The sequence below is a fragment of the Oceanobacillus iheyensis HTE831 genome (genome assembly GCF_000011245.1).
In the GTDB taxonomy this organism is placed as follows: Bacteria; Bacillota; Bacilli; order Bacillales; family Amphibacillaceae; genus Oceanobacillus; species Oceanobacillus iheyensis.
Map to the genome: position 1 here is coordinate 3159087 of NC_004193.1, position 57671 is coordinate 3216757.

The window sequence follows — 57671 nt, forward strand, 5'->3', positions numbered from 1 at the left end:
TTACGTTCAAGAAAAATAATTGAAATAGCTAAAGCAATATTTAAAACAAATGTTAGTCCTAATAACAAAGAGGTTATTCCCATAGTCATTGCCCCCTAACTGAAGAAACATTACACTTTATAATAATAGCACAGAAATGCATTTCTAGATAATACCCATTTCTATCTTAAATAGTGTACCCGAATTAATACGAATAAAAAAGAAGTATCTACAAACATTGAGCTGTAGAATACTTCGTTTATTTTTATAATTAATTTAGATGTTATCAAGTGCTTGTTGGATATCTTCCCAAATATCCTCCCATGCTTCAATTCCCACTGAAAGTCTTAATAAAGATTCCGTTATGCCCATTTTCTCTCGTTCTTCAACAGGAATTACAGCATGTGTCATGGAAGCTGGATGTTCCATTAATGATTCTGCATCCCCTAAGCTAACAGCAATTTTGATAAAGTGTAATTGATTTAACACTTTTTGCGCTTCTTTCTTTCCACCATTGATTTCAAAAGCAAGTACGCCTCCTGCGAGTTTCATTTGCTTATTGGTGATAGCAACATTAGAAAAATCAGGGTCTCCAGGATAATAGACATTTTTAACCGCTTTGTGTAACTTTAGTTGTTGAACTATTTTTTCTGCGTTACTACTATGTCTATCCATTCGCAATGGTAATGTTTTTAATCCTCGAATCAATAACCAAGCATCAAAAGGAGACAAAACTCCGCCAATATCTTTTTGCGTAGTTAAAGCAATGGTATCCATGATATCTTTTTTTCCAACCGCAAGTCCTGCAATCACATCACCATGTCCACTAATATACTTCGTTGCACTATGAATAACAAAATCACATCCTATCTCTAAAGGACGTTGCAAGTAAGGTGAGGAAAAAGTATTATCTACCACTACTAAAAGTTGATGCTTCTTAGCTACTTTCACAACTAATTCTAAATCAATTACTTGCATGGTAGGATTAATCGGTGTTTCCACATAGATTAATACTGTTTCTTTCGTTATCTGATTTTCCAATTCCTGTTCGGATGACATATTGGAATAATCCGTTTTAATATTATATTTTTCTTTCATCATTGATAACAATCCATAAGTACAACCATATAATCCTGAAGAGCAAATAATATGATCATTAGCTTTTGTTAATGCAAATAAAATAGCAGATACCGCCGCCATTCCAGATGAAAAAGCTAACCCTCGCTCTCCGCCTTCTAATGCTGCAATTTTCTCTTCTAAAATGCGCACAGTTGGATTACCTAAACGAGAATAGATATATCCTTCTTCCTCTGCGGCAAATCGTGCTTCCCCTTGTTCTGCCGAGTCAAAGGTGTATGTTGACGTTTGAAATATTGGAGGAGTCAAGCTCCCAAGCATCTGTGTTGAGTCGTATCCTTCATGAATAACTGAAGTCTCCATATGTTTATATTTCATTAAAATCCCCCTCTTATATAGAATAGGTTGTTTCTTTCTAGCCTAACTGATCGATCGTAACACCTAACCCCTGATATTTATGTTCTTTTAATGTATTACTACTTATATGAATAAATTTCATAATTAATATAATTGGTGTAAAATCCGTATATTGCGTTATTTGATTTTCATTGCAGACGGCGCTTTCCGCAGGCACCGGTTTTTAGCTAACTGAAAAGAAGAACACTTTTCAAGTGGATCTTCAGCTCGCGCGGTACCTGCAGGAGTCGCCGTCTTTCATTACAATCAAAGCCAAATTATTGCTTTAATCCGAACATTAAATATAAAAATATCTAAAACATTCGCTTTTTATACTGAATTTAGCAGATATGAAATTGACTCATATAGTTAAATATTTCCTAGGACAATTACTCATTTAGATAAACATATCAATTCAATAATAAAGTATTTACAACATTTATGAAAGCGTTTTCTTTAATATAAATTCAAATAATTGATTCCTTTCAAAAATCCGACTATTATTATATGAAACTAGAATGCATTTATAGAAAGAAGGAAAATTATGGGGAATAAATCAATCCAACAAGGTATGATTCTTACATTTAGTGCTTATTTACTTTGGGGCTTCTTGCCAATTTATTGGAAACAAATTAACACGATCGAAGCAGGTACGATACTTGCACATCGCATTATTTGGAGTTTTGTATTCATGATTTTGCTTGTTATGCTGTCAGGTAAATGGCGGAATTTTGTACATACAATAAGGCATATAAAACAAGATCGCAAAAAAATTATTGCCATAACTTCAGCATCGATTGTTATTACACTCAATTGGTTTTTATTTATATTTGCCGTAAACGGCGGGCACGTACTGCAAGCTAGTTTGGGTTACTATATAAATCCCATTTTAAGTATATTATTAGGATTAATCATTTTAAAGGAACCATCAACCAAGGCACAGATATTTTCATTCATTCTTGCTGGAGTAGCAGTTATTTATCTCACAATCGGGTATGGAATATTCCCATGGATATCTATATTATTAGCCACTACTTTCGCTATTTATGGTTTCCTAAAGAAAACCCTGGATCTCAGTGCAATGTTTGGGCTCACATTAGAAACACTCGTCATGACACCACTTGCAATAATATACATATTTATAGCTCCTCAAGCTCAAGGGTTCTCATTAAATCCTTTAATGACTATGGAAAACCTGTTCTTAATAGGTGGTGGAATTGTGACTGCTATTCCTCTACTTCTTTTTGCTGCAGGCGCAAGAAGAATACCACTAGCTTCCGTTGGGTTCCTGCAGTATGTTGCACCAACTGTGATGTTCTTGCTCGGCGTATTTTTATATGAGGAATCATTCACGACCCACCATATGATTACATTCTTATTTATATGGTTAGCACTAGCAATCTATATCTATAGCATATATAAACAATCACGACGAAAAAAAGCATTCAATACATGAATTTTTAAATAATTTTAAATTTACTGTTGACAATCAACAAGTAAACAAGATATACTTTTAACAATTTAATAAGCAAATCTCTTATCAAGAGTGGTGGAGGGAATAGGCCCTGCGAAGCCCGGCAACCTGTAGCAATTGCTATTGAAAGGTGCTAAATCCTACAGACTTCATCGTCTGGAAGATAAGAGGAGGTTCGGTTTTAAACAGACAAAGTCCTCTTCTTATGAAGGGGGCTTTTTTTAATCCTTCTCTTATTACTTTAAAAATAATAAATTCAAGGAGGAAACACGATGTCTAAATTTCAATCTTTGCAAGCAGAAACAATCTTACTTCATGGAGGACAGGAACCAGACCCATCAACTGGTTCACGTGCAGTTCCAATTTATCAAACTACGTCCTATGTGTTCCGAGATACCGAACATGCACAAAATTTATTTGGTTTAGCAGAACCGGGAAATATTTATTCACGAATTATGAATCCAACTGTAGATGCTTTTGAACAGCGAATCACTCAGCTTGAAGATGGTATTGGTGCAGTTGCTACCTCTTCTGGTATGGCGGCAATTACGTTAGCGATTCTTAATATTGCTGGTTCTGGAGATGAAATTGTTGCTGACAGCAACTTATACGGTGGTACGTTCAATCTATTTGCTAACACCCTCCCTCGTTACGGAATTAATGTGAAGTTTGTGGATGGAACAGATCCTCAAGCGATTGATGATGCTATTACGGATAAGACGAAAGCAGTTTTCGGTGAAATTATTACGAATCCTAGCCTCTATGTATTTGATATCGAAAAAGTTTCTGAAGTAGCACATAAGCATGGTGTACCGTTAATTATTGATAATACCTTTGCTACACCTTATGTAACAAAGCCATTAACTTGGGGTGCAGATATTGTTGTTCACTCTGCAACAAAATGGATTGGAGGACATGGAACAACCATTGGTGGTGTCGTGGTTGATAGTGGTCGATTTGATTGGAATAACGATCGTTTCCAAGACTTTGCAGAACCTGATGAAAGTTATAATGGATTAAAATACGTTGACCTTGGGGCAGCAGCATACATTACAAAACTTAGAGTGCAATTATTACGTGATATTGGAGCTTCACTAAGCCCACAAAATGCTTTTCTGCTATTGCAAGGATTGGAGACATTACACTTACGCATTAAACAACATACCGATAATGCATTGCAATTAGCGAAATATTTACAAGCACATCCTGCTGTCGAATGGGTGAACTATCCAGGATTAGAAGAGCATCCATCTCATGAACTGGCAGGTAAATATTTGAAACAAAGCTTCGGATCTATTATCACTTTTGGAATATCTGGTGGTCGAGAAGCGGGACGAACATTAATAGATAATGTTTCATTGTGGTCACATGTTGCAAATGTAGGAGATGCAAAATCCCTTATTATTCATCCGGCATCTACCACGCATCAACAATTAAACGAAGATGACTTAGCATTAAGTGGCGTAACTGAAGAATTAGTACGATTATCCGTAGGTCTGGAGTCCATCGATGATATTATCGCTGATCTTGACCAAGCAATTGAGAAAGCTACTGGTAAATCACATACAAATAAACCGACCCAAGAAGAAATTGCAGTACAATGGTTACTTCACTCTCCATTCGATCGAAGCAATGGAGTGAGAAAAAAAGTAATAGCTACACTTCAAATAGACCAAGATCAACTAGCACCACTTGAAACGCTAGGGTATGAAGTAGTACCAGTGACATCGTTACGTGATCTAAATACAGAGGTTGATGCTATCTGGTTTGATGAGACAGTCCAATCTATCGAGGGAGAAGTACCGACAGATACCATTGTATTTGCATCGGATAGACAGTCCACTGCATTAAAAGATGCTATTGTAATAACCAATCAATCTCCAGCAAAAATCGCACTACAACTTCGTAATGGTGAAGAGTCAAGACAACCAATTAAGATATAATAACAAACAAAATGAGTTTACATTTCATTTTATTTGGGTAATAAAATATATATAAATAAAGTAGCCTTCCATAATGAAGGCTATTTTTTTTGAAAATAACTTGGATTTCCAATCTTTCACAGACAACAAAGCTATATTTGGCTTAGTCTCCATACATTACAATTAGAAGACTTCACGAAACGCCATAGGATATAGCAGACTTACGAATGTTTTCTATGAGGCTAGTCGCACTTATAATCATAGGTAAAAAAGATGACTTACCTTACGTTTTTATGAATATTAAGCGCACTTATACCTGAGGTGAGTTATCATTGGTTCGTCACCTTACCTTGATTCCATTATCTTAAAGGAGCAAGCCTGACATTAGCGAACCATCCCTTTAAAAATAGGGGCGAACTCGATTTGTTGCTAAACGAGAGCTTGCATTTTTATTACTATAAAATATTGGTTTAGGTTATTAATAAATGGATTAAACTGTTATTATAATAATCCATCTACATCAGCCTTCTAAATAGACAAATCCATTTACTCATTCATAATATATAAGAAAAGAACTGCATAGGTGTGATTACATGAAAAAAAAGAAGAAGATTTTTATTTTTAGCGGATTGATCGCATTGGTACTTCTTATGACAATTGGATTTATCTATCAATCTCAGGATCCATTTAAGGATCTTTCTTCCGACCAAAAAGAAAAAGAAACAGCACTACAAAAACAAGTAGATCAAAATAAATCAAATAATCAACAAGACCACTCCAATGACGAAACAGCTAATGGGAATGTAGAAGCTGAGGAAGCATCTACACGCTCCTTTCCCAAAGTTATCAATGATGCCGTACAGGGTACAATGGACTTTTTATCTACAAATGAAACACAAATCGTTGCCGTCGGCGATTCACTAACACAAGGCGTTGGTGATGAAACCGAACAAGGTGGTTATGTTGGAATACTTGACAGAACAATAAATAGTACTGGATATAGTGCTGAATTTAACAACTTTGGAAAACGAGGTAACCGTACAGATCAACTTCTCCAACGATTACGAAATGAACAAGATTTGATTGACTCCATACAAAAGTCAGATATTGTTTTAGTAACTATTGGTGCAAATGATATTATGCAAGTGGTTAAGGAAAATATCACAAACTTAGATATTAATGACTTTCAAGTAGAACAAGTTCATTATGAGCAAAGGCTACAAGACATTTTCACTGAGATTCGGGAAATTAATCCCGATTCTTATATCTATTTAGTAGGAATTTATAATCCTTTTAAAAATTATTTCGAAAACATCCAAGAACTTGATATGATCGTTAGCGACTGGAACGATACTGGCGTCAGTATAACAGATGAATATGAAAACAGTACCTTCATACCTATTGAAGATTTATTTAATGATACAAATAATATTAACCTATATGCCGACGACAATTTTCACCCGAACTACGAAGGGTATTATAGAATTGCAGAACGAGTATTAAATTATATGTCGATTAGATAAGGATGAACATAATGAGAGAACGATTAAAAAGACTAAAAATGAAAAACAAGTGGAAAAAACTTTTCCTAGGGCTACTTGCCTTAAATATGCTTTTGATAATTATCGTTCTTTCCCTCATCTTTTGGCCTGTATCAAATAATGAGTACCCTTCATCCGATGATATCGATGAACAGGAAAGTTCGGAATTTATTATTCGTACGACAAAGCAAAATTTAAATAATTTAGTAAATGCATATATAGAAAAATTACTTGAAGGCACCAATCATCATTATCGTATTGCGCTTGAAGAAGATGTACATTTAATGGGTGAGCTACCTGTATTCTCTTCAACGGTACCACTGTCAGTTAGACTTGAACCACTAGTCCAACCGAACGGAGATCTGATACTCAAACAAAAATCAATATCTGTTGGGTTATTAGAGCTACCAAACAAGAAAATAATGGAATATATGGGAAGATATTTACCAATGCCAGAATGGGTTACGATTAACCCAGAAGAACAAGAAATCTATGTAGCAATTACGGAAATGGATATACAAGGAAACTTTCAAGTATCTGCGGAAAACATTGATCTAGAAGCAAATAATATTGCTCTTAAATTAAATGTGCCTTATGAAACACTTGGTATTCAGCATTTAAACTCAGAATCATTACGAGGATTTTATGAGGAAGACTAATAAGTGAATTTAATCATCGGGGACCATTTTTCCCTAGTTAAATGCTTACTGCTGCTTTCGTGAAGGATAAAAAAACCTGTGTTTTGGATTATTTATATTCCCTCCTTTTAAAATGGTAAGGGATGTCTCAAATTCTCCACACAGGTTCTTTATCTGATAAGATAATATTATAAAATAGATAATGATTGCTTTTCTATATTCTTTTGTATACCGCAGTAATCATCTAACGTTCCTTCATACAGTAATTCGATACCTTGTAGTTCACGTAAATCAGATGGTGTGGTAAAATAAGGAGGCTTTTGGAACTTAAAAGATGAGATATGTTGTAGTACTGTTGCTACAAATTGTGAACAGAAATATGCTGACTTTCGATTTATTTTAATATGGAACATTACTCCAAACAAGCCAATAAAATTATAGCGATATAAATTTTGTTGATTTTCTATATTTTTTATATGTTTTTTTATACGAAGATAATCCTCATTAGACACTTGAAAACGATAAATTTCACAATGTGAATATCGCATAAATGGGTTTTTTATATCTTCCTTAACGAAACCACCAATAAATGGATTATTCGGTTGTTTTCTTCCAAAACTATATAATTCGTTTAGATCTTTATCAAATCCTATAGACACATGGTTTAATGGTTTTTTCGTATATAAATTTATCGCTCTAGAGAGATAACTCCCCGTGTCTGTAAATAGTAAATATACCGTCCTTTCACACATTCCTCTTACCCCCTTTTGCTTAGGACGCATCTCTTTGTATTACTATATACAAAAGTACCTAGTTGTACAAGTTAATTTTTCATATATTTATAATATTACTTTTAATTTATGCAGCTTTGTCTGGAAATGCATACACATTTCAACTATTTCTCAAGCCCCATCTTGCATTGTGGCTATAAATGACGTAAGCTGAATTTGATACTTTTTTTCTGGAGGCAATTAATAATGATTAACGTTACAAATGTTAGTTTACGATATGGAGATAAAAAACTTTTTGAAGACGTGAATTTAAAATTCACTCCAGGCAATTGCTATGGAGTAATTGGAGCAAACGGAGCTGGTAAATCGACGTTTCTTAAGGTACTTTCCGGTGAAGTAGAGCCCCAATCCGGTAATGTATCTATGGCACCTGGACAGAGATTGACTGTATTAAAACAGGATCATTTCGCATATGAAGAACACCCTGTTTTAGAAACTGTGCTAATGGGACATGAGCGCCTGTATAAAGTAAAACAGGAAAAAGACGCAATTTATATGAAAGAAGATTTCTCTGAAGAAGACGGAATACGTGCAGCTGAACTTGAAGGTGATTTTGCTGAGATGAACGGTTGGGAAGCAGAATCCGATGCAGCTGTATTATTAAAAGGTCTTGGTATAGATGAATCCATTCACGATAAATTGATGTCAGATATTCCTGAAGACCAAAAAGTAAAGGTCTTACTCGCACAAGCATTATTCGGTAATCCAGATATCTTACTATTGGATGAGCCGACAAACGGTTTGGATATTCAAGCCATTCAGTGGTTAGAAGAATTCCTTATTAACTTTGAGAATACAGTTATTGTAGTATCTCATGACCGACACTTTTTAAACAAAGTATGTACGCATATCGCGGATGTGGACTATGGAAAGATACAAATTTATGTTGGGAACTATGATTTCTGGTATGAATCTAGCCAACTCGCATCAAGAATGGCACAAGAAGCGAATAAGAAAAAAGAAGAAAAGATGAATGAACTTAAAGAATTTATTGCAAGATTTAGTGCAAATGCTTCTAAATCAAAACAAGCAACTTCTCGTAAAAAAATGTTAGATAATATTACACTAGAAGATATCAAACCATCTTCACGTAAATACCCATATATTGCATTTACACCAGAAAGAGAAATTGGAAATGACTTGTTACAGGTACAAGGCTTGACCAAATCCATTAACGGTGTAAAAGTTCTAGACAATATCAACTTTACGTTAAACCCGAATGATAAAGTAGCGCTAATTGGTAAGAATGATATTGCGAATACGACGCTACTCCAGATTCTTGCTGGTGAATTAGAACCAGATGAAGGTTCATTTAAATGGGGTATTACAACTTCCCAATCCTACTTTCCGAAAGATAACTCGGAGTACTTTGAAGGAAGCGACTTACCTCTAGTTGATTGGTTACGTCAGTACTCTCCAGAGGATGAAACAGAAACGTTCCTACGTGGGTTCTTAGGACGTATGCTATTCTCTGGTGAAGAAGCGAAGAAAAAAGCCAATGTACTATCAGGTGGAGAAAAAGTCCGTTGCATGCTATCTAAAATGATGCTTTCACATGCAAATGTGCTATTGCTTGATGAGCCTACGAACCATTTAGATTTAGAGTCCATTCAATCATTAAATAATGGATTAATCCGTTTTAAAGGTTCCATCATTTTCACGTCACATGACCATGAATTCATTAATAGTATCGCAAATCGATTAATTGAAATTACTCCATCAGGCATTATCGATAAAGAGATTTCTTATGATGAATATGCTCGTGATAAAGAACTACAAGACCGTATCCAAAAAATGTATGCATCATAAAAAGCTGTCTTGAAATAGAGTTACCGATAATAATAAACACCTTCGATCTTGTACGTAACGCTAGTACTATTTCGAAGGTGTTTTTTGCATTGAATTGAAGGATGTTATCAATTGTAGCTAAGTCGGAACTATAAAGCACAGTATAAATTTCCTTGATCGCTGATCCAGTCTGTTTTGGATTGAAAGACGCTCTATTGACTACTTTTTCCGATCTCTCCTATTTATTTGGTTTTGAGAGCTGCTCTATTGACCACTTTCCACGATTTCTCACGTTTATTTGGGTTAGAGAGCTGCTCTATTGACTACTTTCCATGATTTCTCACCTTTATTTGGGTTAGAGAGCTGCTCTATTGACTACTTTTTTCGGTTTCTCCTGTTTATTGGGGTTAGAGAGCTGCTCTATTGACTACTTTCCATGATTTCTCACCTTTATTTGGGTTAGAGAGCATGTCTATTAACCACTTCATATATAGTATATTCACCACGACAAAACCACTACTATGAAAAAAGCCGCTTCATTCCAGTTAAAGATGGAATAGAAGCGGCTCGAAAAAGTAGTTCATATTTATTTCGATATCTAGAAAAAGCGCATTTTATTATACATTGATTTTCTTACGGACTTTACTTAGCATATCCGTGGTCATACGATCGATATCATATTTTGCTTCAAATCCCCATTCTGCCGCTGCTGCATCAGCAGAAATGGAGTTTGGCCAACTATCCGCTATTGATTGACGGATAGGATCAACGGAGTAAGACATTTTAAAATCAGGCATATGCTTTTTAATTGCTTTAGCAAAATCTTCTGGTGCAGCTGAAATCGCCGCGATATTGAATGCATTACGATGTACCAATTTGTTTGGATTAGCTTCCATTAATTTTACAATAGCATTTAATGCATCTGGCATATACATCATGTCCATATACGTACCTTTTGAAATATACGACTCATAAGCACCTTTACGGATAGCCTCGTAATAAATTTCTACCGCATAGTCAGTGGTTCCGCCTCCTGGAGGAGCTACATATGAAATCAATCCCGGAAAACGGACACCGCGAGTATCTACACCAAAACGAGAATGATAATAATCACATAATAGTTCCCCAGATACTTTATTCACACCATACATCGTCGTCGGACGTTGCAATGTATCCTGTGGTGTTTGATCACGAGGAGTAGATGGACCAAACGCACCAATAGAACTTGGTGTAAAAAATTTTAAGTCTAATTCTTTCGCTGTCTCTAATGCATTTAACAATCCACCCATATTTATATCCCAAGCCATTTTTGGGAAAGCCTCTGCTTTAGCAGAAAGCAATGCTGCTAAATGCATTACCGAGTCTACTTTATGTTTTTTAGCGACATCATATAATTGTTCGCCATTCGTTACATCAACTACTTCGAAAGGACCAAAATCTCCTTCTGGTTCTCTTAAATCTGTTGCAATAACTTTGTCTTCTCCATAAATTCGACGGAGCATACCTGTTAACTCGGAGCCGATTTGTCCTAAGGCTCCTGTAACTAAAATCTTTTTCATAGTAAAAATCTCCTCTTACTTGGCATTCATTATATAAGTTTCATTTCTTGTCCAATTTTTTTGTAAATGGCAATTGCATCATCAAGCATTTCTTTCGTATGCGCTGCAGTAGGCATATTTCTTACTCTACCGGTTCCTCTTGGTACAGTTGGAAATACGATAGATTTTGCATATACGCCTTCCTCATATAGACGCTTACTAAATTCTTGTGCTTTTTTCTCATCTCCAATAATACAAGGAGTAATTGGAGTTTCACTTTCCCCAATATCAAAACCTAATTCTTTAAGACCTTGTTTTAGGTAGTCACCGTTTTCCCATAATTTTTCGTTTAGTTCAGTGCTTTCCATTAACATTTCAATTGCTCTTTTACTTGCAACTGCATCCGCTGGGGATACTGCCGTAGAGAATAAGAATGGACGTGAACGTACTTTTAGCCAATCAATTAATGATTGCTTTCCAGCTACATATCCACCGATAACTCCAATTGCTTTTGATAAAGTTCCCATTTGCATATCTACTTTATCTTGCAAGCCAAAATGTTTAACCGTACCTGCACCATCTCCAGTAACACCGGATCCATGCGCATCATCTACATACGTAATCAAGTCAAATTCTTCCGCAATGTCTACAATCTCAGGAAGTTTTGCAATATCCCCATCCATTGAGAATACCCCATCTGTAATTACCATAATCTTATTATATTGACCGGACTCTACTGCTTCTTTCGCTTTCTGACGTAAATCATTCATATCAGAATGTTCAAATCGAATGATTTTCGCCTTTGATAAACGACAGCCATCTATAATAGATGCATGATTAAGTGAATCAGACAAAATGGCATCATTTTTATCCATAACAGCAGAAATTGCCGCCATATTACAGTTAAAGCCAGATTGGTAAGCAATTGCTGCTTCTGTTCCTTTGAATTGAGCAATTTTCTTTTCTAACTCAATATGTAAATCTAAAGTACCATTAATGGTTCTTACAGCCCCTGCTCCGACACCGTGAGAATCTATTGCTTTTTTTGCTATTTCTTTCATTTCATTATTGGTTGCAAGTCCTAGATAATTATTTGAAGATAGGTTGATTAGTTTTTTTCCTTCAATTGTTATCTCAGGTCCATTTGCACCCTGTACTGTATCAATTTCATTATATAGTCCGCGATCTTTCAAATCTGAAATGTTTTCTTGTAAAAATTGATCTAATTTACTGCTTGTCATACTAAATCATCCTCCTTAAGAGTGAGAGAATTTATCAACCTCTCTAAGTTTACCATAAACCGATTAAAATGTTTAATTATGCCCTATAGTTACTGTCTATAATTACCTATATAAAATTACGATTTCTATATAGAAAAATCAGTTATTTTCCCTTATAATTTAATTAAGGAAATTATTTTTGGGGGATAGCACCATGAGAAAGATTCTACTTGCATTATTTATTTGTATTATTATTACTGTCGGAGTTATTGGTTATAACGGGTTGAGTGATGAGCCAACTGAAGTAATTGAAGAAAAATCAACTCATTCTACCGAAATACAACTTTAATATAAATCTCTTGTTTTAAAATACCCAAAAAGGGAACCTTTATTAAAAAAGGTTCCCTTTTTTCATTTGACTATGACTATTCTACAATCGTCACGTCAACTTGTTGTACACCATAGTTATTTGCTTCTTCTTTAGTTGGAACATGAAGATCGATTTTATTTCCGTTAATTGCACTGCCAATATCAGCTGCTGTTGCATAACCGTATCCTTCAACATAAACTTCAGAACCTAATGGTATTACATTAGGGTCAACTGCAACAACTTTAGCATTTGGATTGCTATTCAAATCAACACCTGTATATGTGACACCAGAACAACCATCACATTTTGCTGTGTATGCTGTTGATGACATAGAGATCGTTTTTCCAGCTGGTGCTGATTCTTCTGTTGATTCAGAAGCATTACTTTCTTCCGCTTCTGGTTGAGCCGATGTATTTTGTTCTTTTTGCGGTGTTTCATTGCTCACTTGCTGTGTTTCTTTGTTCGCTTTTGTATCAAGTTTACCATCGATAGATAACTCTTGACCTATAACAATTAAGTCAGTGGAAAGATTATTCCAATCCTTTAGCTTATCAACCTTTACATCTAACTCATCGCTAATACTTGTTAACGTGTCTCCACGCTCAACTGTATACATATCATTAAGATAAACCATATCCTTTGGATGGATGACAGTTGATTTCAAATCATTTATATCAATTAAATCTTCTACTGTTGTATCATATTGGTCTGCAATTTCCCAAAGGCTTTCTCCGGGTTTGATTTCATGTTCTGTTGATTCAGCGGAAACTGTGGTTGCAGCCAAGCCTGTAAATACAATACTTGCTGATAACGCTGCTACTAGTTTTCTCATCTGATAACCTCCTTCAATTTTGACAACCTCTATCCTATCACAGGGATTAAGGGAATACAGTTACAGGAGGGTTAAGTGTAAGTTACAAGAATTACGTTATACTCTTAAACTATTACAATTGTAATATAATTGATAACTTCATATACTTATATATTCCTAGTATGTCAAAACTTCCTCATTCTAGATATTCTGTAATAATTCGTATTATATATTCAGTGTGGTTTTCATTGTTCTTCTCTCCCGCAATCATTATGTTAAGACTTAATCAGTTAAATAAAATAATTAATCGATATGTAGCGAGAATGTTAGCAATTTCAGCAAAAGTAATTCTCTTATATGACACTTTTAATTTTCAGTTTGTTATGAATTTTTAACTTGTACTGTATGAAATAAACCATATTTGCTAATGCTAAATACGAGGAGGTGTTTATTAAAATGGCAAAAGATGTGCTTTGTGAAGTGAATAACTGTACGTATTGGGCTGTTGGGAACAAATGCATGGCGGATGCTATTTACGTAGTTAGTCATAAGGGCAGACAGGCATCTACTAGTGAAGAGACAGATTGCAAAACGTTCGTACCAAAAATTTAAACGCAGATTAAACAAGAAATTACTTCTATTTCCGTGGCCAATTCCAAATTAGGTAAAGCCTAATTTGGAATTGGCCATTTTATAAAGCTAATTCAGTCTCAATGTACAATGAAGTACACTAGCTAATGTTATTAATTGTTATATTAAAACAAAAATTGATTACTTTTTTAAACACCATTTCCCCACTATAAATAAAAAAACTGTGTAAGCAGTAAAAGCTTACACATGGAAAGTTAGAATGATCAATCTAAATTCCAGGTAACCATTTACCTTATACTCACACAGTTTTGTACAACTATACTGTAATTCAATTAGCCAAATAAATTCCCTATGGAACGGAATAAATCTCTAAAGAAGTTCGCTACCTTATCCCAAAATCCTTCATCAAGCCCAAGATCTTCTGCTTTTTCGACAATCGAATTTGTAATACTATCGAGTTGCTCCTTTACTGCTCCAAAATCGATTTCCAAGTCCTTCATCTTATCAAATAAGTCCACAAGCATTTGTCGATCTTGTTCACTTAAGTTAATTTCTAATTGATCGAGTTGCTCACTTACAATTTGTTCTACATCTTCTCTTGTTGCTGGATTTTGTTCTGCAATCATTTTTTTAATTTCAGTTAATAAATTGCTTACTTCTTCTTGATTAACATCACCATTATCAACAAGATCTGTCGCAACATTCAGCTCTTCATTTGCTAATTCCATTCTTTCTTTATCTAATTGCTCTCCCTCTACATCATAGGCTTTATAAATACCTGTAAGTGCAGAGTGACCAGAAACTTGCACTGGTGAGACAACATTTACTGTCGCATTTTCAGCTCCAGCAGTTAGCAATGCATTTTCATACATCTCTGCTGTTACTTCTGTTATATTTTCAGGTGTAACGATGTTAACCTCTAATCCTGCCCCTTGTGATTCTAAGATAATTCCTGCTGATGAATACATGTTTGATCTCGGGTTACCATTAATGTAGTCTGCGTAATCTTGTCCAGTTACATCATGCTCCTCAACCATTTCTTGATCTGATATTTCCAATAACTCTTTTACCTCTGCACGTTGACTATCCGATAGTTTTTCTCCATATATAATGATTGTAGTTGAATCTGCAGATACTGGCATTGCAATACTTACAAACAAGATTAATCCTAAAACAATATACTTCATCATATTTAATGTAGTTTTCATTTGTTTTACCCCTCTCTTACAAGCTAATACATCTTATGCTTGTCTCGAAATTATTAGAATTAGATGAGCTTACTTATATTATACCTCGGATGGAATTAACTGACAGGAATTAAGTACATTTTTTTTGAGCAGATTTCTTTCTTTTTATTTCGGGTTTATGTATATTTAGATTGACGAAATAAATCGGCAAGAAAGAAGGTTCGAACATCATTCATAACAATCAAGATGTGAAGCGCAACTTAGTCATCATGTGGTTGGCAAACTTTTTTATTAGCGGAAGCATGACAATGGTTGTTCCATTTATCTCCTTATATATTGAGTCTATGGGAGATTTTTCTGAAGGTTACGTACAAACATGGTCAGGGCTAACGTTTGCTGTTACATTTATTACAGCTTTTATCTTTTCTCCTATATGGGGAAGAATAGGTGATCGATACGGACGGAAGAAAATCATGATCGCCTCTGCTTTCGGAATCGGCTTTTCCGTCTTTTTAATGGGGTTTGCCGATACCGTTTGGCAATTATTTCTTTTACGCTTGTTTATGGGAATTGTAACAGGTTTTATTCCTATGTCACAAGCTTTTATCGCAACACAGACACCAAAGGAAGTTGCAGGAAAAGTACTTGGAACGCTTCAAACAGGTACAATTACTGGTTCATTAATGGGACCATTACTCGGCGGAGCTTTAGCAGATGCATTCGGATATACGAGTACATTTAAATGGGTTGCTATCACTATCTTCATCTCTGGATTGCTCGTATTATTTGGAGTGAAGGAATTAAAAATGAAGTTCTCCAATAATGAGAACGACACGAAAAAGTATTCTAGAAAAGAAGTATTGCAGCATATTTTACAAAAACCCGTATTATTTGTTGTTATGTTATTATCTGCACTTGTTCAAATTGCTCATTTTAGCATACAACCAATTCTTTCATTATTTGTGGCAGAGATTCACGGTCCAGTAAATCTTGCGTTTTTTGCAGGGATTGCTTTTTCGGCTGCTGGGTTAGGTAATCTTTTAATGGCAAGGCGTTGGGGAATCATCGGTGATAACCACGGTTATGTAAAAATACTCATCATTTTGCTATTCGCTGCGGGGTTTGTGTATTTACCAGGAATATTTGTAACAAATATTTGGCAGCTTGTTATTTTACGATTCCTACTTGGCTTATCTATCGGAGGGATTGTTCCATTACGAATTGCATATATCCGTCAAGAAGCTCCCCTGTCTATGCAAGGAGAAGTTCTTGGTTATAATACGAGCTTACGATTTTTAGGTAATATTATTGGACCCGCGTTAGGTGGTACAATTGCTGCTTCTTTTGGGTTTTCTGCTGTATTTATAATAACAAGTATGTTATTAATCTTAAGTGGAATGATCATGCTTTATGTGTGGTATCGCCATGAATATGAATCAACTAGTTCACACTCCTATTCTTCGAAGTAAGAATTATAATCGGTGTTTCGATACGTAATACGTATCGATACAGTCTCAGGATTACTTCTAGCTTTCGAAGTTAGGAAAAAATTACGTTTTCACACATGCTCCAGTTGGATTTTTTGTCAATAAGTGTGATTCGAACTAGTTCCAAGTTAAATAATTGATTTGTTGTATTAAATATGCTAAAAATAACAAGAAACTATTAATAGAAAGAAAGTGATAGCAATGGGAATAGTCGTCGTTGAAATTTGTGACGGAAATGCAATCACTACCATAGATATAGAGTCTATCTTAGAGGAAGAATTTCCCGAGGTAGCTGTGCTTACAAATGAATGCTTGTCCTTTTGCGGCCTTTGTGCTGTAAGACCCTATGCATTAGTTAATAATAAACGCGTATTTGGCAAAACGCCCGAAGCGTGTTTAGATAAAATACGTAAGCAAATTAAAGAAGAGCTTGCCGTGTACGAATAATACACGACAAGCTCTTTTTTAATACGACAATTTATTTCCCGGGAAATTACAAACTTGCCGTATAAATATCGACAGAATCTTGTCTAGTTAGCTTTTTATAATTACCAAATTCTGGTCTAGCGATTACCGTTTTATCTGCCATTTCTTCGACAGAACCTTCATTAATATCATAATCACTTAACTTAGTTGGAGCGCCAATGCTTGACCAAAATTCTTGAAGCTTATCAATACCTTCAAGTGCAACTTCTTTATCTGACTTACCTTGTTCAGCTACATCAAATACTCTTACTGCTAATTGTTTAAAGCGTGGTGCATTCTCTTCATCTAATACATGTCGCATCCACTGAGGGAATAAGATTGCCAAACCACCCCCATGCGGAATATCATGCACAGCTGAAACCGCATGCTCTAAATTATGGGTTGCCCAGTCACCATGATAGCCTAAATTCAGCATGTTATTTAATGCTAAAGTTCCACCTAACATAGCTGTTGATCGATACTCATAGTTTTCTGGATCGTCTAATAGTTTAGGTCCAGTATCTATCATTGTTAATAATATCCCTTCGCACCAGCGGTCTTGTATTGGGGTATTTGTTGTATGATGGAAATAATGCTCTAATACGTGAGACATCATATCAACAATACCGTATATCGTTTGATCACGAGGCACAGAAAATGTATGAACAGGGTCTAATATAGAAAACTTCGGAAATGAGTATGGAGAGCCCCAACCATGTTTTTCATTGGTTTCCCAATTCGTTATAACCGATCCAGCATTCATTTCAGAACCAGTTGCTGCTAATGTAAGTATTGTACCAAACGGCAAAGCACCTTCTGCCTTTTCTTTTTTCGTAACAACATCCCACATATCAGCCTCAGTTACTGCACCTACTGCAATTGCTTTCGTACAATCAATCGTACTGCCGCCACCGACTGCTAATATAAAATCAATGGATTCTTGACGACAAATTTCTACACCTTTTCGAACAGTAGAAATTCGTGGGTTTGGCTCAACACCTGATAATTCAAATACAGCTGCTTCTATTTTTCCAAGTTCGGCAAGAACATTATCATAAATACCATTACGCTTTATACTTCCTCCGCCATAAACAATCAATACACGTTTTCCAAAAGGTTCAACCTGTTTTGAAAGTTGTTCAATCTGTCCTTTACCAAAAATTAGTTTGGTCGGATTTTGATACACAAAATTATCCATACTATTCCTCCTCTACTTTACCTATTTCACGTATGCAACAAGGTCCATTTCAATTAATACGTCCTTCGGCAAACGACTAACTTCAACTGTTGCTCTTGCTGGGTATGGTTCCTGTAAATATTTTCCGTATATTTCATTAACAACTTTAAAGTCTTCCATCGATGATAGATAGATAGTAAATTTAACTGCATGTTCAAAAGTTGTTTCTGCCTTTGTTAAAATAGCTTCTAGATTACTTAATACTTGCTTCGTTTGATTTTCAATTCCTTCTTCCACGTTACCAGTAGCTGGATTAATTGGAATTTGCCCGGAAATATAAAGAAAATCACCGGCTTGAATTGCTTGAGAGTATGGTCCAATAGCAGCTGGTGCTTTCTCTGTTTGAATTGCTTTTCTCATTTCTTCTCCTCCTCAAACATATGGTTTATTTCATCATATCAGTTTCCGATCTGTCTTTCTATCGCAAGTCTATAATCCATTACAGAGGATACATAATAAATATCTCCATAGCATGCTTCCAGTTCTTTTGCTTCTTCTCGCCTACACGTATAGATGGAATTATCTCTTCCTGACTGATCATACATTTTTTGCGAAAAAGTTATAGCTGCTTCTTGTGTGTATTCCCCACCACTATCTTGTACAAACTCGATAAATCCATGTCCAAAATTATACGCTTGTACAGCCAATTCAATATCGCCGTTAGCTTTATCCAAGGCCAGCGCAAAAAATGATACACCTTGTTGTATGGACAAGTCCGGGTCTTTTATACAGTTTCGCTCTCCACACAAACTCTCAGACGATTGCATTGGGTCTAATCCTCTTCCACCCGATTCCTGCATCATCATCGCAAGTATAACTGGTGTATGTTCTTCTATTCCATTCTGTTTGGCGTATCTACTAACTATCGAGTGATACTCCCAAATGTTTTCACTAATTTCTGGTAGCGCGTCTTTTTGCATCGGGCCTGGAGCATCTCTCGTATGATGACTTTCAATGTAATTCGTAATCCAAGATAACACGATTAATGATAAAATAAGTAGAAGACTAATTCCGAATAGTTGTTTTGTCGTATATTTCCACTTCTTAGAAGTCTTTCTATTCAACCTTCATTCTCCTTCATGTTTTGTAACTATGCTGTCGAAATACCCCGATGGAAAATCCGTAAATAAGATGTCCGATTATCCATAAAATAATAGCGTAGCCATCATAAAGTTCTGGGGTACGATCAGATAAAGCAGTAGTTGGATAAATTAATAAACCGATAACCCCACTTATACTTACATATGCCCAAAGTTTACATTCTAAATTCCATAAACGAAGAAAGAAAAATAACATATAAACCAAGACAACTGATACAACAATATGATAACTAAATTCTAAGATTGGTGGATGTTGCCATTCACCTATTATCGGGAAATAATCAATATTCATCAGTAAGGTATAAACTGGGATATTTGTAATTAATTGGCATAAATAGAAAAACAAACCGATAATACTTCCAGAAATAATCCCAATGAATAAAAGCATTTTTTCCTACTCTCCCATTTGTTATTTAATCTACGAACAATTCCTTCTGTCGCCATTTACCATATCTATAATAAAGAATGGCGAATAAGCTACTTATCACGAAACTTCCACCCATACCAATCCCAATTCCAACTTCCCCAAACCACGAAGAAAACATCGCGGTTAATGGATACCTTAATACCCAAAAGGAAATGACATTTAAGATGAGCACTTGATACATCGCACCAGCCGCTCGTACTATTCCATTTAATATAAAGTTAATACCTAAAAACGGATAACAGAGTGCAACAATTTGTAAATATACCGTTCCAAAATCTACTGCATCTGATTCTCTGATAAATAACCGAATTCCATATTTCGCAAATACTGCTACAGCAATACCAATTACAAGCATAATAGCAAAGTTATATATTACTCCATAGATTGCAATTTGGCGTATTCGCTTCCAGTTTTTGATGCCGATATTCTGTCCCGCCATACTTGCTACGGATGTACTTAACGCATGAGCTGGTAGCATGAGTAAACTATCTAAACGCTGAGCAGCCCCAAATCCAGCTACCACAGACTCTCCATGTGTTGTCACTACACTCATAATTGCTGCAGAACCTGCTGAGATAACAGCCATTTGTAATCCAGATGGTATTCCTAAATGTAGAATTAATTTTATTTCTTTTTTTGTTGGTAACGTAGGAAGAGAAAACGGAGCTAATTTCTTCCATAGTACATAAGAAATTCCACACAAAAAGGAGAATCCTTGGGAAAGCAGCGTTGCGTATGCCGCTCCTTCTATTCCCCAATCGAACACAGAAATGAACAACGGATCCAAAACAATATTTAAACCTACTGCAATGGTAATAAAATATAATGGTGTTTTACTATCTCCTAACGATCGAAGAACTGTACTGATGAAGTTATAGCCAAACAAAAACCAAATTCCGATAAAATTGATTCGTAAATAGGTAGTAGCATCATCCATCATCGATTCTGGAGTTCCTAGTAAACCTAGAAACTGTCCAGCGAATATGTATCCTATTACTCCAAGAAAAATGGAAATTAAGGTTAATAAAACAACGAAAGCATTTAAATATTTTCTTAAGCCATTTTCATTTTGTTTTCCTTTTTGTTGAGAAAGGATAGTAAGTGCCGCATTGTTCATACCTATAATAAAGGAAAGTACCACAAAAAGAATAGTACCTGAAATCGCTACTGCCCCTAGAGCAGATGCACCTAATAAATTTCCTACCCATAAACTGTCTATAAATTGATAAGAAGTTTGTAATAAATTAGCAAGTAATATCGGTCCTGAAAAATAAAATAACTGCTTAGCGATACTACCTTGTGTAAAATCATACTGCTTGTTACTCATATGTATTCGCCTCTTCCTCAACAAAATCCATTGCTATTATCATAACAGAAAGATATTGTATTGTATGAAGAATTATTTAGAAATAATCGACATTTATTTTGTTCTATCCACATAAATAAACCGCATGAACTCATTAAATGAATTTCATGCGGTTTATTTAATTTAGCTGTTAGCTACATTTACTTCACTTTGATTATCATCGTCTTTATCTCTCGTAACAAATTGTAGCACTAACTGAAGTGCAAATAATACAAATCCTATTGTATCTGACATGCCTTCTGGATAAATAAGTAATAACCCAGTTGCAATTGCTAGGACTCTTTCGTACCACTTAATATTTCGGTACCAATATCCTATCATACCTGCACTAATCGCAATCATTCCAAGTATTGCGGTGAATAAGGAGAATAAGATCTCTAACCAGGTAGAATCAATCATCAGTAGTGTAGGGTTTAATACAAACATGTACGGAATGATGAAAGCAGCAATTGCCAATCGGGCAGCATTACCACCTGTACGAATAGGTTCCCCTCCAGATATTCCTGTTGCCGCAAAAGCAGCTAGAGCTACCGGAGGTGTAATATCCGCTACAATACCGAAATAAAATACAAACATATGAGCAGCTAATACAGGTATAGCTACGTCTAAATTATCATTCAACGCTAAAATTGCTGGTAATGCAATGGTCGATGTAATAATATAATTCGCTGTAGTTGGCGAGCCCATACCTATAATAATCGAAGTTATCATTGTAAATACAAGTGTAAGCATTAATTGTATCTCAGGTGTACTTGCGATTGTTCCTGCAATAGATACTAAGCTATTACCAAGTTTTAATCCTAGACCAGTTTTTGTAACAACCCCTACAATTATGCCGGCACAGGCTGTTGCTGCAGCTACTCCAAGTGCTGTTCTCGCACCTTGTTCTAATGCTACAAAAAACTTCGGAACTGTTATACGAGTATCCTTTAGGAACAAACTAACAATGATGGTAGCCAAGATACCATATATTGCTGCACGTTCAACACTAACTCCTACAAATAAGAAATATACGATTGCCACAATAGGTAGTAAAAGATGGATTTTCTTTAACACCGTTTTTTTACTAGGAATTTCCTCACTAGACAATCCTTTTAAACCTGTTCGTTTTGCCTCTAAGTGAGTCATGATCCAAATACCTGCAAAATATAAAATAGCAGGTATGATCGCTGCCTTCGCTATATTCCAGTAACTTTCTCCTGCAAACTCAATCATCAAGAATGCTGCTGCACCCATGATCGGAGGCATTATCTGACCACCAGTAGAAGCTGCGGCTTCTACAGCACCAGCAAAGTTCTTACGATAACCAAGTCGTTTCATCAATGGTATTGTATAAGACCCTGTCGTAACTGTGTTAGCTACAGAGCTTCCTGAGATTGTACCATTTAATGCACTGGAGAATATAGCTATTTTAGCTGGTCCCCCAACTCTTTTTCCTGCTATAGATATCGCCAAGTCATTGAAGTAATTTCCGACACCTGTTTGTACTAAAAACGCACCAAATAATAGAAATAAGAAAATATAGGTAGAAGATACTTGTAATGGAGTACCTAAAATTCCTTCTGTTGTAAAGAACATAGAACGGATTAATTGTTCTAATGATAACCCGGAGTGTGCAAACATTCCTGGGATATATGGTCCTAACAACGCATAGCCTAAAAACAGCAAGGCTATGATCGTAATGGGTAATCCAACTGCACGACGCGCTGCTTCTAATACTAGCAGAATCGCTAATCCCCCAATAAGCATTTGATCTAGTGGAATGGAACCAAATTGTTGTACAAGTGAATCATAATTCAACGGCCAATAAGCACAAACTACAATGGCTAAAACCATTAGAACATAATCGTACCACGGAATCCTATCTTTTTTTGTCTTACGAACTGCAGGGAATAGTAAAAAGATAAGTGACAACGCAAAACCTAAATGTATTGTTCGTTGTAGGTATGCTGTCAATTGTCCGAATATCCCCGTATATAACTGGAATATGGAGAAAAGAACCAATGCAGCAAATATAATTATCGCTAAAACTCCAGTTAGTTTTCTTGTATTCGATTCTGCATCGTACTTTTCTAACAGCTCTTGTTGTTTGCTTTCAGATAGATTTTCATGTTGTTGATCACTCATGAATATTCACTCCTTTCAATTGCTCGAATAGGGAAATTTCTTTCACTTCTAACTTATACCAATCCCCCGGGACAAAGTAATCATTAAAAGGAACAGTGTGTACATCCGCACGTTCATCGCTGTTCCCCCAAGAGAGTCTGTGATTAGAAACTTTTTCACCGTTTCGTATATTTAAATAGTCAAATTCATTGGTCATATTTTTTATATGATATTTTCCATCAATATATTCAAACTCTTCATCACCCATGGCATCATTCGGCATCCCTATTCCAAACTCTTCATAAATCATTTCACATTGCATGATTTTTTTATCATCTGTTATTTTATATTTTTCTACAACATCCGTTAGATGAATGGAATGTGTAAACGTTATTCCAAAGTAATCTCCAGAATCAAGAATTAGATATGCTTTCTGTTTTCCCGTATTTCCATCATAAAAGACGAGGGCAGTTCGGAAAGGTACGAAAACCATACTAATCACCATTACAATAGTCAGAAGCATTAAAAACCATTTTTTTTGCATCAAATCACCTTTTGCAGGTATTAAATAAAATTACAATCGCGATTCGCAGCAACATACAAATGAAGAGGAGTTTGCAGTTTGGTAAGGCAATTACGCCCCTCCTCTAACAGGATTTACTAGTTGCTGAGAACTGTACCGGCCAATACCGGTTCAATTATTTAGTTATCCATAGCGCTATATTTCATATTCAAATCAAAAAATAGCCGGCAGCCAATCCCTAAATGGGCGGAGCCGGCCATTTCATGAAATTAATTATTCTACACCTTGTTCATCAAAGTATTTCTGTGCACCTGGGTGTAAATCAATACCAATTCCATCAAGTGCGGAATCGATTGTTATAAATTCACCTTTTGCATGCGAAATCTTATCTGCATTATCATAAATTGCTTTAGTCATATCATATACAAGTTCTTCTGATAAATCGCTAGATACTGCTAACATCGCAAGAACAGCAACGGTTTGAACATCTTCATCAAGACCGCCATAAGTTCCTCCAGTGATAACATCTGAAGCATAGTAAGGATACGCTTCAACTAACTCTTCCACTTTATCTTCAGCAATTGGAACTATAGAAATATCTACAGAAGCAGCAAGCCCTTCAACAGCACCAGTTGGTGTACCTGAAGTAATAAATGCTGCATCGATATTACCATCTTGAATTCCACCAGTTGACTCACCAAAGTCAAGGTTTTGTGCTTCCACATCATCCATTGACATACCATGGATTTCAAGAATTTGTTCTGCATTAATATATGTTCCTGAACCTGGTGCACCTACTGATACCTTTTTACCAGCTAGATCTTCTACAGAAGAAATACCAGAGTCAGCAGTTGTTACGATTTGAATTGTTTCTGGATACAAAGACCCGATTGCTTGAACTTTTTCTACAGGCTCACCATCAAAGGCATTAATACCTTCTACTGCGTGAGCAATTACATCTGTTTGAATAAATCCTAGTTGTGCTTCTCCATTCTCAATCGCTAAAACATTTTCAGCTGAAGCATTAGAGGAAATTGCATCTACTTGCACATCAGTATTATTATTGATATTCGTTGCCATTTCTCCACCTAACGGGTAATATGTACCGCTTGTTCCACCCGTTACTAGTGTTAACATTTCTGGGTCTCCTCCACCTTCAGAAGTATCCCCATCTCCATTAGAACCCTCGTCATCTCCACCACAAGCAGCAAGAAGAAGAACAAGTGCTACTAAAATAGCTAATTGACTAAACCATTTTTTCTTCATACAAACGCCCCTTTTAAATTATATTTATCTAGTAAAAATATCTTACAATATTTCAAACTAAAATGTCAAATTATTAACAAAATAGAAAGCGAATACATTAACTTAATAATTCGACATTTTAACCACTGTTTTTTTGTTTCGAATCTAAAAATTTAGATATATTTTAATTTTAAAACTTTATTTTTCGACAATATTTTTGAAATTAATGATTTTTGTGATTGTGTAAAGGTTTATAATACATATTTCCTACTATATTTTTACAAAATTCTCCCTTTCCCAACATTCACCTTATTGTAAATCAATAAGTTCATGATATAATCGTACAGATAGTATACTTAATTGATAGAAAGGAAGTTAACAAACTATGAGCCAACCAACTGAACACATTGAAACCCCCCAAACTGCTCATAAGCCACCTAATCCTAGGCTGAAAAGTTGGAAAATTGTTTTTAATAAGTTTAAGAAAAATAAGTCAGCTATGATTGGTGGATTTTTAATTATTTTCTTATTAATAATTGCAATTGTTGGGCCTTTTTTCACTCCTTATGAACCTTATGAACAAAATATCGTGAACAAATTACAAAGCCCTTCTGCTGAACATTGGTTTGGAACAGATAACTTTGGAAGAGATATTTTTAGTCGTGTCATTCAAGGGACAGGCCTAACACTGACGATTGGATTTTTCTCCATAGCTTTAGGTGCAACTATGGGTGTACTTTTTGGATTACTTGCAGGTTTTTATGGTAAGCGTACGGATAGCATAATTATGCGAATCATGGATATTTTACTTGCTTTCCCTGGTATTCTTTTAGCTTTAGCTATTGTTACTGTATTAGGAGGAAGTATCGCTAACTTAATTATAGCTGTTGCCGTTTCAAGTATTCCTGTATTTGCACGTATCGTTCGCGGATCTGTTTTATCTGTTAAGAATTTAGAATATATCGATGCTATGCGTGCACTTGGTGCTAGTGATACCCGGATTATTTTTAAACACATTTTTCCGAATATTACCTCTCCTATCATCGTTCAGGCAACTCTGAGTATTGCCACAGCAATTTTATCTGCAAGTGGATTATCTTTCCTCGGTTTAGGTGCACAACCGCCATCGGCTGAATGGGGTGCGATGCTTAGTGATGGAAGAAACTACCTATATAATGCTGGCCATGTTGCACTCTTTCCTGGATTAGCTATTGTAGTTGCTGTATTAGCATTTAATTTACTAGGTGATGGATTAAGAGATGCATTTGATCCAAAAACGAAAGAATAGGAAGAGGTGAATATCTATGTTTAAATTTATTATTCGAAGATTACTGCAAACTATTCCCGTACTTATTGGGGTATCTATATTAGTATTTAGTATGATGCATTTAATCCCTGGTGATCCAGCACAAATATTAGCAGGTGAAAGTGCACCAAAAGAACAAGTAGAGAACATTCGAGAAAGACTAGGTTTAAACGAACCAATTCCAATGCAATATTTCTCATATGTCACAGATGCTGTGCAAGGTGACTTAGGTAGCTCAATGAGAAGTGGTCGTCCTGTCTCAGAAGAAATCGGAGCAAGATTCTGGGTCACTGTTGAGTTTTCGATATATGCCACTATTTTAGGTGTATTTTTAGGACTAATCGCTGGTATTGTATCAGCAACGAGAAAGTATACTTTCTTAGATACATCTCTAATGCTAGTTGCTTTATTTGGACTATCCATGCCGAATTTCTGGTTAGGTTTAATGTTAATTCAATGGTTCTCTATAGGTATTGATTTACCAGCATGGGTACCATTCTTTGACAATACGAGTTGGTTTAGTCCATCCGGATGGGGAAATTTTGATCAACTAGTTCTTCCAGTTATAACTTTAGGAACAGGTAGTGCAGCTATCATTGCTAGAATGACAAGGTCCAGTATGCTAGATGTTATTGGACAAGATTATATACGTACAGCCCGTGCAAAAGGGGTAAAAGAAACAATCGTTATTTACAGACATGCATTAAAAAATGCGTTGATCCCAGTAGTTACAGTCGTTGGGCTACAATTTGGTAGTCTACTTGGCGGAGCAGTACTTGCTGAATCCGTATTTGCAATTAATGGTATGGGTAAATTAATTATTGATTCTATTACTGCTCGTGACTTTCCAGTTGTACAAGGTACTATTCTTGTAGTTGCTCTATTATTCGTTCTCGTAAATCTATTAGTAGATATTACGTACAATTTCCTTAATAAACGAATCGACCTCGATTAATATATCAGTTCTACAAGAAGTATGAATAAGAGAAAGGAGCAATATATAATGACAAGTACACCAAACACTTATGATAATATATTAGAGATTAATGAGTTACAGACTTCCTTTTTCACCAAAGATCTAGAGGTAAAAGCTGTTGATGGTGTGTCCTTTAGTATTCCTAGAGGAAAAGTACTTGGTGTTGTTGGTGAGTCTGGTTCGGGTAAAAGTATTACTTCATTATCAATCCTTCGACTCATTGAAGAGCCAGGAAAGATTAAAGGTGGAGAAATCAAATTCAAAGGGGAAAATCTATTAAATAAATCAGAATCTCAAATGCGTAAAATTCGAGGTAATGAGATTTCTATGATTTTCCAAGAACCGATGACTTCACTGAATCCGACTTTCACAGTCGGCCAACAGATTGGTGAGGCATACAAAATTCATCAAGGTCTAAATAAAAAGGAAGCTAAACAACGTTCCATTGAAATGTTGAAATTAGTAGGAATTCCTTCTCCAGAAAAACGCGTAGATCAATATCCACATGAACTATCTGGCGGGATGCGACAAAGAGTAATGATTGCAATGGCATTAGCTTGTAATCCAGATTTATTAATTGCTGATGAACCTACTACAGCTCTCGATGTAACTATTCAAGCTCAGATATTAGATTTAATCAAAGATTTACAAGAGCAACTTGATATGGGAGTTCTATTAATTACCCATGATTTAGGGGTTGTAGCAGAGACATGTGATTACGTAGCTGTAATGTATTGTGGAAAAGTTGTTGAATTTACAGATAAGAAGAGTCTCTTCTCTTCTCCAAAGCATCCATATACGGTCGGATTAATGCAATCAATACCTCAACATGATAAAGATGTTGAAGGAGACTTATCTGTTATTAAAGGTTCGGTGCCAAGTCCAGCAGAAATGCCTAAAGGATGTCGTTTTGCTCCACGTTGTCCGTTCGCTACAGATTTATGTCATGAAAAACTACCAAACTTAGAAACGGATGAAAATGGTAATCAAATTCGTTGTTGGATTTACTCTGATGAATGGAATGGAGATCCGGAGGTGAGTGTTTATGAACAACCAAAAACAACTTCTTAAAGTAAGAGATTTAAAACAACACTTTCCTATTAAAGGTGGAGTTTTAGGAAAAACGGTTAATCATGTTAAAGCGGTTGACGGTGTTTCATTTGATGTATATGAAGGTGAAACATTAAGTATTGTTGGGGAATCTGGTTGTGGTAAATCAACTACCGGTAGAGCTATTTTACGCTTAGATGAACCAACTAGTGGAGAAGTAGAATTTAATGGTACGAATATACTTGAATTAAAGAAAAAAGATATGAATAAATATCGTAAAGATATGCAAATTATCTTCCAGGATCCTTATGCTTCCATTAATCCACGTCAAACGGTTAGACAAGTATTAACAGAGGCAATGGAGATTCAAAACTCTTATCCAAAAGAGGAAAGAAGAGAGAAAGTCTTAGAATTAATGGAACGTGTTGGTCTTGGCCCGCACCAAGCAGATCGTTTTCCACATGAGTTTAGTGGTGGGCAGCGACAACGTATTGGAATCGCTCGCGCTTTGACGGTTGAGCCTAAACTTATTATTGCCGATGAAGCAGTATCTGCACTAGATGTTTCCATTCAAGCACAAGTAATTAATTTATTAAAAGAATTACAGCGTGATTATAATCTTACCTATTTATTTATATCACATGATTTAGGGGTTGTTCGTCATATCTCTGATCGTATTATCGTTATGTATCTTGGTAAAATCGTAGAAATTGCAGATAAAAAATCGTTATTTGATAATAATATGCATCCATATACAAAGGCACTCTTATCCGCTATACCATCAACGGATATGGAGAAAAAACGAGAGCGTATATTACTAAAGGGAGATGTCCCTTCTCCGATTGATCCTCCACAAGGATGTCGGTTCCACACTCGTTGCCCATTTGCTACAGAGTTGTGTCGTACAAAAGTTCCTGAACTAAGGAATACAGAAGGGATGCAAGAAGGTCACCTATCTGCTTGTCACCATATGGAGGCTATTCGTTCTGGTGAACATAAACAAACAGTAAATGCTTAAAACTATTAGACGACTTGAGATAAACCGCTTCTATCTCAAGCCGTCTTTTTTATATTGTGATTGAATCACAGATTATTTGGATAAAATTCGAATATTACACTGTTTAATTTAATCCATACAGTTGCTTTTATGCATTTAGCTACTCAGGGAAGAAAACAACTTTTCAAACGATCTTATGAGTTCCTATACTTCACCTTCCATACAATCAAAGACGAGTTCTTGCTGTACTATGAACAAACTTATTTTTTAAATACCAATAAAATATTTAGTTTTTATAAGCCTATCCTAATAGATGAAATTTCTTTTTGCACATTAAAAAGAGCCCTTGTACGAGTTAACGTACAAGGGCTCTCTTTAATTCTAGCTTATTGTTCTAACGTTACGTCTTTCAACTGAAGAATTTGTGTTGGTAATTGAGTTAAGCCTTGTACTTTATCACTTACACCAAGTAAGAAGTCTTGGTGGTGAATATAAAGCATCGGAGCTACCTCAGTTAATTTCACTTGAATTTCGCTATAAAGTTGTTGACGAGTCTCTGGATCTGGCTCTTGACGCGCTTCATCTAGAAGTGCATCTAACTCTTCATCTTTTGTAAACGTACGGTTACCAGCATCTCCTACATTATTCGAATGGAACAATGCATATAAACCATAATCCGCATCACCAGTAACAGTAGACCAACCTAATACAAACATATCATGCTCACCTTGTGCAGTTTGCTCTAAATACGCACCCCACTCAAGAACTTGTACATCTACATCAATATTGAATTCTTTTAATTGAGCTTGGATATTTGTTGCAGCATCCACACGCTCTTGACTATCGTTTGTCCAAAGTGTAGTTGAGAAGCCATCCTCTAATCCTGCTTCTGCAAGCAATTCTTTTGCCTGTTCAGGATCATATTCTAATCCGGGAGCATTTTCATCATAACCAAATACATCTGGAGCTAAAGGCCCAATTGCTGGAGTACCTACTCCATTATAAATACCATCAATGATTTGGCTCTTATCAATTGCCATATTGATTGCCTTACGTACATTCGGATCATCGAAAGGCTCTTTTTCCATGTTAAATCCAACATAAGATAAACTTACACTACCTTGTTGTGTTACACTAACGCCATCCATCGCTTCCACTTGCTCTACGTCATTCGGACTAAGTGGATCAGAAATATGTGAGTCACCAGTTTGTAATTCTGCTACTCGTGTAAGACCTTCAGTAACTACCTTAAATACTACAGAATCAAGTTTTGCAGGCTCATCCCAATATTCTTCATTCTTAACTAAGCGAATCTGTGAACCTGGATCCCATTTATCAAATTTGAAGAATCCTGTTCCAACAGGATTATTATTAATAACACTACCTGGATCTTCTCCATTTTCCATAGCTGCATAGTCTTCATTAATTACATCTAGAGATACCATTGCACCACCATTATGCGCTAAGTGAGCTGGAAGTGGTGAAAATGGAAACTCTGTTGTAAAACGAATTGTATAATCATCTACAACTTCAATTTCTTCAATCATTTCATATAAGAATAAACGTGGAGATCCTACATCTGGATCTAAGATACGTTCAATATTCGCTTTAACCACTTCTGCGTTAAAGTCTGATCCATCATGGAATTTAACACCTTCACGAAGCTTGAATTCCCATGTAGTATCATCAATTGCTTCCCATTCTGTTGCCAGACTTGGTTGTACTTCCATATTTGCATCTTGTTTTGTTAAAGATTCAAATATGTTTGCTTGCACGTTACTAGACGGTACGTCATTGGAACCAGCAGGATCCAACGATACGGCATCTGATAGAGTTGCAATAACAAGCTCTCCACCCTCGCCGCCTTCTGTAGATTCTTCAGAGTCTGCATCTGAATCACCAGAAGAATCTGTGTTACCACCTTCATCAGGTTCACTAGCACATGCTACTAGTACAACACTTAGAAGTAAACCAAAAACTAATAATAATAAAGACTTTTTTGACAATTTCACGTAAAATCCCCCCTAAGTTGCTAATTTAAAATCTTTTTTTATTTCGGAAAACTGTCTATTATATATTAATCTATTTTTTAAAAAATTTCAATGATATAATCATTTTGTCTTATTTTTTATTCATAATTTTAGCTATAATTCATACTCAATTACCACTTCTCTTTTCTTGACAATATTCCGAAAATTCAATATGATATTTTTAAATGTATTTTAATTTGGAAGGGTGCATTGTCTTGTCATTAAGAATGATTGAAACGGCATTGTCCGCTATTAAGCCCGCTCCACCAGTTTCTGTAAGCATAATAGTTAAAACAAACAATGGGATTATACGCTCAAAAGAAACGAAGCAAATGCGATCAGCCAGTATAATTAAACTGTTTATTCTTGCTTCAGCATACCATTTAAAAGAAAAAGGAAAAATATCATTAACAGATCAAATAAAACTATCTTCTAATGATTTTGTTCAAGGATCTGGAGTTATTTCCTATCTATCTGATGTAAAATTTCTTACGTATCAACAATTACTAGAATTAATGATTATTGTATCGGATAACACCGCAAGTAATTATCTTATAGAAAGGTTGGGAATCCCAGAAATTCAAGCATTTATTGAGAATTTGGGTTGTCAACAGACAAGATTAGAACGAAAGTTTATGGATATAGAAGCTCAAAAATTAGGTAAAGAAAATGTAACTTCAGCATTGGATGTAATCAGATTATTTGATATATTTACAGAGAAGAATAATTTTTTAGGGGAAAAATCACAACAACACATATTAAGTATTTTAAAAAATCAACAATTTAACAGTAAATTAACCGCTTACACAGAATATAACCCTCTCGTTACTTCGTATCACAAAAGTGGTGAGTTAAAAGGTGTAGAACATGACGCTGCTATCTTTTTAAAAGATAATAAATCGTTTAAAGTAGTAGTACTTACAGAGGGTTGGGAAAACAACGGAGATGGTCAAGCGTTTATAGCTTCATTCGGAAAAGTACTTCATAGATTCTTACAACAAGAAGCTTAAAAATTTATACAATAAGGAGTGCTTCATAAATGAAGACAAAAATTGGCGTTTTTGGTGATATGGAAACTGTCCACCGTGTGCGTAATCTTGCAGAAAACTACTCACAAATGGAGTTATTGCCGTTCTTCTGTAGTTCGACAAGTGAGGTTATGGATAAAATTGAAAGGGCTTTCATGTGTGATATGCTCTTGTTTACTGATTACTGCTCTTATCAAAAAGCATCTGAAAAAATCAAGAAAAAACAAACGCTTATTTATGTAGATTATGATGAGTACACTTTTTTGTCGTCTATATTAAGACTAAAAACGTTATATTCACTCAACCGTATTTCTACCGATGTACCAAAAGAAATACACATCAACGATTTGCTTCAAGACATGCAGATGTCCGATATACAAGTACATGCTTATGAATATGAAAAGAATCGAATCATTCCAGAGAGCGATATTGCTTTCTATCATTTAAAACTTTACAACGAAGGAAAAATAGACGGAGTTCTTACATCTAAAGTAGCTGTTCTTGAATATCTTAAAGCAGAAAATGTACCAGTTTATCAATTACAACTCCCTAACAAAAATATCATTGACGCACTTGAAAAAACACAAGAACTTATAGACTTAGCAGAACATTATAGCACTCAATTGGTAACAGGGATTATTTCTATTAAAGAAGGGGACAAAATAACTCAGAATCAAATAAACGAATTAAATAATTGTCTAAATGTATTTTCTGATGAGACTGATGCAATGCTTATACCATGCAAAAATAATCATTTTCTTTTAGTAGGTACGAAAAAATTATTACAAAACCTAAAAAATCATTATCGTGATTTTCCTCTAATACAAGAGATGGAAGGAATTGTAGCTAGTCCAGTGAATATCGGATTTGGATTTGGACTAACTCCTAGTTCTTCTCTGAAACACGCACAGCAAGCACATTCACAATGTAATGCAGAGACGCATAGTATCAGCTATATTGTGAATGAACGACAAGAGACAATTGGTCCAATCGGAATAAAGCGTGATATTGATACTTCAAAACTCTTTCACGCACTTATTCATAAAGCGAGACTGAATAATGAACTATCCTATAATTTTATAGATTTTATTATAGAACGGAATAATGAACCTTTTTCATCAAATGATATTGCTGATTTTTATAAAGTGACCAAACGAAGTGCTGAGCGAACAGTAAATAAATTATTAACAGGTGATGTTATTAGAGTGGCTGGAGAAGAGCGTCCCTATTTAAAAGGACGCCCACGAAAGTTGTTCTCTTTAAAACAGTAATCAATGATAGCTCTTAAAATTAACTATATCGCAGATTGAAATAGGTATGCTTCCACTGGCTTTAGATTTATTTAAAGTATTTACCAACATTTATATCCCAGAAGCCTACCTATTTCAACTGCTAATAAAATCAATTCTAATTGCTCATTTAGTAACCATTGTGGTTCGATATAATTATTGCTGCTTTTTCGATATCATCTTCAGCTATTAGCACTTCCAATAAATGAGTCATTGGTTGTTCATTTTTTACATCATCCTTGTTACCATCTTCCTGTATAGCAACATCTTGAAGCAAGCCCCAATGGCGTCCATACGGTATTACTGGAATAAATATTTCTTTTTCAAATCCTGGTGGAATCTCATCAATAAATAGTTGTTGACTTCGAACGGAGGCTAAAGAAGATTGTGCAGATATAGCATCATTTTCACTTTGAAAATATGCTCTTAAGGTTTTCATTTCCATTTACTTCCCTCTCCTTTATCGTTTGCTACTACTATTCCCCTTCATCAAAAAAACAAACACTGCGCAAAAGTGCAGCGGCCTAGCCTATGATGGATAATTGCTCTTTTCACTCAAAGGATCTGTCTACGATAATATAAGGTCCAAATCCTCTTCTAAACAAATAAGGTTTTCTACCAGAATTCTGGTAGAAAACCTTATAAACTTAACAATTCTTTTATATCATCTTCATTTAATGATGAAAGCATTGTTTCTCCAGGTTGGATAACCTGATCTATCAGCTCTCTTTTCCTTTGCTGTAAATCATATATTTTTTCTTCTATTGTTCCTTCTGTTACTAAACGAATTACTTGTACAACCTTTTTTTGTCCAAAACGATGAGCTCTACCAGTTGCTTGGTCTTCTACAGCTGGATTCCACCATAAATCAAATAAAATAACCGTATCTGCACCAGTGAGGTTTAAACCTGTTCCACCGGCTTTAAGTGAAATAAGAAAAATATCATTCTCTCCATGATTAAATCGTTCACTCATTTCGACTCTTTCCTTAGAAGAAGTCTGACCGTGGAGATAAAAATATCCATACCCTTCTTTTTTCAGCCGCTCCTGGATAATTTCATGCATACTTGTAAATTGAGAGAAAATCAACATTCGCTTACCATTATCTAATGCCGTCTTAATTGTTTCCATCAGTTGTTCCAGCTTCCCGGATGCTCCTTCATAGTTTTCAATAAACATGGAAGGATGACAACATATTTGCCTTAGACGCGTTAGCCCAGCAAGAATTTTCATTCTGTTTTGTTGGAATCCATTTTCTTTAAATGACTGGACTGCTTCCTGCTGAACCTGTCGTAAGTAGCCAACGTAAAGATCTTTTTGCTCCCTCGTCAATTCAGATACGTGCACAGATTCAATTTTCTCAGGCAACTCTTTTAAAACATCTTGCTTTAATCTTCGTAAGATAAAAGGTCGAGTTATTGCAGCAATTTTTTTAGGTTCTAGCTGTTTAAACGATCGTTGATCAGGCATCAATCCTGGTAGAACCACTTGAAATATGGACCACAGCTCTTCTATTGAATTCTCAATAGGTGTACCACTTAATGCAAACCGTCTTGTTGCTTTAATTTGTCGGATAGCACGAGAAGTTTTTGTTTGATAGTTTTTTATATACTGCGCCTCATCCAGTAATAACGTTTGGAATGTTATTTCCTGATAAAATTCAATATCCTGCCGTAACGTTGCATAGGATGTTATCCAAATGTCTTTATTCGTTGACTCTGACATAACTTGATGGCGTTCTATAGGATTTCCTGTCAACACCGCTACCTGTAGGTGAGGAGCAAATTTCTCCAGTTCATTTTTCCAGTTATAAACCACAGATGATGGAACAACAATCAAATGTGGTCCAATTGTTTCCCCATTTGATTCAGATACCAGATACGTAATACTCTGCAATGTTTTACCTAATCCCATATCATCTGCCAATATGCCACCTAAATGATACTGACTCAAAGACTTAAACCACTGATATCCTACTTTTTGATAACTACGTAGGTTAGCTTGAACATTTTCAGGAATTTCATATACCTGCTCTTCTGGTGAATGAAGATGACTTAATAAATCTCGGAAATGTGGATCATAATGCTTTTTTGTTTCAATTAAATCATCTAACTGCGACCCACGATATGCTGGCATTTGAACCTTGCCATCTAATAGTTCCTCTTTTGAAATCCTCATATCATCAAACAAGCGCTGCATCGAACTAAATTCTTCCGTCTCCAGATTCATCATCTGACCTGATTGCAGTCGAAAGAAACGCTTCCGTTCAATTACAGCTTGTAGAATCTTATTTACTTCATTATCATTTATCCCATCAATATTAAAACCAATTTCTAATAAATTCGATTGTCCTTCCATCCGAACACTCGTATATGGTTCTGGCTCATTTTCAATAAACAATCCTCTGAATTCAGAAGATAAGAATAGCTCAACATAATTATCTAAATACGGTAACACATGATAAAGAAAATGATATAAATCTTCTTCTTCCGCATCCATATACAATTCTTTTCCGTTATATCTAAAATTTGCATCTTCAATATATTTCATGATTAATTTTTCTTGTGGTACGTCTCGAATAATCATGACCTGATGATCTTTCTTCCCTTGGAATGGATCAATACGATGGGAACCATACTGATATTCTAACTTTCCAATTATCAAACCATCTCTTAACTCTAAATAACATTTTGCTTGTAATGGGGCTTTTATCAGTTCTTCCGATAAATGATCATCCATATCAATATCACCTATGCGTTGCAATGAAGGTATTACTTCAGATAGGAATGTATCTGTTTGTTCTTTTGGTACATCAAAGTTCATATCTTCAAATCGAAACTTTTCCATTTGTTGTAAGACTGGAATTTGTTCATAGGTTGGAAAATAGAATACTCCTTGCTGAAACAATATATTATATAAGGGAAAGAAGATAGTCTCTTTCAACTCAGACATAGACAAAACAACATGCTCATCTTGTTTTGTAATATAAAACTGAAAAGGTAATTCATTCTCTTGCAATTGAATATCCTTATACTGTGTTACATTATCAACAATATAAAAATTACGATCGACAAGCTTAAATAGTAAATCTTTCACTACATAAGGTGGAATAGTTACATACCTTCTATCTGTACTTCTCCCTCCAAATGTATAACTATCATACAGTTCTTCGTTTTTACATAAATCATGCAATATACGTAGAATCTCCATATCCGCTTCTAAAAAAGAGTGAATGGACGGTTCGTAAGTAAACTTCTTCGTAAATGAAAATGGTTCTTGATCCTGCACCGCATCTAAAAAAGATGCTACATTTCGTACAACATAACGATGTTGTTCACCCGTCTTTATTTCTAACTGTAACCGTCGATCATAGGTCCAGCTCCCAATATACTCCACCGACATTTCTGAACTGGAATAATTCTCTTCCTCTACAGCATCTAATGGGGTTAAAATATTACTCATTGCTTCTATAAACCTGCTTGAACGATAAAAATTTGGTTGTCTGATGGATGCATCTCCATTATTTTCTAAAGTTGATATCGCAATTAAAGATGCTACAATATGTTTACAAGAGCCAAATGTTTCAAAAGCAGGGCAATCACAAAAAGTATCAATGGAACCTTTCTCCATATCCGTTAACCCTATTTCAACAAAATAATCCTCCGAACCTTGTACTGTCGCAGTCCAAACGTTATGGTTACGATCAAAAACAACGTCTTTCACTTGGTCATTTTTATAATAGGTTAATCCCCGCTTATAAAATGCAGAAGGAAATAGTTTTTGAATATCAATATCTTTAATACTTTTCAAAGCTCATTAACCCACCTTTTTTGACCGATTTCTTCTATTATATAGTAAAAATACCCATTTTTATACGATTTACACTAGTTTCTTTTTCGATTTAAGCACTACGAATATATAAATTAAGATTGAAATTACAATGGATCCTGCTGCAGTTAAGTAAATGGAAGCATAATTAAACCAGGAAGCTATTTGTCCAAATAAGATTGCACCGATACCTACTCCTAAGTCAAATGAAGAAAAAAATGTTGCATTAGCCATCCCCTTTCGATCACTAGGCGCTTTATTAACAGCCCATGCTTGTAGAGCTGGTTGAATTGCTCCGAACCCTAACCCAAAACATCCAGCTGCTGTTAATAGAATGGCTGTACTAGGTAGCCAAGCTAACAATAACATGGATACAAAAATTAATACGGCTGCAGGCAAGAATATATATTTATGTCCTTTGCGATCATAGATTTGACCAGAAAATGTACGAGATATCATTATAAAAATAGCAAAAATCAAGAAATACAACTGGATGCCTTCAACGCCTCTTTCCATTGCATGAAGTGGTAAAAATGTTGCTATCCCTCCAAAAGCAAAAGTAATAAAAAATAAGAGAACAGCCGGTTGTATAGCTGATTTTTCAAATACATCAAATCGAGCTGGCTGTGTTTTATGTGGTGATACATTTACTTTCCTATAGTGAATTTTCAATGCGAATAATAATGCAAATAAACCAAATACTGCACATAATAAAAACAGCTGACTATATGAAATAATCCCCACTAGTGTTAATCCTAACGATGGACCGAATGCTAAAGCGATATTACCTGATAAACCAAAATAACCCATTCCTTCCCCTCGACGCTTAGGAGGAATCAGATCAGTTGCAACAGTCCCTCCAGCAGTTGTGGAGAATCCCCAACCGATTCCTTGGACGATACGGATAATGACAAGTAGAACAAGACTTGCTGTAAATGCATACGCTCCTACGGATATAACAAAAATCCCTAAGCCTAATAAATAAACAAATCCTCTTCCCTTTGATTCTAAAGCATGCCCTGCATACGGGCGAATAAGTAATGCTGAAAATGTAAATATACCAACGATAATTCCAACCATTTGATCACTACCGCCTAATTCTTTAACAAATAATGGTATAGTTGGTAATGTCATTTGAAATCCTAGGAAAATAAAAAAATTCGCCACCCATATAAACAGAAAGTCCCTCGACCAAATTTTCTCTTTGCCTAAACTAGCTTTAGTATTTCCTTCCTGCACCATAAAAAAACTTCCTTCTATGTTTAGTTAAGTTACGGTGTTATTATACAAGAATTTTTTGATTATTTAAATCAATCGACTCTCCTAATTTTAGATTAACTAATATTTCGCTTTATGAAATATTAGTATCAAAATAAAACGAGTAATGATTTAGTCTTGTTCCCAGATCTAAATCATTACTCGTTATCTCACTGAATCCATTTCGATTTCCATTGCAGACGAACGCTTTTTAGCAGGTACGGCGTCAGCTAACTTGAAAAAGAAGAATACAATTTCTTACGTTTTTTAATAAAACTTGGCAATTATGAAATTGACTCCAAAGAATTTACTTTTTAACTGTAAGCTGTTCTAATTCTCTTTCTAAGAATTTCGCGACTTCTAACATTCCATACGAGCCATGGTTATCTTCTGCTTCTGAATTATAATTCGTGTTTGTATTTATATCATACGTATAAATATTCCCATCTGCATCTTCGATAAACTCAATTCCAGCGATTTGAATATCATTAGCCGCTAAAACTGTTTCATATTGTTCTATTATTGGGTGACTAAATCCTTCCCGCACTTGGAATTTAGCTGGTTTTTCAACTTCTCCTTCAGCTGGACAAAATAAATCTTCCACCGAGCAAGCATCTGCAGGACATAGCTCAAATCCTTCTGAAGTATCTACTCGAACGGCATAAACAAATTTCCCACCAACGAACTCACAACGAGTGATATAAGCCTCTGGAGATACAATATACTCTTGCAATAATGTTACACCATCAATTGGTTCTTCAAATTCACTACTATTCACATAAGATTGGAGAGCTTGTGTTGAACGAAATAACTGTACACCTAAGCCTTTTCCTGCTCGATTATGTTTGGTAATAAAACTTGTTCCTTCAAACTGTTCTGCCGCTTTTAAGATATTTGCTTTCCCAACTGCTGCAGCTGTTTTAGGCGTTTTCACACCAAATCTTTCTAGTTCCAAGTATTGTTGAACCTTACTTACTTCCAACTGTAGAGCACGACTACCATTAATCACCGTTCTACCATGAAACTCTAACCAAGCTAACACCGCATTTGTAAATTCAGGGGCATAACGATTACCTCTTGTATGTGAGGATGCGCTCATACGATTATAAAATATACCCTCTGGCGGTTCACTTAGTAGATCTATATGCCCTTCTTGAAGTAACCAATCTTCATAAGGAAGTTCCAATTCATCCAATCGTTTTATAAGGTGGTCCGTCCATTCCATATTTTCATGTAAAACATAAATTTTACTCATCATCAGGTCTCCTTTTAGTTTAACGTAGATGTCTTCTTTCTTAATTCTTCCACTCTAGGCATCACTTGCTTAGCAAATCGTTCTAGCTCTTCCAATTGAGGCGAGCATTGTAATAAGAGCTGATCCAACCCTACTTTTTCATATTCTATTATTCTTTCGGCAATTTGTTCAGGTGTGCCTACAAGATTCGGACGTAGTCCTCTATTCGATACAGAGTAATCTTTTATTTGCACTTGTTGTTCTAGTTGGGATTTTGAAGTAAAGTCTTTCATTCCTGCATATCCCTTATCATCTTTTATTGATGTAATTCTCTCCAACTCTTGAAATGCTTCTTCCTCCGAATCTCTGCATATCACATACGCAGCCATACTAAATGATTGCAAAGCTGCTTTATTAAGACTATTTCTCCGATTTTTCATATTAGCAATTTTATCTTGAATTTCTGGTACAGTGCCACCATGCATCACATATGCATCACATAGAGTAGAAATTACTCTCTTTCCTTTTTCACTTTCTCCACCAGCATATAAAATTGGATTCGGTTGTTGGATTGGTTTTGGCGCTAATTTCGCATTCTCCACTTGATAAAACTTACCGTGGTAAGAGAATGTCTCTTCCGTCCATAGCCCTTTTAAGACCTCTAGGAATTCGACCGTTCTATCATACCGCTCATCATGCTCAGTAAAGTCCCCACCATATTGTTTTGCTTCTTCTGACCACCATCCAGAAACTACATTTAGCGTGAACCTACCTCCGCTTAATTGATCGATATTAGCTGCCATTTTCGCTAGTACTGCTGGATTATGATATATCGGCCTAACCGCTGTCATAATTTCGATTTTGTCTGTTACAGCAGCTAACCCAGCCGCTGTTGTCAAAGCTTCTAAAGAATTTGCTTCTATCCCTTTAATATCATTTAAATATAACTCAGCAATTAAAGTCGTATCATATCCCCATTCTTCCGCGTGCTGAATTACCTGTTTTGCATATTCAAAAGTAGGAGGCATCTGTTCATCTTCTACATTACGCAACCACCCTCCAAAAATCGGCAACCAGAAACCATACTTCATTTTCATCCCCCATTATCTATCGTTAGTAATTAAAAAACCCTTTTCATAAAGATAAGAAAAGAGCTCTGTCGCCGACTTCTCTTATCTACCAAGCATAGAATACTTGATGGATTTGGCACAGTATTCAAGCTAGAACCTGTTGCCGAGGCTTCTTTGGGCCATTTCCCTCCACCTCTCAGGATAAGATATTTCATTATTTAGTTTGTTGCCACGATAATAATACAAGTTGATAGAATTGTCAATTAATTTTTTCTTACAAAACAGAGTTGACTTATATGAATTGATATATTAGAATATATAAAAAATTAATACTTCTTATCGAGAGAAGCTAAGGGACCTGGCCTGTTGACGCTTCAGCAACCTCTATCTCCATTAGAAAGGTGCTACCTCCAGCAAGATGTATGTCTTGAAAGATAAGAGTCCAGATTAAAAAAAATCCGCGACGCTCTTATTTATTAAGGGCATCGCGGATTTTCTTATATTAATTTTATTTTTAAAGGAGATTGGTAAAATGAACAACATTGTGACATTGTCCGGCAGCCCCTCCGAACTATCTAGATCTGAAAAAGTACTACATTATTTAGGGAATCAATTAAGTGAACAGAAATTCTATGTGACCCATATTTCTGTTAAAGATGTACCCTATGAGGATTTATTCACAGGAAATTTCCGTAGTACAGCCATTAAGAACATCACTCAAAAAATTCAAATGGCTGACGGTGTCATTGTTGGTTCTCCTGTTTATAAAGGAGCGTATTCAGGTGTATTGAAAGCATTAATTGATATCCTGCCTCAAGATGTACTAAAGCACACACCAGTATTACCAATTATGACCGGAGGCAGCCCTGCACATTTATTAGCAGTTGAGTACACGTTAAAACCGGTTCTTGCAACCCTAAAAGCACATAATCTCAAAGGGTTATACTTTTTAGATGAACAAATCAACAAACATCGCGATATCCCTATTGCCGATGATGAGATACTACAAAGAACGAAGAAACAAGTGGACTATTTTGCTCAGATGGTTGAAGGAACATCAACACAAGCATTAACAACTTATTTATGATAGAACAAAGCTCAAAGAAGAGTGGTCGCTATGAAAAAACCAACAAAGAAATGAGAAAGGAATCATTTACCTTTATAAGAACAAAAGCGCAAGCGCCCGTTTATCACCGTATGTCCTGCGCCCCTGTTTTTCAAGGGGTGGTTCGACTGGTCGAACTTCTTTATTTCTTTGAGATAAAGGAAACACGATAAGCGTATGCGAATCGATGTTGACTTTCACCATTGGCATAAGTGCGACTATGCCTCATAAAGAACATTCGGCAGTCTTCTTTTCACCATGGCATAAGTGCGACTATGCCTCATAAAGAACACTCGGCAGTCTTCTTTTCACCATGGTATAAGTGCGACTATGCCTCACAAAGAACATTCGGCAGTCTTCTTTTCACCATGGTATAAGTGCGACTATGCCTCACAAAGAACATTCGGCAGTCTTCTTTTCGCCATGGCATAAGTGCGACTATGCCTCATAAAGAACACTCGGCAGTCTTCTTTTCACCATGGCATAAGTGCGACTATGCCTCATAAAGAACACTCGGCAGTCTTCTTTTCACCATGGTATAAGTGCGACTATGCCTCACAAAGAACATTCGGCAGTCTTCTTTTCACCATGGTATAAGTGCGACTATGCCTCACAAAGAACATTCGGCAGTCTTCTTTTCACCATGGTATAAGTGCGACTATGCCTCACAAAGAACATTCGGCAGTCTTCTTTATCGTAAGGAGGTTTCCGGAAGGACAATAGGTGATGGGCGCTTGCGCTGGACGTGGCTAAATAACTTAGTTGTTTATCCACAGCCCCAAAGTTTTATAATTTCCTAGACCATAAGAAAAGAGACTAGGAATGTTCACTCATTATCCTAGTCTCTTTAAAATTATGAAATCTTAAAGGCTATATATTACTCTCCTATGACACCACATGCAATACGATCTCCTGCATCACCAGATGGCTGAGACTTATAATCATCTGGACCTGAATGAATTATTAATGAGGTTCCTTGTTCAGTATACAACGTATTCTCTGTATCAGCCTGTAGAGTCACCATTGGTGCATCTACCTCTGTCTGAACTGTTCCATCTTCCTCTACGGTAATGTTCTCTAAATCACCTGCATGAGGTCCTTCTGGATGATTGAACCCGTGCTTAGCATTTGTCGGATTATAATGTGATCCTGCTGATTCAAAATTTGGCAATTCACATTTACCTGCTTCATGAATATGAAAACCATGTTCTCCTGCTGGAAGATTTTCACCTTCTAATGAAATCTGAACCCCTTCTTCACCTTCTGTTAAAGTAGCTGTTCCAACTACTTGTCCTTCATTATTTTCTAGCGACACTAAAACTTCCTCTTCCGCAGTTGCATTCGATTCTACCGCTTCTTCACCTTTATCCTGATTTTCTTCATCTGATTGATCATCACCGCAAGCCATCAGGAACAGCGCAATTACCATAAACGACAATAAATATACCCATTGTTTTTTCACTATGTTTACTCCTTTCACTGAAGAAATGAATATATAATGATTTCCTATTTCTATAATTCACAACTTAGCTTAGATTTAAACGCGAAATTTGGTATAATATGTAATTTGTAAAAATCCGAATAATTGGCATATGAAACCCGATTTATATGTATACTCCGCTTTCTCATGCATCGAGGTCTTCTATACCTTCCACAGGGCAAGGAAGACCTCGACTGCATTGCAAGCAGAGCATCGTTTTTTGAATTTCAAGGAGTATCGTATATTTCATATGCTTATTCTAACTTTCATCCGTCTTCTAACTAGAACTTTTTCAAGCAGCTAGTGTTGTCTTATTTTGTTTCTGCTTTCTATTTTTCCATGTGTGTTTCATATACGGCATTACCCAACGATCCACACCGTATTTACCAGCATTAGCTCCAGCCACAATGATAAAGATTGTCAGTAATACCATCTGTGCATTTGTGCTGACTGTTCCACTAAATAAGAACGCGAAGTTCATAGTGATACCCATTAAAGCAGCGAAGTTTGTGAATAAACCAAGAATTAATGCTATCCCTACCAGTACTTCTCCCCACATTACTAAAACAGTAAATAACTCTGCGTTCGGAAGAGCAACAGCTTCTAAAAAGGCGCCCCACCAAGCTTGAACTGTTGGATGTTCTCCACCAGTTTGAGCAATAGCTCCTTGTAAGAAACCACTTGCATCAAACTCTCCTCCCATTATTTTACCTAAACCACTTGTTAACCAAACATAACCAATATACACTCGAATTATTGTCCATAGACCAGCAGCTACCTTATGATTTCTAATAAAATTCATCATTGCCTTTTCTCTCCCTTTTAATTAATTTCTCAACACTTTGTTCAAAATTTCACAAATAAATTTATTAGGATATCCTTTTTACACTTTTATAATAGCATTTTTGTAACACGGAAACGATGTTCTGTGAATGTTTTCACATTATAGAAACAAAGTAGTGAATACTTTTTGAACAATTAAAAATTAAATTGAAACCTTTCACACAAGAAAGACGTATTTAAACTATCGGCCAATATATTAAATTCAAGGAGGTTTTTGAGTGGAGCCTTTATTACATGTTCAAAACTTAAAAAAATCTTTTAAGGATAAACAAGCTTTAAAAGGAATATCATTTGAAGTTCACCGTGGTGAAATCATGGCTATTCTAGGCCCTAATGGTGCAGGAAAATCCACCACTATCCGTAATATCATGGGGATTATGTACCCTGATAGTGGGACTATTCAATTTAATTATAATGGGAAAGGTATCCCCAAAAATAAAATCGGATATTTACCTGAAGAAAGAGGATTGTACAAAAATGTAAAGGTAATGGATATCCTATTATATTTAGCGGATTTAAAAGATTATCCAATTCAACAAGCAAAAGAACGAGTACTTTATTACTTAAAAAAATTTGATCTAGAAGGTAAAGAAAATGTCTCTGTAGAAGAACTGTCCAAGGGGATGGGACAGAAAGTACAATTCATTGGTTCCATTATCCATGAACCTGATCTACTAATTTTAGATGAGCCTTTTTCAGGATTAGATCCAGTCAGTCAGGACATTTTTAAAGATGAAATCTCGCAACTAGCTGCTAATGGAACAGCAATTTTACTTTCCTCTCATCAAATGAATTTAGTAGAAGAAATGTGTGATCGATTATTTATGATTCAAAATGGACAAAAAGTAATTTACGGTACATTAGATGACGTAAAAAAACAGTATGCTAACTACAAATGTACCATTTCAGGAAAAAATAGCATGGAACAAATGCAAACGATTCCTAACGTTGACCGAATTGAACAAAATGGAGATACCATTGTCCTCCATCTTGAATCTGATGTGAATCCACCACTTTGGTTACAACAGCTCCCTGAGGATTTACATATATCAGAACTTAAGCTTAATCGCATATCACTTCATGAGATATTTATTGATATTGCGACCGACCAGCATCTAATGAAGAAAGGAGAGGATGAGATTTATGCGTAATGCTTGGAAAGTTGCCAAATGGGAATTAAAACGTAACCTAAAAAATAAAACATTTGTCATTGGACTATTTATCTCGCCCCTTCTACTTCTTTTCTTTTATTTCATCGGCAGCCTATTTTCAGATTCAAATGAATCAGAACAAATGACAGTGTATGTAAATGATCAGATGGAAGTATTTTCAGAGTTTGAAAATATTGTAGATCAGCAAGGGTTTGATTGGCAAATAGAATCAACTGATGTCAGTCAAGCAGAGTTAGATGAAGTAGAAGAGGATAATACTGCATATCTGTTTATCTTTGAAGAAGCATTACAGTCAGGTTTTGTCCCTATGCATTTAAGTGAAGATGTTGATCCTGCATTTATTGGTCAAGTTCAATCTTTAAGTGCTCCTCTTCAAGCGATACGAGCTTCTGATTCTGGACTCTCTGATCAGCAAGCTGAGCAGTTATTACAACCAGTAGTATTTATAGATGAGACAACAATTGATGCAAATGAAGAATCAGCAGCAATGACAGATACATTGCAGCAAATGGTACCAGGTATTTTCGCGGGAGTAATTATGCTTTCCATCGTTTTTACTGGTATGGCAATTTTCCAAAGTGCTTCGCAAGAAAAGAAGGATAAAATTGCAGAAATCATTCTTTCTTCATTAACACCGTCGGAACTAATGCAGGGAAAAATTATCGGTTATTTTATACTTGGATTAATTCAGGTTATCGTATTTATTGGGATTATTCTTCCAGTTGCTGTATGGCAACTTGATATTCCCATACTGGAATATATATTCGTTCCAGAAACCATCTTATTAGTATTTATTGCTCTATTAAGCTATTTAATGTTTGCCGCTATCTTTGTAGGGATTGGTGCAACAATGGCTGATGTAACTACTGCTGGAAATTTCCAAGGCATGGTAATGATGCTTCCATTCTTACCATTTATTTTAGCCGGTCCAGTCATCAGCGACCCTAACGGAATTGTTGCAACCGTAAGTACGTATATACCTTTTACTTCTCCTGGGGTACTGCTATTACGGCTTACCTTTTTAGAAGAATGGCCATGGATAGAAATTATCATTTCATTAGCCATTTTAATTGTGAGCATTGTTATCTTTATGAAGCTAGCAGGTAAGATCTTTCAAGTTGGTATCCTTATGTATGGTAAGAATGCAACGCCTAAAGAAATTTGGAAATGGATACGAGCGTAATAATGTTTGTGAATCAATTTCGTAATTAAGGTATTTGGTTTAGAACCCGATTGTTATGTTGTTTGATTTCCATTGCAGACGGCGCTTACCGCAGGCACAGCTTCAACGAACTAGGAAAAGAGATTCGCTTTTCCTAGTGGATTTTCAACTCGTGCTATACCTGCAGGAGTCGCCGTCTTCCATTCCAATCAAATCCAAGAATTCTATATAATCCAAACCTTAATATTTATATACGAAATATCATTTCCATTCACCTTTCTTTCATTTTATGTGGAATCGATACATATACTCCCTATAAGAAAAATTAGAGCAAACCTTGCTAACTAAGACTTTTTCATATTACAACGAGTCAGGAACAAATGTATCGCATCCCCTACACTTCTTTCAAAAAGAATTGTACTATGCTATCTTAGTTATGAGGTGCTCAAAACTGGACAAAGATATTACTCTAATGCAGCAATGTATTCACTCGATTTATACCAAAAAACTTTTCCCTTAATGAGGAGGATATACATGAGTGTAATTGTTTTTCACGGTTCAACTAGGGAGCATGGAAATACAGAATTATTAACCTATCGTGCTATCCCGAAGGAAGTAGGTACACATATATATTTACGAGAGTACCAAATCGAGCCAATTGTTGATCAGCGCCATGATGAAGAAGGCTTTGATAAAGTAGAAGATGATCATCAATTACTCATAGATCAATTATTGCAACACGATACGATTGTTTTTGCTACGCCTATCTATTGGTATAGCATGTCAACTCCAATGAAAACTTTTATTGATCGTTGGTCACAAATATTAAGACACCCAAACTACTCACATTTCAGAGAAGCTTTATCTAAAAAGAACGTATATGCAATTATTGTTGGTGGGGATAACCCACATATTAAAGGTTTACCTTTAGTACAACAATTTCAATATATTTGTCAATTTTATCAAATGGATTTTAGTGGATACGTTATTGGAAAAGCAAGTAAGCCAGGAGATATCCTGAATGATCATCGGGCATTACAAGCTGCTTCCCATCTTTTACCTTCAATTAAATAATTTTTTTGATACTTCTAAAGAATAATCCCCTATCCGTCGATAATAAGAGATGAGTCTAAAACGCCGGGACCTAAATGAGAATCTAAATTCCTATATCAGGGAGGAAACATAAGCTAATATTCCTTTTTCTTGTTATATTATATAGGATGATTTATTCGTTTTTTTATAATTATGTTTATTCTCATTATTTTTAGGTTATCCTAAGACTATCATAGAATCTAGCAATCTCAAAAGGGGAGGAAACGATGAAGAGAAAAACATCTATTGCAACACTTTTTAGCATGATATTGATTGTCATGTTTAGCTATTTATTTTCACCAGCTATTACTCATGCTAATGGTACTGATACATACGAAGTAAGCTCTTCTACTTTAAATATTCGCAGTGCACCTTCTAATGAATCTAGTATTGTAGGTCAATTTGTTAAAGGTAACCAACTTACGACATTCAAAGAGCAATATGACTGGGTTCAGACATATTATGGCGGAAAAGAAGTTTGGGTAGCGAAACATCATTTAGTGCCAGTTTCAACTTCCAACGTATCTTCTACTACGTCAGAAATGAAAGAGAACATATCTGTAACGGTTGCAGCTGAAAGTGTAATGATTCGTGCTGGAGCAGGAACGAATTATAAAAATACACACTCTGCCTATCAGGGTGATGAATTTGATGTGATTTCATCTCAAGGTGATTGGTACCAAGTTAAATTACCAAATGGAGAAACCGGTTGGATTGCTTCTTGGTTAACGACAGAGGTCGGTGGAGTTGTTAGCGAATCGACTGCAAGCGATAGTAGCAATTCTGAAAGTGTTACTAACGCTCCGGAACAACAACCAGCAAGTTCGGGTTCTCTAGCTGGGTATACAATTGTTATCGATCCTGGACATGGTGGTAAAGATCCTGGGTCAATTGGCCTTGGAGATGTTTGGGAGAAAGATATCGTATATAGTACTTCCAACCATGTAGTGAATCAATTAAAAGAAGCAGGAGCCAATGTAATTACGACTAGAAGTGGAGATTATTTTGTCTCGTTAGAAGAACGTGCACGGATTAGTAATGATTATCAAACAGATGCATTTATAAGTATACATTATGATTCATTCCCATTACTGTCTGTTAGTGGAACTACAACTTATTATGCGCATAAAGAGGATCAACCTTTAGCAGCTGATATCCAGTCTTCCATTGCTTCTTCAGTAGAACTTACTAACCGAGGCTCTATGCAAGCAAACTATAAGGTATTAAGAGATACAACTGCGCCATCTGTACTACTCGAACTTGGATTTATTAGTAATCAATATGACGTTAATATTGTGCAAACAGATGATTATCAACGCAGAGTAGCAACAGCAATTACCAATGGACTCATTCAATACTTTAAGTAAAAATCAATATACTATTATGTTAACTGAACTATCCTCTTCTGTGATAGTTCAGTTTTATTTTTATATTTAAAACCTTCTTTGGCTTTACTTTTGTAGTACACATAAAGAATGCTATACTGTGAATAAGTTATAAAATGAATTGAGGGTAAATATGAATCAACAAGTGAAACGACTTATTGAAGATACGAAGAATAAGTGGAATTTATCAACTTATACTCTAGAATCACATTCATTTTTCCAAGAGAAAATGGATTCAAATGAGTTAGGGTTTGTATTGTCTATGACTTGGAAACTAAATGGTTCTATAGAGAATGCTGATGAATTAAGTACAATTAACATTGATTTAAATGTGGATAACGGCAACGTACGTCGTATATTATTTACAAATTATAATAACAATCTTGAAGAAACACTCTTTCCAGACATGGATGATATAGAAGATATTATTGAGTGGATTGAAACTCAATCTACCTTAGAATTCGGAAGACAATTTACATTAGTCGATCAAAGTGAAACAGAATTATTATTTCAAGCATCTGTAGATAATATTTCCGTTTTCCCTTCTGGTTCCATACAAATTAAATTTAACGAAGACGGAAAGCTAGTTCATTTTTCCGTAGACGGTGTATTTCCAGATGAATCACAACTAGATTGGGAACCATTCGCTTTAACCAGTGACATCACCAAACCGATTGCAGAAGACCAAATCCAATTAATCGAAATTCCATCTGAAGATAAGGAAGCATGGATACCTATTTTCGTTGTTTCATCTGTATTTATTACAAATGACGGTAAAAAAACAATATCCTATAATGAAGTAGAACGGCCTAAGTCCTATATTAATAAGGATACTGTTTTACGATGGACCGAGCCAAAAGAAGGAACTTTACAGCCCGTTAATTTGGAGCCAAAATTGGAGTATTCAGAAGCTGAGGTGTTTAGCCAAGTAGATGTAATGAATAATGATTTACCGATATCCACAGAAGATCAACTTAGCCTTACCGAGGGTATTATTGAGTTCTTACAGCAGAATTATCCACAAGACAGTGGAAAATGGAGATTAACTGGTGTATGGAGAGATGCAGGTTATATTTTCGGTCAGGTATTACCTGTTGAAAAAGATAGTAAAGTTATAGAACATAAGATAAATGTAGTCTTTGACTCTCAAACGCTAGATGTGCTTAATTATGTGGACACTGAATCCTTATTAAATATGTATGATTTTCTTAGCCCAGCAGAAACCCCAACGTTAACAGAAGAACAAGCTGCAGAAAAATTAGTACCTAATGTAGATATATCCCCAGTGTATGTGTATGATAAATCTACATCACGATACTGTCTCTGTGGAAAACTTGATTCTAATTTCGGTGTACATGCTGTTACCGGAGAGTTAGTATCGCTTGATGAATTGTAAGGTTTAAAGAACCTGTTACTAAAATATGTTCGTTAAAATACCAAACTATATGAATTGAATCTTAGTTCAACGCATCATATAGTTTGGTTATTTGTGTTTCGGTCTAATTTATGAAATGAATGTGGATAAGCTATGGAAAACATCTGCGACTACTGTGATTAATCACAGTCCATTATCTGTTATAAAATAGGATATCCACAAGCAAAATAAAAAAAGCGGAAGTTAGTAATCCGCTTTTTTATAAATCATCAAAACCGTTCAAATCACTTGTTTTGGTATATTGACGAGATTTCTGTTCGAAGAAATCTGTTTTCGTACCATCAAAGTTGTCCACATATGCACGAACCCACTTCATTGGATTTTCCACATGCTGTGGATATAGTTCCTCTAATCCCATCATTCTCAACATTTTGTTAGCACGATATTTGATATAACCATCCATATCATCCATATCTATACCTTCTAATTTATTTAACACATAATGAGACCATTCAATCTCTAACTCAACTGATTGTTGGAAACGATCATAAATCCAATCAATAAATTCAGCATTGTTATGAGATGGATTTTCTTCTAGAGTTGCTCGGAAGAGTTCGGTTATAAATCGGCCATGCTCTAATTCATCACGATTGATATAACTAATCATTGTAGAAGTTCCTACCATTTTATTTTGTCTTGCTAAATGGTAGAAGAACGCAAAACCTGAATAGAAAAACATTCCTTCTAGTAGAGAAGTATACACAAGTGTTTTAAGCATGTTTTCCATACTTGGATTATCCACAAACGCATTGTATTGTTCGGTTAGCTGTTCATTTCTTTTTAACAATAATTCATCTGTTCTTCCTAATTGAAATGCTTCATTCTGTTCATTCCAAGAAACAACAGAAGATAATACGTAAGAATAACTTTCATTATGAACTGCCTCTTGCTGTGCTATTACTGCCATAATAGATTGAACAGAAGGATCAGTTGCATATAAAGATATTAGTAAAGCTGTTCTTGTTTGTGGCGCATCCAATGTGGATAACAGTCCTATTATTTTTAGGTACGCATCTTGTTCTTCTTTACTTAATGTGGAAAACTGCTTAACATCACTAGACATATTTACTTCATCTGCTTGCCAGTAGTTTCCTACGAGTCGTTTGTACATTTTATACCAATGTGGATAAGCAATATCATTCCAATTTAAGATTCCGCTTGATTCCCCACCAAATAGCTTTGTGGACTTATTTGGATTTCTAGGCTCTAATGTTTTTGCTTTCTCAAGCATAACTTTTTGCATGATGTAACACTCCTTCTAGCCAATCATATACAGCTCGTTGTTGATAACCTCTCGGAGACTGCTCAATTTTTAATACTGGATGAGAGCTTCCATAAAAATGAGATAACTTATCCACAGCTTTACAGAATAGATCGTCCCCGCCAAATTGCGTATCTCCTGTTCCGAAGATAACCATATTTGATGGTTTATACCCAATTTCCCAAACAAAGTCTTTTACTTCATCTGGAGTTGCTCCTCTCTCCCAAGTAAACGTACCTAAGAACACCAAATCATAGTTCTCAGGATGGAAGGGAGCATCGATACCGATTCGATGCAAATCCACTTCAACTCCATCCTTTTGTAAATAATCTTGGATCATAAAGGCAACTTCCTCTGTATTACCACTATAGGTTAGATAAGCTATGATCATCCTCAACTTGAACACCACTCACATTCTTCAATATCATTGGATGTAGAACGTACATAGTAAGTTGTTTTTAAACCTTCTCTCCATGCTTGCGTATGGAGGTCTAACAATACAGATGCTTTTATTGTATTAGGAACATAGAAGTTAAAAGAAATACTTTGATCAATGTGCTTCTGACGTTTCGCATTTTGCTTCACAGAAAAGCGTTGGTCTACAATATACGCAGATCGACGATAGACATTATACGTATGATGATCTAACTCAGGTGCAGTCACAGGAATCTTGAAGTCTTTTTTCTCTTCATAATAGAATACTTGGAAGATCGGATCGATACTAGCCGTTGAACCAGCAATCATTGCTGTAGTTGAATTTGGAGCTACCGCCATAAGATATCCATTACGCATACCATGCTGTTTGACTTCAGCTTTTAATTCGTCCCATTTGTTTCCTGTGTATCCTTTTTGGTCAAAATACTCCCCAGTTTGCCATTTACTTCCCTCATATACTGGATAATGACCTTTTTCTTTACTTAATTCCATGCTGCTTTGAATAGTTAGATATGCAATTTTTTCGTATAATTCATCTGCATACGCAACTGCTTCATCTGACTCCCAAGCAATACCTTTTAGCGCCAATAAATGATGCCATCCAAACGTTCCTAATCCAATCGCACGGTATTTTCTATTCGTAATCTCCGCTTGTTTGATTGGTAAGGTATTTATATCAATCACATTATCTAACATACGTACTTGAATCGGAATAAGTCTTTCTAGTACATCGTTTTTCACAGCTCTACCTAAATTTACAGAGCTTAAGTTACAAACTACGTAATCTCCAGATTTAAATTTCTTTACGATTGTATTTTCATTTTCTAAGAACTCTTCTACAAACTCAGTTGGAGACTGGTTTTGCGTAATCTCTGTACACAGATTTGAACAATAGATTAAACCTTCATGTGCGTTTGCATTTTGACGGTTAACTTCGTCACGATAGAACATAAACGGTGTACCAGACTCTAATTGTGATTTCATTAAGCGTTTCATAATCTCAATTGCTGGAACTTTGCGTTTCGACAACGCTTCATTTGCTATACATTCTTCATATCTTGTTCTAAAACTTCCGCTACCTTTTTGTTCGTCATAGAAGTCTTCTAAGGAATATCCCATTACTTGTCTTACTTCATGCGGGTCAAACAGGTACCAATCTCCACGATTTTCTACTTGTTCCATAAAGTAATCTGGCAAACATACACCTGTAAAGATGTCGTGAGCTCGCATACGATCGTCACCGTTGTTTAACTTTAAATCAAGGAATGATTCAATATCTTGATGCCAAACATCTAAATAAATCGCAATTGCGCCTTTTCGAGTACCAAGTTGGTCAACACTTACCGCTGTATTATTCAATTGTTTTATCCATGGTACAACGCCACTAGACATTCCTTTGAATCCCTTAATGGAACTTCCTCTTGCACGAATTTTGCCCATGTAAACTCCAATACCGCCACCGTTTTTAGATAACTTCGCAATATCGGAATTACTATCATATATTGATTGTAAGCTATCATCCACAGTATCTATGAAACAACTAGATAATTGACCATGTGTTTTTCCAGCATTTGTCAGTGTTGGTGTAGCAACCGTCATATATAAATTACTTAACGCCCAATATGCTTCTAAAACATTCTCTTGACGTTGATCGGCAGGCTCATCTTGCATAATATGCATAGCAATGACCATCCATCTTTCCTGGGGTAGTTCATAAACATTTTTTTCATGATCAGTAGCCAAGTAACGAGTCGCCACAGTGTATATACCTAGATAATTAAATAGTTGATCTCGCTCAGGTTGAATAGCTTTTCCAAATTCTTCAATGTCTTCTTTAGTATATTTTTGTAGAAGGGCAGGCGTATAGATACCTTTTTCAGTTAATTGTTCTAATAATGCGTAGAAAGAACCGTAAGATCCTTGCGTATAACCTCTATTATTGCTAGCTTCGCGGTACAATTTTTCTACATATATACGTGCAGCTGCAAATCCCCAGTTAGGAGTAGCTTCATCCATGTTTTCTAAAGCAACATTAATAAGCGCATCCTCTAACTTAGCTTCCGAGCTATTTGTAGGAATGATTTTCTCCGCTTTCTCATACCATTCATTTTTGTTTATATTTAGGTTTTGACTTGCTCTTTCTACCTTTTGCCAAGCTGATGCTTCCAACGTTGTTCCAATGTCCATTGTCATAGTTTTGCCTCCCAAAAATATAAAAAATATGTATAAATAAAAAAACCAATCTCCTAATCCAGAGATTGGTTCTTCAATGATAGATAATTTACTCTATCTTTACCATCTCTTTACGAGGAGATATCAAACTTCTTCTTGTTAGGTAGGTTTCTAACTTATACAGCTTTTACTAGATCTTCTTCTCAATTTGAACATCTACAATTCTCGTACTTCCAGCTAAAAGTTTACAGGAACATCTCTTCTATTCCTTTAGAAACCCTATCGAGATACTATTGTGATATCGCCTTAACAAGAACACAATATATAGTATTGTTGTAAGTCAATGATTTCTATATCTTGTATTAAACTCTAGCACATAACAAATTTATAATCAATAGATATTAATAATTATATTCAATCATATTCCTATTACTAAATCTAATTTTTCACTACTTATCTATTATGACAAATCGCGCGCAAGAAGGAAACTAATCTGATGATAATGAAACTTTTCTGATTTCTTATTCTGTTGCTATACCCCAATAGAACTAGCATTTTCGGTTTATATTTGTTAAATTTTTATTATTTGCATCAATTTCCTAAAGTTAATTTTAATTGAAACGATGAATAATTACTAATTCGTTATTCCTCCAGACGAACTTCTACATTTAATTGCACGAAAGACAGCGACTCCTGTTCAGAACAACAAAGCATTAGTAATAATTGTGTCTTGATTTTTGTATAAACTGCTAAAACAGAACCTCATCCATCATATAACACAGCACTCGTTTTTTGTTAATTAATTATAAAACTGGTAGAATTTGAACCGATTTGTACAAAATAGTGTTACCGCAAATGTTTTGGGGGATTGGTCTTGTGTTCCTTTTGGCGTACCTCCACAAATAATTCATCTGAAAAATCAGCTTGTTTTTCTTTCGGTATATAGTGAAATAGCATTTGTTTTAATTCTTCAATATCTTTCTTTGTAGCTGGCTTTGCTTCTTCTTTTAGCACAAAACCAATTTTTCCATTTGATTCTAACGTTGCCCAGCGAATATCCTTCATACTTGACACATTTTGCTGGCGTAAATTCATTTCTAATTGATCAACAGTTAGGCGGAGTTTTCGTAGGTTAGTCTCGTTTAGTAAACCATCTTCAATCACAACAATAGATTTTCCAGTTAAAAATTTTTCTAACTTATCACTCTTTATTTGGATAAATTCCATTACAATTAAAGTTAGTATTAAAATTAACCCAACTCCAATAGTAACCCAAACACTTTTTCCTGCAATCGGCTGTATTAATAAAGACCCAATACCAATCATTATAACTGTTTGCGCAAGTGTCATTTGTGAGATAGATTTTCTTCCAGCTATTCGTAAAAGTAAAGTTCCTGCAACAACAATTAAAACAGCTTTCCATATCCAATCCCATTCCATAATGTCCACCTCTTTTTAGTAACTAGCTTGACACTGTATCTTTTTTTTATGCAATGTAAAGATAAGTAAGCAGCAATACTTACATAAAAAATAAAAACCAGGACATTGGTAGCCTGGTTTTACGCGATCCTTATTCTTCTGGGTTCGTAATTACTTGAAAACTCTCCAACATATAGTAAAATCTAGCACCATGACCTTCTGCAGCTTCTAAAAAATACACTTGCTTAATAATGAAAACTTGACCTTGATAATCGTCTGTCACATAGTATTTATGAATCGGTGTGTCCCATTGATCACCTGTTTTTCCAAATTCATTCGTATACGGAAGCCCCTTTGCTTTAAGTAAAGTCGCTTCTATTGGTTCTGTAACTTCGGAAGTTTCGTCCAAAATTAAATTTTCATCTTCATTAATCTCTTCTTGTATACTTGTAATAACTTCTTCTTTTGTTGTATTCTCTACCCGTTCAATTTCCATATATACTTCTGGGAACCTATCACCAAGCGGCTCTTTTGTTTCGATTCGATCCACATCTTCTCCTTTAGTCATTTTATATCTTTCTTCATCAATGTAGATCGCATATTTTAATTCCTCATTCGTTTTTACATTAACGTCCACTCTTTCTTCATGGCCTTCAATATGAATGGTTTCTTCTCTTTTTTCCTCAAATAAAGAAATAAAATCCTGTAACATTGCTTTTCCTACATCGGTGGACCAGGTGAAGATCACAATAGCTATAATGGTCGCAAAAGTGATTCCTCCATACATTACTCTCCTACGTTGTTGTTTCTTTTTTCGCTTTTTCCATTCCTTATCGTTTTCAAGGGTTTGATGAATGGCTATCCATGTTTCTTCTTTTGCTGTTGTAGCTATATCGGTCTTTTCTTGAAATAATTTTTTCAACTGTTCATCAAAAGAATGGTTTTTATTCCCACTCATGTTCTCTCCCTCCTAACTTGGAACGTAGTTTATTCCTTGCTTGATATAACCTTGATTTCACCGTGTTTTGATTCAACTCGAGAATTTCAGCAATTTCTTTTTCACTAAATCCATTCAAATATTTTAATATGATAACGGTTTTATGATGCTCCTCTAATTCATCGATTGCTTCATCTAACTCATCTAATGGTTTAGATTGTGTTGACTGTCGACCTAAATAATCTAATAATTGCTCTGAGTCTATGGTTACTTCTGAACGAGTACGCTTTCTTAATAATCGATTCGATTCATTTATGAGTATCCGATAGAGCCAAGCTCTGAAGGGACGGTTGATATCATAGCTATCAATATTTCGAAATACACGTATAAAAGTCTCCTGTACAATGTCGGATGCATCATTCTTATTTT

Annotated in this window: 52 protein-coding genes and 3 riboswitches (2 of these 55 cut by a window edge); of the genes, 22 read left to right on the top strand and 30 right to left on the bottom strand. The window is 35.4% G+C overall.

All coding sequences use genetic code 11. From position 1 onward, the window contains the following. The 3 genes from cls to OB_RS18435 all read right to left on the bottom strand — a co-directional run. On the bottom strand, nucleotides 1-83 hold the 5' portion of the coding sequence (gene cls / locus OB_RS15530) for a cardiolipin synthase (protein WP_011067441.1). The gene continues 1357 nt to the left of window position 1, outside the view; only the first 83 of its 1440 coding nucleotides appear in the window; its start codon is at nucleotides 81-83; the stop codon falls past the left edge of the window. Between the two features lie 172 nt (nucleotides 84-255). Next, on the bottom strand, nucleotides 256-1434 hold the full coding sequence (gene megL, locus OB_RS15535) for a methionine gamma-lyase (RefSeq protein WP_011067442.1): 1179 nt from the start codon (nucleotides 1432-1434) through the stop codon (nucleotides 256-258). A gap of 37 nt (nucleotides 1435-1471) precedes the next feature. Continuing rightward, a complete protein-coding gene (locus OB_RS18435) occupies nucleotides 1472-1630 on the bottom strand; it encodes a hypothetical protein (protein WP_160162359.1) in 159 nt (52 codons plus the stop codon). Nucleotides 1631-1996: 366 nt separating this feature from the next. On the opposite strand from OB_RS18435, the gene rarD reads away from it, so the two are divergent. The 4 genes from rarD (at nucleotide 1997) to OB_RS15555 (ending at nucleotide 7048) form a co-directional block, all read left to right on the top strand. Further along, nucleotides 1997-2908 carry an EamA family transporter RarD gene (gene rarD / locus OB_RS15540; RefSeq protein ID WP_011067443.1) on the top strand — a complete coding sequence of 304 codons (912 nt, stop codon included), beginning with the start codon at nucleotides 1997-1999 and terminating at the stop codon, nucleotides 2906-2908. A 78-nt stretch (nucleotides 2909-2986) separates the two neighbouring features. Next, nucleotides 2987-3096: riboswitch (SAM riboswitch) on the top strand. Between the two features lie 102 nt (nucleotides 3097-3198). After that, nucleotides 3199-4869 (top strand): O-acetylhomoserine aminocarboxypropyltransferase/cysteine synthase family protein, encoded by a 1671-nt coding sequence (locus OB_RS15545; protein WP_011067444.1) that lies wholly within the window; start codon nucleotides 3199-3201, stop codon nucleotides 4867-4869. A gap of 572 nt (nucleotides 4870-5441) precedes the next feature. After that, entirely contained in the window at nucleotides 5442-6371 is a 930-nt protein-coding gene (locus OB_RS15550) for an SGNH/GDSL hydrolase family protein (protein WP_011067445.1), read from the top strand. A gap of 11 nt (nucleotides 6372-6382) precedes the next feature. Further along, on the top strand, nucleotides 6383-7048 hold the full coding sequence (locus OB_RS15555; protein ID WP_011067446.1) for a YpmS family protein: 666 nt from the start codon (nucleotides 6383-6385) through the stop codon (nucleotides 7046-7048). A 167-nt stretch (nucleotides 7049-7215) separates the two neighbouring features. Here the strand turns inward: OB_RS15555 and OB_RS15560 are convergent, their stop codons facing one another. Next, nucleotides 7216-7779: a hypothetical protein gene (locus tag OB_RS15560; protein WP_011067447.1), complete on the bottom strand. Its 564-nt coding sequence runs from the start codon at nucleotides 7777-7779 to the stop codon at nucleotides 7216-7218. 225 nt (nucleotides 7780-8004) lie between these two features. Here OB_RS15560 and OB_RS15565 point away from each other — a divergent pair, with 225 nt between their 5' ends. Further along, on the top strand, nucleotides 8005-9627 hold the full coding sequence (locus OB_RS15565) for an ABC-F family ATP-binding cassette domain-containing protein (RefSeq protein ID WP_011067448.1): 1623 nt from the start codon (nucleotides 8005-8007) through the stop codon (nucleotides 9625-9627). Between the two features lie 596 nt (nucleotides 9628-10223). On the opposite strand, the gene OB_RS15570 is transcribed toward OB_RS15565, so the two are convergent. Then, complete coding sequence (locus OB_RS15570; RefSeq protein WP_011067449.1) at nucleotides 10224-11165, bottom strand: L-threonine 3-dehydrogenase; 942 nt, start codon at nucleotides 11163-11165, stop codon at nucleotides 10224-10226. Nucleotides 11166-11194: 29 nt separating this feature from the next. Beyond that, nucleotides 11195-12385 (bottom strand): glycine C-acetyltransferase, encoded by a 1191-nt coding sequence (locus OB_RS15575; protein WP_011067450.1) that lies wholly within the window; start codon nucleotides 12383-12385, stop codon nucleotides 11195-11197. Nucleotides 12386-12578: 193 nt separating this feature from the next. On the opposite strand from OB_RS15575, the gene OB_RS18805 reads away from it, so the two are divergent. Then, the gene (locus OB_RS18805) at nucleotides 12579-12713 is read left to right on the top strand and encodes a hypothetical protein (protein WP_269445895.1); all 135 of its coding nucleotides are present in this window, start codon (nucleotides 12579-12581) and stop codon (nucleotides 12711-12713) included. A gap of 76 nt (nucleotides 12714-12789) precedes the next feature. Here the strand turns inward: OB_RS18805 and OB_RS15580 are convergent, their stop codons facing one another. Further along, nucleotides 12790-13566: a 3D domain-containing protein gene (locus OB_RS15580; RefSeq protein WP_011067452.1), complete on the bottom strand. Its 777-nt coding sequence runs from the start codon at nucleotides 13564-13566 to the stop codon at nucleotides 12790-12792. A 435-nt stretch (nucleotides 13567-14001) separates the two neighbouring features. Between OB_RS15580 and OB_RS17990 the strand changes: the two genes are divergently transcribed. Continuing rightward, on the top strand, nucleotides 14002-14157 hold the full coding sequence (locus OB_RS17990) for a DUF1540 domain-containing protein (RefSeq protein WP_070097415.1): 156 nt from the start codon (nucleotides 14002-14004) through the stop codon (nucleotides 14155-14157). Nucleotides 14158-14468: 311 nt separating this feature from the next. Here the strand turns inward: OB_RS17990 and OB_RS15585 are convergent, their stop codons facing one another. After that, complete coding sequence (locus OB_RS15585) at nucleotides 14469-15344, bottom strand: DUF1002 domain-containing protein (protein ID WP_011067453.1); 876 nt, start codon at nucleotides 15342-15344, stop codon at nucleotides 14469-14471. 248 nt (nucleotides 15345-15592) lie between these two features. Here OB_RS15585 and OB_RS15590 point away from each other — a divergent pair, with 248 nt between their 5' ends. Then, complete coding sequence (locus OB_RS15590) at nucleotides 15593-16792, top strand: MFS transporter (RefSeq protein WP_011067454.1); 1200 nt, start codon at nucleotides 15593-15595, stop codon at nucleotides 16790-16792. Nucleotides 16793-17011: 219 nt separating this feature from the next. Further along, nucleotides 17012-17257 carry a DUF1450 domain-containing protein gene (locus OB_RS15595; RefSeq protein ID WP_041544336.1) on the top strand — a complete coding sequence of 82 codons (246 nt, stop codon included), beginning with the start codon at nucleotides 17012-17014 and terminating at the stop codon, nucleotides 17255-17257. 46 nt (nucleotides 17258-17303) lie between these two features. On the opposite strand, the gene OB_RS15600 is transcribed toward OB_RS15595, so the two are convergent. From OB_RS15600 to OB_RS15635, 8 genes are all read right to left on the bottom strand, one after another. Then, nucleotides 17304-18473 carry an iron-containing alcohol dehydrogenase gene (locus OB_RS15600; protein WP_011067456.1) on the bottom strand — a complete coding sequence of 390 codons (1170 nt, stop codon included), beginning with the start codon at nucleotides 18471-18473 and terminating at the stop codon, nucleotides 17304-17306. 21 nt (nucleotides 18474-18494) lie between these two features. Further along, nucleotides 18495-18872, bottom strand: coding sequence for a RidA family protein (locus tag OB_RS15605; protein WP_011067457.1), 378 nt, complete (start codon nucleotides 18870-18872; stop codon nucleotides 18495-18497). 38 nt (nucleotides 18873-18910) lie between these two features. After that, nucleotides 18911-19576 carry a lysozyme family protein gene (locus tag OB_RS15610; protein ID WP_011067458.1) on the bottom strand — a complete coding sequence of 222 codons (666 nt, stop codon included), beginning with the start codon at nucleotides 19574-19576 and terminating at the stop codon, nucleotides 18911-18913. Nucleotides 19577-19589: 13 nt separating this feature from the next. Beyond that, nucleotides 19590-20000 (bottom strand): hypothetical protein, encoded by a 411-nt coding sequence (locus OB_RS15615; RefSeq protein WP_011067459.1) that lies wholly within the window; start codon nucleotides 19998-20000, stop codon nucleotides 19590-19592. A 25-nt stretch (nucleotides 20001-20025) separates the two neighbouring features. After that, nucleotides 20026-21366, bottom strand: a complete 1341-nt coding sequence (locus tag OB_RS15620) for an MATE family efflux transporter (protein ID WP_011067460.1) — start codon at nucleotides 21364-21366, stop codon at nucleotides 20026-20028. A 162-nt stretch (nucleotides 21367-21528) separates the two neighbouring features. Then, on the bottom strand, nucleotides 21529-23532 hold the full coding sequence (locus tag OB_RS15625; RefSeq protein WP_011067461.1) for a TRAP transporter permease: 2004 nt from the start codon (nucleotides 23530-23532) through the stop codon (nucleotides 21529-21531). Next, nucleotides 23525-24055 carry a DUF1850 domain-containing protein gene (locus tag OB_RS15630; RefSeq protein ID WP_011067462.1) on the bottom strand — a complete coding sequence of 177 codons (531 nt, stop codon included), beginning with the start codon at nucleotides 24053-24055 and terminating at the stop codon, nucleotides 23525-23527. Before OB_RS15630 ends, OB_RS15625 begins: the two co-directional genes overlap by 8 nt. 252 nt (nucleotides 24056-24307) lie before the next feature. Continuing rightward, nucleotides 24308-25300 (bottom strand): TAXI family TRAP transporter solute-binding subunit, encoded by a 993-nt coding sequence (locus tag OB_RS15635; protein WP_011067463.1) that lies wholly within the window; start codon nucleotides 25298-25300, stop codon nucleotides 24308-24310. Nucleotides 25301-25664: 364 nt separating this feature from the next. Here OB_RS15635 and nikC point away from each other — a divergent pair, with 364 nt between their 5' ends. The 4 genes from nikC to OB_RS15655 are packed head-to-tail and all read left to right on the top strand — an operon-like array spanning nucleotide 25665 to nucleotide 29629. Further along, a complete protein-coding gene (gene nikC / locus OB_RS15640; RefSeq protein WP_011067464.1) occupies nucleotides 25665-26567 on the top strand; it encodes a nickel transporter permease in 903 nt (300 codons plus the stop codon). Between the two features lie 16 nt (nucleotides 26568-26583). After that, nucleotides 26584-27540 (top strand): ABC transporter permease, encoded by a 957-nt coding sequence (locus OB_RS15645; protein ID WP_011067465.1) that lies wholly within the window; start codon nucleotides 26584-26586, stop codon nucleotides 27538-27540. Nucleotides 27541-27588: 48 nt separating this feature from the next. Next, a complete protein-coding gene (locus OB_RS15650; protein ID WP_011067466.1) occupies nucleotides 27589-28632 on the top strand; it encodes an ABC transporter ATP-binding protein in 1044 nt (347 codons plus the stop codon). Continuing rightward, nucleotides 28607-29629, top strand: a complete 1023-nt coding sequence (locus OB_RS15655; RefSeq protein ID WP_011067467.1) for an ABC transporter ATP-binding protein — start codon at nucleotides 28607-28609, stop codon at nucleotides 29627-29629. The genes OB_RS15650 and OB_RS15655 overlap by 26 nt, the downstream gene beginning before the upstream one ends. A 365-nt stretch (nucleotides 29630-29994) precedes the next feature. Here the strand turns inward: OB_RS15655 and OB_RS15660 are convergent, their stop codons facing one another. Continuing rightward, entirely contained in the window at nucleotides 29995-31620 is a 1626-nt protein-coding gene (locus tag OB_RS15660) for a glutathione ABC transporter substrate-binding protein (protein WP_011067468.1), read from the bottom strand. A gap of 233 nt (nucleotides 31621-31853) precedes the next feature. On the opposite strand from OB_RS15660, the gene OB_RS15665 reads away from it, so the two are divergent. Further along, nucleotides 31854-32648, top strand: coding sequence for a serine hydrolase (locus tag OB_RS15665; protein ID WP_011067469.1), 795 nt, complete (start codon nucleotides 31854-31856; stop codon nucleotides 32646-32648). 29 nt (nucleotides 32649-32677) lie between these two features. Beyond that, nucleotides 32678-33937 (top strand): hypothetical protein, encoded by a 1260-nt coding sequence (locus OB_RS15670; RefSeq protein WP_011067470.1) that lies wholly within the window; start codon nucleotides 32678-32680, stop codon nucleotides 33935-33937. A gap of 148 nt (nucleotides 33938-34085) precedes the next feature. On the opposite strand, the gene OB_RS15675 is transcribed toward OB_RS15670, so the two are convergent. The 5 genes from OB_RS15675 to OB_RS15695 all read right to left on the bottom strand — a co-directional run bounded on the left by OB_RS15675 (nucleotide 34086) and on the right by OB_RS15695 (nucleotide 41365). Then, a complete protein-coding gene (locus OB_RS15675; protein ID WP_011067471.1) occupies nucleotides 34086-34400 on the bottom strand; it encodes a hypothetical protein in 315 nt (104 codons plus the stop codon). A gap of 194 nt (nucleotides 34401-34594) precedes the next feature. Next, nucleotides 34595-37765 (bottom strand): DEAD/DEAH box helicase, encoded by a 3171-nt coding sequence (locus OB_RS15680; protein ID WP_011067472.1) that lies wholly within the window; start codon nucleotides 37763-37765, stop codon nucleotides 34595-34597. A gap of 69 nt (nucleotides 37766-37834) precedes the next feature. Further along, nucleotides 37835-39025 (bottom strand): MFS transporter, encoded by a 1191-nt coding sequence (locus OB_RS15685; protein ID WP_011067473.1) that lies wholly within the window; start codon nucleotides 39023-39025, stop codon nucleotides 37835-37837. Between the two features lie 322 nt (nucleotides 39026-39347). Further along, nucleotides 39348-40295, bottom strand: a complete 948-nt coding sequence (locus OB_RS15690; protein WP_011067474.1) for an ATP-grasp domain-containing protein — start codon at nucleotides 40293-40295, stop codon at nucleotides 39348-39350. Nucleotides 40296-40309: 14 nt separating this feature from the next. Then, nucleotides 40310-41365: an LLM class flavin-dependent oxidoreductase gene (locus tag OB_RS15695; RefSeq protein ID WP_011067475.1), complete on the bottom strand. Its 1056-nt coding sequence runs from the start codon at nucleotides 41363-41365 to the stop codon at nucleotides 40310-40312. Nucleotides 41366-41443: 78 nt separating this feature from the next. Beyond that, nucleotides 41444-41552: riboswitch (SAM riboswitch) on the bottom strand. 125 nt (nucleotides 41553-41677) lie between these two features. Beyond that, nucleotides 41678-41785, top strand: a riboswitch (SAM riboswitch). Nucleotides 41786-41876: 91 nt separating this feature from the next. Here OB_RS15695 and ssuE point away from each other — a divergent pair. Next, nucleotides 41877-42431 (top strand): NADPH-dependent FMN reductase, encoded by a 555-nt coding sequence (gene ssuE, locus OB_RS15700; RefSeq protein WP_011067476.1) that lies wholly within the window; start codon nucleotides 41877-41879, stop codon nucleotides 42429-42431. Further along, on the top strand, nucleotides 42428-42622 hold the full coding sequence (locus tag OB_RS18440) for a hypothetical protein (RefSeq protein WP_160162360.1): 195 nt from the start codon (nucleotides 42428-42430) through the stop codon (nucleotides 42620-42622). The genes ssuE and OB_RS18440 overlap by 4 nt, the downstream gene beginning before the upstream one ends. Nucleotides 42623-43326: 704 nt before the next feature. On the opposite strand, the gene OB_RS15705 is transcribed toward OB_RS18440, so the two are convergent. After that, nucleotides 43327-43911 (bottom strand): superoxide dismutase family protein, encoded by a 585-nt coding sequence (locus tag OB_RS15705; protein WP_011067477.1) that lies wholly within the window; start codon nucleotides 43909-43911, stop codon nucleotides 43327-43329. A 310-nt stretch (nucleotides 43912-44221) separates the two neighbouring features. Continuing rightward, nucleotides 44222-44734 carry a DoxX family protein gene (locus OB_RS15710; protein ID WP_041544337.1) on the bottom strand — a complete coding sequence of 171 codons (513 nt, stop codon included), beginning with the start codon at nucleotides 44732-44734 and terminating at the stop codon, nucleotides 44222-44224. Nucleotides 44735-44990: 256 nt separating this feature from the next. On the opposite strand from OB_RS15710, the gene OB_RS15715 reads away from it, so the two are divergent. The 5 genes from OB_RS15715 (at nucleotide 44991) to OB_RS15735 (ending at nucleotide 50979) form a co-directional block, all read left to right on the top strand. Next, nucleotides 44991-45923 (top strand): ABC transporter ATP-binding protein, encoded by a 933-nt coding sequence (locus OB_RS15715; RefSeq protein WP_011067479.1) that lies wholly within the window; start codon nucleotides 44991-44993, stop codon nucleotides 45921-45923. After that, nucleotides 45916-47127: an ABC transporter permease gene (locus OB_RS15720; protein WP_011067480.1), complete on the top strand. Its 1212-nt coding sequence runs from the start codon at nucleotides 45916-45918 to the stop codon at nucleotides 47125-47127. Before OB_RS15715 ends, OB_RS15720 begins: the two co-directional genes overlap by 8 nt. A gap of 513 nt (nucleotides 47128-47640) precedes the next feature. Then, nucleotides 47641-48180 carry a flavodoxin family protein gene (locus OB_RS15725; protein ID WP_011067481.1) on the top strand — a complete coding sequence of 180 codons (540 nt, stop codon included), beginning with the start codon at nucleotides 47641-47643 and terminating at the stop codon, nucleotides 48178-48180. A gap of 245 nt (nucleotides 48181-48425) precedes the next feature. Continuing rightward, nucleotides 48426-49565, top strand: a complete 1140-nt coding sequence (locus tag OB_RS15730; protein ID WP_011067482.1) for an N-acetylmuramoyl-L-alanine amidase — start codon at nucleotides 48426-48428, stop codon at nucleotides 49563-49565. A gap of 151 nt (nucleotides 49566-49716) precedes the next feature. Beyond that, nucleotides 49717-50979: a hypothetical protein gene (locus tag OB_RS15735; RefSeq protein WP_011067483.1), complete on the top strand. Its 1263-nt coding sequence runs from the start codon at nucleotides 49717-49719 to the stop codon at nucleotides 50977-50979. A 238-nt stretch (nucleotides 50980-51217) separates the two neighbouring features. Here OB_RS15735 and OB_RS15740 read toward each other — a convergent pair whose 3' ends face one another. The 6 genes from OB_RS15740 to OB_RS15765 form a co-directional block, all read right to left on the bottom strand. Continuing rightward, nucleotides 51218-52261 carry a ribonucleotide-diphosphate reductase subunit beta gene (locus OB_RS15740; RefSeq protein WP_011067484.1) on the bottom strand — a complete coding sequence of 348 codons (1044 nt, stop codon included), beginning with the start codon at nucleotides 52259-52261 and terminating at the stop codon, nucleotides 51218-51220. Beyond that, on the bottom strand, nucleotides 52242-52670 hold the full coding sequence (locus OB_RS15745) for a flavodoxin (RefSeq protein ID WP_081427525.1): 429 nt from the start codon (nucleotides 52668-52670) through the stop codon (nucleotides 52242-52244). The genes OB_RS15740 and OB_RS15745 overlap by 20 nt, the downstream gene beginning before the upstream one ends. Nucleotides 52671-52672: 2 nt before the next feature. After that, nucleotides 52673-54907, bottom strand: a complete 2235-nt coding sequence (locus tag OB_RS15750; RefSeq protein WP_011067486.1) for a ribonucleoside-diphosphate reductase subunit alpha — start codon at nucleotides 54905-54907, stop codon at nucleotides 52673-52675. An 825-nt stretch (nucleotides 54908-55732) separates the two neighbouring features. Further along, nucleotides 55733-56326, bottom strand: coding sequence for a DUF421 domain-containing protein (locus OB_RS15755; RefSeq protein WP_011067487.1), 594 nt, complete (start codon nucleotides 56324-56326; stop codon nucleotides 55733-55735). Between the two features lie 130 nt (nucleotides 56327-56456). Beyond that, the gene (locus tag OB_RS15760) at nucleotides 56457-57263 is read right to left on the bottom strand and encodes a hypothetical protein (protein ID WP_011067488.1); all 807 of its coding nucleotides are present in this window, start codon (nucleotides 57261-57263) and stop codon (nucleotides 56457-56459) included. Continuing rightward, a protein-coding gene (locus OB_RS15765) for an RNA polymerase sigma factor (protein WP_011067489.1) crosses the window boundary here: on the bottom strand, nucleotides 57250-57671 show its 3' portion. The gene runs 118 nt beyond the window's last position; only the last 422 of its 540 coding nucleotides appear in the window; its start codon lies beyond the right edge, outside the window; the stop codon is at nucleotides 57250-57252. Before OB_RS15765 ends, OB_RS15760 begins: the two co-directional genes overlap by 14 nt.

Bases quoted from the DNA above. Each gene is read 5' to 3' on its own strand.
- megL (WP_011067442.1), bottom strand. From the start codon at position 1,434: ATGAAATATAAACATATGGAGACTTCAGTTATTCATGAAGGATACGAC.
- rarD (WP_011067443.1), top strand. From the start codon at position 1,997: ATGGGGAATAAATCAATCCAACAAGGTATGATTCTTACATTTAGTGCT.
- OB_RS15545 (WP_011067444.1), top strand. From the start codon at position 3,199: ATGTCTAAATTTCAATCTTTGCAAGCAGAAACAATCTTACTTCATGGA.
- OB_RS15550 (WP_011067445.1), top strand. From the start codon at position 5,442: ATGAAAAAAAAGAAGAAGATTTTTATTTTTAGCGGATTGATCGCATTG.
- OB_RS15555 (WP_011067446.1), top strand. From the start codon at position 6,383: ATGAGAGAACGATTAAAAAGACTAAAAATGAAAAACAAGTGGAAAAAA.
- OB_RS15560 (WP_011067447.1), bottom strand. From the start codon at position 7,779: ATGTGTGAAAGGACGGTATATTTACTATTTACAGACACGGGGAGTTAT.
- OB_RS15565 (WP_011067448.1), top strand. From the start codon at position 8,005: ATGATTAACGTTACAAATGTTAGTTTACGATATGGAGATAAAAAACTT.
- OB_RS15570 (WP_011067449.1), bottom strand. From the start codon at position 11,165: ATGAAAAAGATTTTAGTTACAGGAGCCTTAGGACAAATCGGCTCCGAG.
- OB_RS15575 (WP_011067450.1), bottom strand. From the start codon at position 12,385: ATGACAAGCAGTAAATTAGATCAATTTTTACAAGAAAACATTTCAGAT.
- OB_RS18805 (WP_269445895.1), top strand. From the start codon at position 12,579: ATGAGAAAGATTCTACTTGCATTATTTATTTGTATTATTATTACTGTC.
- OB_RS15580 (WP_011067452.1), bottom strand. From the start codon at position 13,566: ATGAGAAAACTAGTAGCAGCGTTATCAGCAAGTATTGTATTTACAGGC.
- OB_RS17990 (WP_070097415.1), top strand. From the start codon at position 14,002: ATGGCAAAAGATGTGCTTTGTGAAGTGAATAACTGTACGTATTGGGCT.
- OB_RS15585 (WP_011067453.1), bottom strand. From the start codon at position 15,344: ATGAAAACTACATTAAATATGATGAAGTATATTGTTTTAGGATTAATC.
- OB_RS15590 (WP_011067454.1), top strand. From the start codon at position 15,593: ATGTGGTTGGCAAACTTTTTTATTAGCGGAAGCATGACAATGGTTGTT.
- OB_RS15595 (WP_041544336.1), top strand. From the start codon at position 17,012: ATGGGAATAGTCGTCGTTGAAATTTGTGACGGAAATGCAATCACTACC.
- OB_RS15600 (WP_011067456.1), bottom strand. From the start codon at position 18,473: ATGGATAATTTTGTGTATCAAAATCCGACCAAACTAATTTTTGGTAAA.
- OB_RS15605 (WP_011067457.1), bottom strand. From the start codon at position 18,872: ATGAGAAAAGCAATTCAAACAGAGAAAGCACCAGCTGCTATTGGACCA.
- OB_RS15615 (WP_011067459.1), bottom strand. From the start codon at position 20,000: ATGCTTTTATTCATTGGGATTATTTCTGGAAGTATTATCGGTTTGTTT.
- OB_RS15620 (WP_011067460.1), bottom strand. From the start codon at position 21,366: ATGAGTAACAAGCAGTATGATTTTACACAAGGTAGTATCGCTAAGCAG.
- OB_RS15625 (WP_011067461.1), bottom strand. From the start codon at position 23,532: ATGAGTGATCAACAACATGAAAATCTATCTGAAAGCAAACAACAAGAG.
- OB_RS15630 (WP_011067462.1), bottom strand. From the start codon at position 24,055: ATGCAAAAAAAATGGTTTTTAATGCTTCTGACTATTGTAATGGTGATT.
- OB_RS15635 (WP_011067463.1), bottom strand. From the start codon at position 25,300: ATGAAGAAAAAATGGTTTAGTCAATTAGCTATTTTAGTAGCACTTGTT.
- nikC (WP_011067464.1), top strand. From the start codon at position 25,665: ATGAGCCAACCAACTGAACACATTGAAACCCCCCAAACTGCTCATAAG.
- OB_RS15645 (WP_011067465.1), top strand. From the start codon at position 26,584: ATGTTTAAATTTATTATTCGAAGATTACTGCAAACTATTCCCGTACTT.
- OB_RS15650 (WP_011067466.1), top strand. From the start codon at position 27,589: ATGACAAGTACACCAAACACTTATGATAATATATTAGAGATTAATGAG.
- OB_RS15655 (WP_011067467.1), top strand. From the start codon at position 28,607: ATGAACAACCAAAAACAACTTCTTAAAGTAAGAGATTTAAAACAACAC.
- OB_RS15670 (WP_011067470.1), top strand. From the start codon at position 32,678: ATGAAGACAAAAATTGGCGTTTTTGGTGATATGGAAACTGTCCACCGT.
- OB_RS15675 (WP_011067471.1), bottom strand. From the start codon at position 34,400: ATGGAAATGAAAACCTTAAGAGCATATTTTCAAAGTGAAAATGATGCT.
- OB_RS15685 (WP_011067473.1), bottom strand. From the start codon at position 39,025: ATGGTGCAGGAAGGAAATACTAAAGCTAGTTTAGGCAAAGAGAAAATT.
- OB_RS15690 (WP_011067474.1), bottom strand. From the start codon at position 40,295: ATGAGTAAAATTTATGTTTTACATGAAAATATGGAATGGACGGACCAC.
- OB_RS15695 (WP_011067475.1), bottom strand. From the start codon at position 41,365: ATGAAGTATGGTTTCTGGTTGCCGATTTTTGGAGGGTGGTTGCGTAAT.
- ssuE (WP_011067476.1), top strand. From the start codon at position 41,877: ATGAACAACATTGTGACATTGTCCGGCAGCCCCTCCGAACTATCTAGA.
- OB_RS18440 (WP_160162360.1), top strand. From the start codon at position 42,428: ATGATAGAACAAAGCTCAAAGAAGAGTGGTCGCTATGAAAAAACCAAC.
- OB_RS15710 (WP_041544337.1), bottom strand. From the start codon at position 44,734: ATGATGAATTTTATTAGAAATCATAAGGTAGCTGCTGGTCTATGGACA.
- OB_RS15720 (WP_011067480.1), top strand. From the start codon at position 45,916: ATGCGTAATGCTTGGAAAGTTGCCAAATGGGAATTAAAACGTAACCTA.
- OB_RS15725 (WP_011067481.1), top strand. From the start codon at position 47,641: ATGAGTGTAATTGTTTTTCACGGTTCAACTAGGGAGCATGGAAATACA.
- OB_RS15730 (WP_011067482.1), top strand. From the start codon at position 48,426: ATGAAGAGAAAAACATCTATTGCAACACTTTTTAGCATGATATTGATT.
- OB_RS15735 (WP_011067483.1), top strand. From the start codon at position 49,717: ATGAATCAACAAGTGAAACGACTTATTGAAGATACGAAGAATAAGTGG.
- OB_RS15740 (WP_011067484.1), bottom strand. From the start codon at position 52,261: ATGCAAAAAGTTATGCTTGAGAAAGCAAAAACATTAGAGCCTAGAAAT.
- OB_RS15745 (WP_081427525.1), bottom strand. From the start codon at position 52,670: ATGATCATAGCTTATCTAACCTATAGTGGTAATACAGAGGAAGTTGCC.
- OB_RS15750 (WP_011067486.1), bottom strand. From the start codon at position 54,907: ATGACAATGGACATTGGAACAACGTTGGAAGCATCAGCTTGGCAAAAG.
- OB_RS15755 (WP_011067487.1), bottom strand. From the start codon at position 56,326: ATGGAATGGGATTGGATATGGAAAGCTGTTTTAATTGTTGTTGCAGGA.
- OB_RS15760 (WP_011067488.1), bottom strand. From the start codon at position 57,263: ATGAGTGGGAATAAAAACCATTCTTTTGATGAACAGTTGAAAAAATTA.